The sequence below is a fragment of the Shewanella sp. SM55 genome (assembly GCF_025654025.1).
GTDB classification, from domain to species: domain Bacteria; phylum Pseudomonadota; class Gammaproteobacteria; order Enterobacterales; family Shewanellaceae; genus Shewanella; species Shewanella oncorhynchi.
The window spans coordinates 173,015-229,515 of record NZ_JAKKRS010000008.1; the positions used below are offsets into that span (position 1 = coordinate 173,015).

37 protein-coding genes and 1 riboswitch (1 of these 38 cut by a window edge) are annotated in these 56,501 nt (G+C 45.2%); of the genes, 23 read left to right on the forward strand and 14 right to left on the reverse strand.

The window, feature by feature from the left end:
• From rlmC to L5L91_RS12315, 3 genes are all read left to right on the forward strand, one after another.
• On the forward strand, positions 1–1,115 hold the 3' portion of the coding sequence (gene rlmC / locus L5L91_RS12305) for a 23S rRNA (uracil(747)-C(5))-methyltransferase RlmC (RefSeq protein WP_263163770.1). Its footprint begins 58 nt before the window's first position; only the last 1,115 of its 1,173 coding nucleotides appear in the window; its start codon lies beyond the left edge, outside the window; its stop codon occupies positions 1,113–1,115.
• Between the two features lie 200 nt (positions 1,116–1,315).
• On the forward strand, positions 1,316–2,464 hold the full coding sequence (gene chrA, locus L5L91_RS12310; protein ID WP_263236706.1) for a chromate efflux transporter: 1,149 nt from the start codon (positions 1,316–1,318) through the stop codon (positions 2,462–2,464).
• A gap of 127 nt (positions 2,465–2,591) precedes the next feature.
• Positions 2,592–4,256, forward strand: a complete 1,665-nt coding sequence (locus tag L5L91_RS12315; RefSeq protein WP_105250062.1) for a methyl-accepting chemotaxis protein — start codon at positions 2,592–2,594, stop codon at positions 4,254–4,256.
• A 138-nt stretch (positions 4,257–4,394) separates the two neighbouring features.
• On the opposite strand, the gene fdhF is transcribed toward L5L91_RS12315, so the two are convergent.
• Positions 4,395–8,660, reverse strand: coding sequence for a formate dehydrogenase subunit alpha (gene fdhF, locus L5L91_RS12320; protein WP_263236707.1), 4,266 nt, complete (start codon positions 8,658–8,660; stop codon positions 4,395–4,397).
• A 549-nt stretch (positions 8,661–9,209) separates the two neighbouring features.
• On the opposite strand from fdhF, the gene prfB reads away from it, so the two are divergent.
• The 6 genes from prfB to L5L91_RS12350 all read left to right on the forward strand — a co-directional run bounded on the left by prfB (position 9,210) and on the right by L5L91_RS12350 (position 19,145).
• Positions 9,210–10,308 (forward strand): peptide chain release factor 2 gene (prfB, locus tag L5L91_RS12325; RefSeq protein ID WP_168824900.1). Its coding sequence is split into 2 segments (ribosomal slippage): positions 9,210–9,284 and positions 9,286–10,308, totalling 1,098 coding nucleotides; the frame shifts between segments, so codons are not numbered across the junction.
• Positions 10,309–10,336: 28 nt separating this feature from the next.
• On the forward strand, positions 10,337–11,839 hold the full coding sequence (gene lysS / locus L5L91_RS12330) for a lysine--tRNA ligase (protein WP_263208173.1): 1,503 nt from the start codon (positions 10,337–10,339) through the stop codon (positions 11,837–11,839).
• A gap of 692 nt (positions 11,840–12,531) precedes the next feature.
• Positions 12,532–14,004: a carbon starvation protein A gene (locus tag L5L91_RS12335; RefSeq protein WP_105250058.1), complete on the forward strand. Its 1,473-nt coding sequence runs from the start codon at positions 12,532–12,534 to the stop codon at positions 14,002–14,004.
• Positions 14,005–14,315: 311 nt separating this feature from the next.
• Positions 14,316–16,481, forward strand: a complete 2,166-nt coding sequence (gene katG / locus L5L91_RS12340) for a catalase/peroxidase HPI (protein WP_263236709.1) — start codon at positions 14,316–14,318, stop codon at positions 16,479–16,481.
• 170 nt (positions 16,482–16,651) lie between these two features.
• Entirely contained in the window at positions 16,652–17,086 is a 435-nt protein-coding gene (locus tag L5L91_RS12345; RefSeq protein WP_263236711.1) for a PaaI family thioesterase, read from the forward strand.
• Positions 17,087–17,456: 370 nt separating this feature from the next.
• Positions 17,457–19,145 (forward strand): glucan biosynthesis protein, encoded by a 1,689-nt coding sequence (locus tag L5L91_RS12350; protein WP_131524680.1) that lies wholly within the window; start codon positions 17,457–17,459, stop codon positions 19,143–19,145.
• 84 nt (positions 19,146–19,229) lie between these two features.
• Here the strand turns inward: L5L91_RS12350 and L5L91_RS12355 are convergent, their stop codons facing one another.
• Positions 19,230–19,946, reverse strand: a complete 717-nt coding sequence (locus L5L91_RS12355) for a type 1 glutamine amidotransferase (RefSeq protein ID WP_263236712.1) — start codon at positions 19,944–19,946, stop codon at positions 19,230–19,232.
• A gap of 84 nt (positions 19,947–20,030) precedes the next feature.
• On the opposite strand from L5L91_RS12355, the gene L5L91_RS12360 reads away from it, so the two are divergent.
• The 3 genes from L5L91_RS12360 (at position 20,031) to L5L91_RS12370 (ending at position 23,547) form a co-directional block, all read left to right on the forward strand.
• The gene (locus L5L91_RS12360; RefSeq protein ID WP_317630176.1) at positions 20,031–20,846 is read left to right on the forward strand and encodes a helix-turn-helix transcriptional regulator; all 816 of its coding nucleotides are present in this window, start codon (positions 20,031–20,033) and stop codon (positions 20,844–20,846) included.
• A gap of 248 nt (positions 20,847–21,094) precedes the next feature.
• Positions 21,095–22,564: an inorganic phosphate transporter gene (locus tag L5L91_RS12365; protein ID WP_105252986.1), complete on the forward strand. Its 1,470-nt coding sequence runs from the start codon at positions 21,095–21,097 to the stop codon at positions 22,562–22,564.
• A 134-nt stretch (positions 22,565–22,698) separates the two neighbouring features.
• Entirely contained in the window at positions 22,699–23,547 is an 849-nt protein-coding gene (locus tag L5L91_RS12370; protein WP_263141766.1) for an isocitrate lyase/phosphoenolpyruvate mutase family protein, read from the forward strand.
• A 386-nt stretch (positions 23,548–23,933) separates the two neighbouring features.
• On the opposite strand, the gene L5L91_RS12375 is transcribed toward L5L91_RS12370, so the two are convergent.
• Positions 23,934–24,887, reverse strand: coding sequence for a DUF72 domain-containing protein (locus L5L91_RS12375; protein WP_263236715.1), 954 nt, complete (start codon positions 24,885–24,887; stop codon positions 23,934–23,936).
• A 291-nt stretch (positions 24,888–25,178) separates the two neighbouring features.
• Here L5L91_RS12375 and L5L91_RS12380 point away from each other — a divergent pair, with 291 nt between their 5' ends.
• Positions 25,179–26,606, forward strand: a complete 1,428-nt coding sequence (locus L5L91_RS12380) for a GGDEF domain-containing protein (protein WP_212601310.1) — start codon at positions 25,179–25,181, stop codon at positions 26,604–26,606.
• Between the two features lie 134 nt (positions 26,607–26,740).
• Here L5L91_RS12380 and L5L91_RS12385 read toward each other — a convergent pair whose 3' ends face one another.
• The 7 genes from L5L91_RS12385 to L5L91_RS12415 form a co-directional block, all read right to left on the reverse strand.
• Complete coding sequence (locus L5L91_RS12385; RefSeq protein WP_263236717.1) at positions 26,741–28,633, reverse strand: methyl-accepting chemotaxis protein; 1,893 nt, start codon at positions 28,631–28,633, stop codon at positions 26,741–26,743.
• A gap of 497 nt (positions 28,634–29,130) precedes the next feature.
• Positions 29,131–31,764: an aminopeptidase N gene (gene pepN, locus L5L91_RS12390; RefSeq protein WP_263236719.1), complete on the reverse strand. Its 2,634-nt coding sequence runs from the start codon at positions 31,762–31,764 to the stop codon at positions 29,131–29,133.
• A 256-nt stretch (positions 31,765–32,020) separates the two neighbouring features.
• Positions 32,021–32,614: a penicillin-binding protein activator LpoB gene (gene lpoB / locus L5L91_RS12395; RefSeq protein ID WP_173246506.1), complete on the reverse strand. Its 594-nt coding sequence runs from the start codon at positions 32,612–32,614 to the stop codon at positions 32,021–32,023.
• Positions 32,615–32,683: 69 nt separating this feature from the next.
• Complete coding sequence (locus L5L91_RS12400; protein ID WP_263163754.1) at positions 32,684–34,087, reverse strand: COG3014 family protein; 1,404 nt, start codon at positions 34,085–34,087, stop codon at positions 32,684–32,686.
• A complete protein-coding gene (def, locus tag L5L91_RS12405) occupies positions 34,087–34,644 on the reverse strand; it encodes a peptide deformylase (RefSeq protein WP_263163753.1) in 558 nt (185 codons plus the stop codon). The genes L5L91_RS12400 and def overlap by 1 nt, the downstream gene beginning before the upstream one ends.
• 65 nt (positions 34,645–34,709) lie before the next feature.
• A complete protein-coding gene (locus tag L5L91_RS12410) occupies positions 34,710–34,922 on the reverse strand; it encodes a SlyX family protein (protein WP_006080410.1) in 213 nt (70 codons plus the stop codon).
• Between the two features lie 9 nt (positions 34,923–34,931).
• Positions 34,932–35,882, reverse strand: a complete 951-nt coding sequence (locus L5L91_RS12415) for a WD40 repeat domain-containing protein (protein ID WP_173246498.1) — start codon at positions 35,880–35,882, stop codon at positions 34,932–34,934.
• Between the two features lie 154 nt (positions 35,883–36,036).
• Between L5L91_RS12415 and fkpA the strand changes: the two genes are divergently transcribed.
• The 6 genes from fkpA (at position 36,037) to katB (ending at position 43,272) form a co-directional block, all read left to right on the forward strand.
• A complete protein-coding gene (fkpA, locus tag L5L91_RS12420) occupies positions 36,037–36,804 on the forward strand; it encodes an FKBP-type peptidyl-prolyl cis-trans isomerase (protein ID WP_131524662.1) in 768 nt (255 codons plus the stop codon).
• Positions 36,805–37,422: 618 nt separating this feature from the next.
• Positions 37,423–40,035, forward strand: coding sequence for an extracellular exonuclease ExeM (gene exeM / locus L5L91_RS12425; RefSeq protein ID WP_263236721.1), 2,613 nt, complete (start codon positions 37,423–37,425; stop codon positions 40,033–40,035).
• 110 nt (positions 40,036–40,145) lie between these two features.
• On the forward strand, positions 40,146–40,601 hold the full coding sequence (locus L5L91_RS12430) for a hypothetical protein (protein WP_263163751.1): 456 nt from the start codon (positions 40,146–40,148) through the stop codon (positions 40,599–40,601).
• Between the two features lie 105 nt (positions 40,602–40,706).
• Entirely contained in the window at positions 40,707–41,144 is a 438-nt protein-coding gene (locus L5L91_RS12435; protein ID WP_028761594.1) for a PaaI family thioesterase, read from the forward strand.
• 82 nt (positions 41,145–41,226) lie between these two features.
• Positions 41,227–41,469, forward strand: coding sequence for a YgjV family protein (locus L5L91_RS12440; RefSeq protein ID WP_263236723.1), 243 nt, complete (start codon positions 41,227–41,229; stop codon positions 41,467–41,469).
• A 327-nt stretch (positions 41,470–41,796) separates the two neighbouring features.
• Positions 41,797–43,272 carry a catalase KatB gene (gene katB, locus L5L91_RS12445; RefSeq protein WP_263236726.1) on the forward strand — a complete coding sequence of 492 codons (1,476 nt, stop codon included), beginning with the start codon at positions 41,797–41,799 and terminating at the stop codon, positions 43,270–43,272.
• A 115-nt stretch (positions 43,273–43,387) separates the two neighbouring features.
• Here the strand turns inward: katB and norW are convergent, their stop codons facing one another.
• Positions 43,388–44,554 carry an NADH:flavorubredoxin reductase NorW gene (gene norW / locus L5L91_RS12450; protein ID WP_168824924.1) on the reverse strand — a complete coding sequence of 389 codons (1,167 nt, stop codon included), beginning with the start codon at positions 44,552–44,554 and terminating at the stop codon, positions 43,388–43,390.
• Entirely contained in the window at positions 44,547–46,076 is a 1,530-nt protein-coding gene (gene norV / locus L5L91_RS12455; RefSeq protein ID WP_263141745.1) for an anaerobic nitric oxide reductase flavorubredoxin, read from the reverse strand. The genes norW and norV overlap by 8 nt, the downstream gene beginning before the upstream one ends.
• 226 nt (positions 46,077–46,302) lie before the next feature.
• On the opposite strand from norV, the gene norR reads away from it, so the two are divergent.
• On the forward strand, positions 46,303–47,910 hold the full coding sequence (gene norR, locus L5L91_RS12460; protein ID WP_242068390.1) for a nitric oxide reductase transcriptional regulator NorR: 1,608 nt from the start codon (positions 46,303–46,305) through the stop codon (positions 47,908–47,910).
• A 50-nt stretch (positions 47,911–47,960) separates the two neighbouring features.
• Here the strand turns inward: norR and L5L91_RS12465 are convergent, their stop codons facing one another.
• Positions 47,961–48,515 carry a TMEM165/GDT1 family protein gene (locus L5L91_RS12465; protein WP_131524629.1) on the reverse strand — a complete coding sequence of 185 codons (555 nt, stop codon included), beginning with the start codon at positions 48,513–48,515 and terminating at the stop codon, positions 47,961–47,963.
• A 410-nt stretch (positions 48,516–48,925) separates the two neighbouring features.
• Positions 48,926–49,025: riboswitch (cyclic di-GMP riboswitch) on the forward strand.
• Positions 49,026–49,148: 123 nt separating this feature from the next.
• Here L5L91_RS12465 and gbpA point away from each other — a divergent pair.
• The 3 genes from gbpA to L5L91_RS12480 all read left to right on the forward strand — a co-directional run bounded on the left by gbpA (position 49,149) and on the right by L5L91_RS12480 (position 54,756).
• Entirely contained in the window at positions 49,149–50,594 is a 1,446-nt protein-coding gene (gene gbpA, locus L5L91_RS12470; RefSeq protein ID WP_168824930.1) for an N-acetylglucosamine-binding protein GbpA, read from the forward strand.
• Positions 50,595–51,155: 561 nt separating this feature from the next.
• Positions 51,156–52,331: an aromatic amino acid transport family protein gene (locus tag L5L91_RS12475; protein ID WP_173248682.1), complete on the forward strand. Its 1,176-nt coding sequence runs from the start codon at positions 51,156–51,158 to the stop codon at positions 52,329–52,331.
• A 268-nt stretch (positions 52,332–52,599) separates the two neighbouring features.
• Positions 52,600–54,756, forward strand: coding sequence for a S46 family peptidase (locus L5L91_RS12480; protein ID WP_263200407.1), 2,157 nt, complete (start codon positions 52,600–52,602; stop codon positions 54,754–54,756).
• Between the two features lie 652 nt (positions 54,757–55,408).
• Here L5L91_RS12480 and L5L91_RS12485 read toward each other — a convergent pair.
• Positions 55,409–56,422, reverse strand: a complete 1,014-nt coding sequence (locus L5L91_RS12485) for an IS110-like element ISShes7 family transposase (RefSeq protein WP_263236727.1) — start codon at positions 56,420–56,422, stop codon at positions 55,409–55,411.
• Positions 56,423–56,501 lie beyond the last annotated feature (79 nt).

Sequence of the window (56,501 nt, forward strand, 5' to 3'; positions counted from 1 at the left end):
GCCTTTCTTGCCGGCATATACAACAGCCTATGGTGCAGCAAGTGGCGGTTAAAACTCAAATTTTACAGCAACTACTCGCGCCTTTTATCCCAGCTAATTTACCCGATATTTTTCAGCCGCCGGTAATTGGCGAGGACAGCGGCTTTCGTAATAAAGCTAAAATGGTGGCCTTAGGCGCCGCCCATGCGCCTGTGTTGGGGATTGTGGGCCCAAGTGGCGAGGCGGTAGATCTTTGCGACTGCTTGTTATATCCATCTGATATGCAAGATTTATTACATCGCTTAACACGCTTTGTGCAGCAGGCTGGACTTCCTCCTTATCGGGTAGATAGATCCAAGGGTGAACTTAAATTTATTCTGCTGACCCGCAGCCAAGTGCGTGGTGAATATCTACTGCGGTTTGTACTGCGGTCCACCAATAGTATCGAACGTATCGAACGTGAATTACCTGCATTATTAGCTGAATATCCGCAAATAAAAGTGGTGTCGGTCAATATCCAACCTGTTCATATGGCAATACTTGAGGGTGATGAAGAGATTTTTTTAACTGAGAATACTAGGCTTGAAGAACGTTTTAATCATGTGCCTTTGTTCATTCGGCCTAAGAGCTTTTTCCAAACCAATCCACACGTTGCGGCGCAGTTATATCAAACTGCCCGTGAATGGGTTGCCGAGTTTTCACCTCATTCGTTATGGGATCTCTTCTGTGGTGTAGGCGGTTTCGGACTGCACTGTGCATCCAAAGACATTACCCTCACAGGGATTGAAATTGAAGCTGAAGCGATTGCCTGCGCGCAAATGTCAGCGCAAATGATGGGGCTCGAAAACGTGCAATTTATGGCGCTCGATTCCACCGACTTTGCTAAGGGTAAAAACGCTGCCGATAAGCCTGATTTGATCATAGTTAATCCGCCGAGGCGCGGTATTGGCGAGGCGCTATGCCAGTCATTAAGCGAGTTTGCCCCTAAGGCCATTCTCTATTCAAGCTGTAATCCGCAAACCTTAGCGAAAGATCTCGAACATATTCAAGGCTATCACTTAACCAAAGTGCAGCTATTTGATTTATTCCCCCACACGGATCATTTTGAAGTCTTAGCTATGTTGGTGAAGGATTAATCTTTTAGCTCCTCAATGTCCCACTAAGCATTTGTACTTATTCGTTTTACGATTCTTCAAATCCGCTCAAACAATCTTAAGGGCTCTGCTGTGTGGAGTCCTTTGATAAGCTTTATCTGCGCTGCTCGCGTGAAACTTCATCAAAGTGTCTTTTTAGTGGCATAATCTTCAGCACTTTATGCATTGATGGACGGCGATTTATGCTACAGATTTTCCTACGCTTTTTTACCTTGGGCTTGATGAGTTTTGGCGGACCTGCGGCGCACATTGGTTATTTTCGCCAGACCTTCGTAAATGAACTCGGTTGGCTCGATGATAAGCGTTACGCCAGTCTGGTTGCCTTAAGCCAATTTATGCCGGGGCCAGGGTCGAGCCAAGTGGGCTTCGCCATTGGTTATCAAAGAGGCGGGCTTGTTGGCGCGCTTGCTGCTTTTGCCGGTTTTACACTACCTTCCTTTATTTTGATGTACTTACTGGCGGTAACAACGTCGGCATGGCTCGCCAATCATTATGTTCAAGGGATGATTTATGGGCTTAAATTAATGGCCGTCGTTGTGGTTGCCGATGCCGTTTTCGCCATGTTTAAACAGTTCTGCCAACGCAAATCCGCACGCCTATTAATGTTAGTCAGTGCCGCGGCAATTTTGATTGCGCCATCTATGTGGATGCAAATCCTGCTGTTACTCGGCGCTGCGACTATCGGTATATATAAATTGAGTGCGACGCAAGATGACACTGCACCGCTTGCACCTATCAAATTGAATTATATATATTTACTGCTATTTTTTGTGTTACTCATCGGCAGTTTTTTTATCGTGGATTTAGGATCTGAAGCTTGGATCTTCGGTGAGTTTTATCGCGTAGGGAGCTTAGTATTTGGTGGTGGTCATGTTGTGCTACCTCTGCTAGAAACAGCGGTGGGTGATACCATAGGTGGCGATCGTTTTCTGACAGGTTATGCCTTTGCCCAAGCAGTGCCAGGACCTATGTTTACCTTTGCGACCTTTTTAGGCGCTGAAGTGATGTTAGATAAGCCCTTCATGGGGGCTTGCATCGCAACCGCAGCCATTTTTTTACCCGGTTTTTTACTCATGCTGGTGGGGTTGAAAAGCTGGCATGCGATTGCCGCAAGACCAAAAATTGCTGGTGCGATAGCGGGCGTCAATGCCTGTGTTGTTGGCTTACTTGCCGCAGCACTTTATCAACCCGTGTTTTCTCAGGCGGTATTCTCAGGTAAAGATATGGCCTTGGTATTGCTCGGTTTTGGTGCATTAAAGTTATTTAAACCACCCATGCTACAACTGGTATTAGGTTTTAGTGTATGTGGTGTGCTGCTTAATATGCTTTGAACTGAGTCGTTATTAATCGAATGTTTATTGAGCAAGATTAAGATTTTGTTACTTTAAGCGCATAGAAATACAACAATCTTAGCTATACTCCGAAGATACAAGTTGTAATCCTTTGGAGCATTCAAGTATGTCTAAGTTGAGTTTGCGCAATAAATTATTATTGCTATCGCTGTTTCCTTTGATCCTCGCATTATTGGTGTTGATGTCGGTTTCTTATTATGTTGAGCAAGATGCGCTTGCCGATGAGGTGGTTACCTTTAGATCTAAGCTCGTCGGTGAACGTAAACAACAAATTAAAGAAGCTACCGAAATTGCCGCTGGTATAGTGAATTACCAATTATCGTTAAAAGAACAAGGGAATGTGAATCAAGCGCTAAGAGACATACGTTTTGGCAGTGCGGGTTATTTCTTCATGTATGACTCTCAAGGGAAAAATATTTTTCATGCCCTCATACCGAGTTTAGAAGGGCAAAATAAAATGGATATGACAGATCCTCGCGGCACTAAAATTATCGTCGGTCTGCTCGATGCCGCTAAACGTGGCGATGGTAGTTTCTCCTATTACTATCAAAAACCTAATACTAATGAACAGATTGAAAAAATCAGTTACGCCATGATGATCCCTGGTACTGACTGGATGTTAGGTACTGGGGCATATATCGATGATATTGAAGCTGTTGTTGAAGATTATCGTGAGACAGTGACTGAGCAAATGGCAGAAAAATCCTTCGCGATTTTGCTGATAGCGCTTTTCCTTACGGGTATTACTGGCTTTATTATTATGATTGCCGCCCATCGTATGGTTGTGCCAATCAAGAATATGGCCGATAACTTAAATGATATTGCTAAGGGCGAAGGGGATTTAACCAAGCGACTTACCGTAAAAGGTGAAGACGAAATTGCCCAACTTGGGCGCTCCTTTAACCTCTTTGTCGATAAACTTCAGCATATTATCGGCGATGTCGCGACCGCGACGGCTAAAGTAAAAACGGCAGCCAATGCGATTCATGATCAAACTAAAGTCATGTCGAGCCAGTTGGTGAGTCATAACAATGAAACCGATCAGGTGGTGACTGCAATCACTGAGATGTCCTCCACTGCGAACGAAGTGGCTAAGAATACCACTCAAGTAGCCGAAGCGACTCACGCTGCTACTGGTGATGTGGCAAATGCTCAGCGTTGTGTTGATGCTTCGCTTGAGGAGATTGCGTCTTTAATGTCGCAAATCAACAATGCGGCAGGCAGTATAAAATCACTCAGCGAGCAATCACAGAAGATCAACAGCGTGCTTTCTGTCATTGGCGGTATTGCCGAGCAAACTAACCTATTGGCATTAAACGCCGCCATCGAAGCGGCCCGTGCTGGTGAACAGGGTCGTGGATTTGCTGTGGTCGCCGACGAGGTGCGTAACTTAGCCAGTCGAACTCAAGCCAGCACGTTAGAAATCAACGAGATGTTATCGGCACTGCATAAGCTAGTGACCCAAGCCGTGAAAGCCATGGAAGAGAGTCAGCAAAGCTGTGTACGTTCGGTGGATTCTTCTCGTACGATTTCCGATAGTTTAGGCTCAGTCACTTCAGCGGTAACGGCGATTAATGATATGAGTACCCAAATTGCGGCCGCGGCGACAGAGCAAAGCTCAGTAACCGAAGAAATTAACCGTAACGTGTATGCCATCCAAGAGATTGTAAACGAGTTACTTCATTCCAGCGAAGATGCCGCTAGGATCAGTATGACAGTCTCGGAAGAAGGCATTAACTTGGGCAAGTTAGTGGGCCAGTTTAAGATTTAGTGGGACAGTTTAAGATTTAATTGCAGCAATCTTGATTAAAACGGGAGACTTAAGGTCTCCCGTTTTATTTGGCTTATTTATCTTTTTGAAGAGCACTTAATCCATTTACTTTAGTCAATCCAGCCTAGTCAGTTCATTCTAATTAATTTTCTCGGCAACCCGCTCAACCCTTACCGAGCAGACCTTATATTCAGGGATAAAAGCGATAGGATCGAGCGCATTGATGGTAAGTTTATTCGCCGCAGCTTCCACAAAGTGGAAGGGCAGGAATAGCACGCCAGCTTGGGCTCTTTTCGTCACAAAAGCGTCGATTTCAATTTCACCGCGACGGGTAGTAAGTTTTATTTTATCGCCATTGCCTATGCCGAGTTGCTCGGCGTCATAGACTGAAATCATTACCTTAGGCGAGCCGAGTAAGTCGAGTCCGGCCGTTTTACGGGTTAAGGTGCCTGTGTGGAACTGTTCCAGTAAACGTCCGGTCGAGAGGGTGAGCGGGTACTCACTGCAGGGCATTTCTGCGGGTAAGCGATAACTCACTGGCGTGAACTTACCTAAACCGCGGGTGAATTGGCCTTGGTGCATAATGGGAGTACCTGGATGAGCTTCATCTGGGCAAGGCCATTGAATACCTTGGGGAATTTTACCGTCAACTCCAGTGCTTAATCGCTGCCAAGTAATGCCGCGATATTGTGGTGTCAGCTCATTGATTTCCTGCCAAATCGCTTCTTCATTAGGGTAATCCCAAGCGGCACCCATCGCATTGGCAATGGCTTGGACAATTTGCCAATCGGGCAGGGCTTCACCTGGCGGTAGCAGGGCCTGTTCGAGTCGCTGCACTCGTCGTTCAGTATTAGTGAAATGACCGCGTTTTTCGACAAAGGCTGCGGCGGGCAGAACCACGTTGGCAAGCTCGGCGGTTTCGGTGAGGAAGATGTCCTGCACCACTAAAAAGTCGATTGCATTAAGCGCCCTAAGCACATGGGCTTGATCTGGGTCGCTTAATACGGGGTTTTCGCCCATCACATACAACGCCTTGATTTTCCCTTTGGAAATATCATGCATCATATGGGTGGCGGTTACGCCAATTTCTCCCGATAACGGCGTTTGCCAATGTGCCTCGAAACGCATTCTGGCGTGAATGTCGGTGACTTTTTGATAACCACTGAAGAAGTTAGGCAGTGCGCCCATGTCACAGGCACCTTGCACATTACTTTGTCCCCGCAGTGGATTAATCCCCGCTCCTTCAACCCCAATATTGCCGCACAGAAGTTGTAGATTAGATATGGCGGTGACATTGTCGTGTCCCGTCGTGTGCTGGGTAATGCCCATAGCATAGTAGATTGCGGTTTTATCGGCCGTGCCTATGGTACGGGCGATGCGGGCGATATCTTCGGCTTTAACACCTGTTATCAAGGCTGCGTTTTCTAGGCTGTAATCTGTTTTTGCCAGTTCAGCATAGAGAGCATCCACGCCTTCGGTGCGCGCTGCAATATAGCTTTTATCCTGCCAGTCATTACGGATAATTTCCGCCATAATGGCATTGAGTAGCATGACGTCTGTGCCGGGTCTGTGGGCGACATAAAGCTGTGCACTGTCGGCAATGGCGACACGTTTAGGGTCGGCCACCATTAGTCTCGCGCCATGCAAAGCCACGGCTTGCTTAATTTTTGAGGCGATGATCGGGTGAGCACTGCTGGTGTCTGAGCCTATGATAAAAATCACATCCGATGCTTGAATGCTCGGAATGTCATTGGTCATGGCGCCACTGCCGATACTTTGCTGCAGGCCTGTGACTGTGGATGAATGACACAGACGGGCACAATGGTCGATGTTATTGGTGCCGAGTATGCTTCTGACAAATTTTTGCAGGAGGAAGTTTTCTTCATTGGTGGCTTTTGCCGAGGCCAAGCTTGCCAGTGCATTGCTGCCATGTTGCTGTTTTATTTGCAGTAAATGTTCGGCCACATAGGCGATGGCTTCAGGCCAACTACTTGGCGTGAGCTGGCCATTTTTACGAATGAGTGGCGTGGTGAGGCGTTTTTCACTGTGAATAAAATCGAAACCAAACCGGCCTTTCACACATAACATGCCTTGGTTTACCACAGACTCTTTATTGCCCTCGATATGACGGATCTGATTCGTGCTGGTATCGATTTTAAGGTCAAGCCGACACCCTACGCCGCAATAGGTACAAATCGTTGAGGCGGTTTTGAGTGGCGTTTCATCGCCTTGGCGTTTGTCCCGCGCATCGACGAGTGCGCCTGTTGGGCAAACCTGCACACAGTTGCCGCATTGCACACATTTGCTGTCGGCCATGCTAGCGCTAAAGCCGACTCTCGGTGCACGGCGCGTGGCGGTTTCGCTTATGTCTTGCGGCAGCGCTTGATAGGAATCATGGGCAAATTGAATCGCACAATGGCCACTCTGCAACTGGCACACATCGACGCACTTACCGCAGCTAATACAACGATTTGCATCAAATTGAATGAACGGACTCGATTTATCGACCGAAAACTTACGCGCGCTTTGAGTGCTGAGTGACTTAGGTTCGACATGGTAGTCGGTCGCATAGTCCCTTAATTTACAATCCGTATTGGCTTGGCAGGCGCATTCGAGGCAGCGAGCAGCTTCTTGCATGGCGGCATCGGGAGCAAAGCCTAGCTCGACTTCGCCGTAATTTAGCAAACGTTGCACCGCGTTCAATTCGGGCATGGTTAAACGGGCTTTACGTGCGACAGAGGGGTAGAGTTCGGTAGTTGGCAAGCCTTGTTTTATTGTGTTACCGACTGCTTTTGATGAATTAAATTCAGTGGCATGCAGCTCACAGCTTAGGCCTTGTTTGAGCAATTTATCTATGGCAATTGCGGCTTTATGGCCATCGCCTATCGCGGCGACTGCGGTAGCAGGGCCGCGGCGTGCATCCCCCACCACAAAGAGTTTTTCAACCCCGGACGACATAGTGTGCTCGCAGCCAATAAAGGTATTCCAGCGGCTGAGAGCGAGTTCACCATTGCTTAAGTGGCTCGCGGGATCTTGCATAAAACTCATGTCGGGAGTTTGTGATACTGCGGCTATCACAGTGTCGAAATCTTGAGTAAAGGTTTCACCAGTATCAACGGGAGCGCGTCTGCCAGAGGCATCGGCTTCGCCGAGTGCCATCTTAGCGAAGGTGACTGAATGGACTCTACCTTGCACATCGCTATGGTTTTCAAGCGGATTGGTTAAAAAATGAAACTTCACCCCTTCGACTTCGGCCTCATGTACCTCGTAAGCTTCGGCGGGCATTTCGGCGCGGGTGCGACGGTAAATTAGGGTGACATCGCAGCCTTCACGCACTGCTGTGCGGGCGCAATCAATAGCGGTATTGCCACCACCAATGACAGCGACTTTTTTGCCCAGTACGAGTGTCTTGTCGAGACAATGATCTTTTAAGTAATCGACACCTAAGTAGCAACCCGCGAGTGTGCTGCCGGGATAATCCATAGGCACAGCTTTTTGGGCGCCAATGGCGAGACAGACGGCATCAAAATCTTCAACTAATTGATTTAAATGTATCTCGTGACCGAGACGTGTTTCTGTGTGTATGGTTAAGCCATTGCGGCACAGGAGTGCGATCTCCTTGTCTAGTATCGCCTTAGGTAAACGATACTCAGGAATACCATAACGTAGCCAACCACCCGCCTGTGGCATAGATTCGAATACCTCTACGCTATGACCTTGGTTTGATAAGTAATATCCGGCACTTAACCCAGCTGGACCCGCACCGATAATGGCAACTTTTTTGCCCGTGTCGGTTTGGCGTGGCGGCACATAACTCATGCCCCCATTTTCGCCATCTGCTAAGTCGAGATCGGCGGCGTGGCGTTTTAATTGGCGTATGGCAATGGGCTCATCGACGAGTCCGCGGCGACATTGTGCTTCACAAAAAGCAGGGCAAACACGGCCAATGGAGAGTGGCAGCGGCAAAGTTTGTTTAATGACTTTAACGGCTTCAGTATGGTTGCCTTGGGCTATGTGATACAGGTAACTCTGCACATCGACGCCCGCTGGGCATGCTTGTTGGCAGGGGGCTTCGCAATCAGCAAAATGATCGCTCAAGATCTCAGTCAGCGCTTGTTTGCGTTTTTGACTTAAGAATTCAGACTGAGTTATGACTCGCATGCCGACTGTGGCGGACGTTTCACAGGCGCGTACGCAGCGCAAACTGGCGTCGGAATTCTCAATCTGGACGACACACAAATTGCAGGCTTGCTTGTCTGCATGCTCGTGAACGCCTAATTGCTGCGAGGCTACGCTGGGATCACATAAGCTGGGTATTGCTATGCCAGCAGCTTGCGCCACTTGCAGTAGGTTATCGGTCGGATTAACCGACAACACTTGGTCATCAATTCGAAGTTCTATCATCCCATGGCCTTTTTATATGTAGGGTGCTTAGCTGCTATAGCGCGGGGCTGCAGGCTTAGGTTGTTTCGAGTATACCTAGACAGCTTTAGAAGACGCTTATGGGCGAGTGAAGTTTGCTGCAAAATTGCAGCTTGAATCACAAACCCGCCCAGACTGTGCGCTGGTGAATGTTTGTTCTAATTTAGTCGTGATGGGGTTGGCGTTATCAGGCCTTTTTAGTTGTGTTTCCTTTGATATTATGGGGGTTTTTTAGGCAGGAGAGCGCTTGTGTGTCAGCCATTGGCCTCGCGCATAGCATCATCTTGGCTAAATTCTTGGCTAAATTTAAGTAAGATCACAGTCTTAACTCATTGCTTTTTGTTAGTCTCGGCGTTAGTGCTGTGGTCTTTTAGCTTGGAAAATAATCCTTGTTATCCCATTTAATGAACAGTGCACCCCTAGGTTTACCAGTCTGGTTAGGTTAAAATGCGCGGTTGCAAATACTGTTAATCACTGCCCCTTTTAGTGGAAGATCAATTAAAGCGGCCAAATAAAGAAAGTTGAAAACTCATGTTTGAAGTTAATCCAGTAAAATTCAAAATTAAGGAGCTTGCCGAGCGCACGGAGCTTCTTAGGGGGTATCTTTGACTACGATGCCAAAAATGAGCGTCTAGAAGAAGTTACCCGTGAGCTTGAAAGTTCAGAAGTGTGGAACGACCCAGAGCGCGCCCAAGCCTTAGGCAAAGAGCGCGCTAGCCTAGAAGCTGTGGTCAAAACCATAGACGATATGGACTCAGGTCTTGAAGATGTTGAAGGCTTACTCGAGCTGGCTATTGAAGAGGAAGACGAAGATACCTTCAATGAAACCAGTAAAGAGCTGGATTATCTCGAAAGCCGCCTTGCCGATCTTGAATTCCGTCGTATGTTCTCCGGCCCGCAAGATGCGTCAAACTGTTATTTAGACATTCAGTCTGGTAGTGGTGGTACCGAAGCCCAAGATTGGGCCAACATGGTGCTGCGTATGTACCTACGTTGGGGCGAAGCCCATGGCTTTAGCCCTGAGTTGATGGAAGTGACCGATGGTGACGTGGCCGGTATTAAAGGCGCGACCATTAAGTTTACTGGCGAATATGCGTTCGGTTGGTTACGCACTGAGACTGGCGTGCACCGTTTAGTACGTAAGTCGCCATTCGATTCATCGGGTCGTCGTCATACGTCATTCTGCTCTGTGTTCGTTTATCCAGAAATCGATGACGATATCACGATTGATATCAACCCATCGGATCTGCGTATTGACACTTATCGCGCATCGGGCGCGGGTGGTCAGCACGTTAACAAAACGGAATCGGCGATTCGTATTACCCACTTACCGACGAATACCGTCGTGCAGTGCCAGAACGACCGTTCACAGCATAAAAATAAAGATGCTGCGATGAAGCAGCTGAAAGCAAAACTGTTTGAGTTAGAAATGCTCAAGCAAAATGCCGACAAACAGGCCGCAGAAGACGCTAAGTCTGATATCGGCTGGGGCAGTCAAATTCGCTCTTATGTATTAGACGATGCCCGCATTAAAGACTTACGCACAGGCGTTGAAACCCGCAATACTCAAGCGGTACTCGATGGCGATCTGGATAAGTTTATCGAAGCCAGTTTGAAATCTGGGCTGTAATTAATTCAAGGTATAGACGAGAAATAAGATGACTGAACAAGTAATTGATGAGAACAAACTGATCGCCGAGCGCCGTGCCAAGCTAGAAAGCATCCGCCCAAACTGTAGTGCTAATGCGCATCCAAATACCTTCCGTCGCACCCATAAAGCGGCTGAACTGCAAGCACTGTATGGTCAAAACACTAAAGAAGAACTCGAAGCCTTAGGTTTTAAGACCAGCATTGCTGGCCGCATCATGGCAAAACGTGGTCCTTTCTTAGTGATCCAAGACGTGTCTGGCCGTATTCAAGCTTACGCTGAAAAAAGCGTACAAGCTGATTTGAAAGAGCGTTTTCAAGGTCTGGATATCGGTGACATCATAGGTGTAACTGGTCAGCTGCATTTGTCTGGTAAAGGCGACTTATACGTCAACATGGAACAGTACGAGTTACTGACCAAGGCGCTGCGTCCATTGCCTGCGGACTATTATGGTCTAGCCGATCAAGAAATGCGCTACCGTCAACGTTACGTGGATCTCATCGTTAACGAAGATTCGCGCAATGCCTTTATCATGCGTTCTAAAGTAGTTTCTGCAATCCGTAACTTCATGATCAAAAAAGAGTTCATGGAAGTTGAAACCCCTATGATGCATGTGATCCCAGGTGGTGCTTCGGCCCGTCCTTTTATCACTCATCACAACGCCTTAGACATGCCAATGTACCTGCGTATCGCACCAGAACTATATCTGAAGCGTTTAGTGGTCGGCGGTTTTGAGCGTGTGTTCGAAATCAACCGTAACTTCCGTAACGAAGGTCTGTCACCACGTCATAACCCAGAATTCACTATGATGGAATTCTATATGGCTTATGCAGACTACAAAGATCTGATGGACCTCACCGAAGAAATGCTCAGCTCGATTGCTATCGAACTGCTTGGCAGTGCGCAAATGCCCTACGGCGAGCACACAGTTGATTTCGGCGGCCCATACGCACGTTTAAGCATGTTAGAAGCGATTCAGAAGTACAATCCTGATAACGCGACTATCCAAGCTATGACCTATGAGCAAGTGAAAGATGTTGAATTCATGCGCGATTTGGCGAAAAGCTTAGGCATGAAGATTGAGAAGTTCTGGACTTGTGGTCAGCTACTTGAAGAAATCTTCGGTGAAACAGCTGAGTGGCAATTGATGCAACCAACGTTCATCACTGGCTACCCAGCGGACATTTCACCATTGGCACGTCGTAATGATGACAACCATTTCATCACTGACCGTTTCGAATTCTTCATCGGTGGCCGAGAAGTGGCTAACGGCTTTAGCGAGCTGAACGATGCTGAAGATCAAGACAACCGCTTTAAAGCACAGGTTGACGCCAAAGATGCAGGTGACGATGAAGCTATGTTCTACGATGCAGACTATATCACTGCACTGGAACACGGTTTGCCACCCACGGCAGGTCAAGGTATTGGTATCGACCGTTTAGTGATGTTGTTCACTAACACTCATACTATCCGTGACGTGATCCTGTTCCCTGCCATGCGCCCACAGGCGTAATGCAGTCGAACAAGGTATTTCGTTGTACATTTTGTTGTATTAGTTTAGCCACTCGACTTTTAGTAAGTCTCAATAGGTTAAGTTTACAGTGATTGATTTAGGTATGACCTGAGCATCGCTACGATGAAATACCCCCTAAAAAACCAGCCATTTGGCTGGTTTTTTGTTTTCTAAAATAGCTAAAAATAATGAGTGTTAAAGTCGAACCATTAGTAACCTAAAAATGGGCTAGATGAGCATCATCAAGTGGCACGTTAGCTTTAGGTTGTGGCTATCGATCGTAGTGTAGATTGCGGGTTTAGCCTGTGAGTGTAGATAGTGTCTTTAACTTGGGGTTGTATATTGGGATGTCACGAAACACTCGTCTATGCTGCTAGCATCTCGCCGCCAGTCACATGCGATATTGTCTGTGTTCATTTCATTTTCGATAGCGATGGTTTGCAGGAATACCTAGGGCAAAGAGTTCAAGAAGAGGCAATTGGGATACATCAAAATAGTTGGTTGTATTACTGAGTGCATAAATACTTCATAGGGATTATTTTTAAACGCGTTTGTTCATCTATACCCACTCGTACGGCTGTTTCAGATAATCAACCCGACATTAGTCTAATAGTGTGTTGCTTGACCTCAGTCGCTAACTCAATGAAACTCTCCATTAAATCACCTCCTACTAAAGTATGGATAATTAAATAATGTTAATTTTCTTTATTTGTATCGCACTCTTAGTGCTTGCATACAAGTTCTATAGTCCCTTTGTTGAGCGGCAAGCGGGTATAGATCCTAAAGCGATAACACCACAGGCGAGATTCGAAGATGGCGTCGATTACGTTCCGGTTCATCCGGCTAAAGCGTTTCTGATCCAGTTCCTCAATGTCGCGGGTGTGGGGCCGATATTTGGCCCGATCCTCGGTGCACTTTACGGCCCAATAGCCTTAGTGTGGATTGTACTGGGGAATATTATTGGCGGCGCAGTACATGATTATTTTTCTGGCGTGCTCAGCATAAAAGAAGACGGTAAGAGTCTGCCAGAGATTGCGGGCCACTACTTTAATATTTACTTTAAAGGCGTGATGTTGCTGTTTACCGCTATGCTGCTGTTTTTTGTGGGTGTGGTCTTCATCATGAGCCCCGCAGGTTTGCTGAGTAATCTCGATTATTTTAAAGACACCATCTTTGGCAATAATACCTTCTGGGTGTTAGTGATTTTAGTCTATTACTTTTTAGCGACTATGCTGCCGATTGATAAAATCATCACTAAATTATATCCCGCATTTGGTTTGTTGATGATAGTCATGACAGTTTCTATCGCTGTTGCTCTAATGATCAATGCGCCGCAGTTACCTGAAATGGGGGATGTGTTTGCCTATTTCGACCACAGTCATTACAACAACGAGTTACTTGAGCCAAATCCAGACGGCTTACCAGTATGGCCACTGTTATTTGTGACTATTACCTGTGGTGCGATTAGCGGTTTCCATTCAACTCAAGCGCCCATCATGGCCCGTTGCTTGACGAATGAGAAGTATGTTCGCCCTGTGTATTATGGCGCTATGGTTGCTGAAGGTATCGTTGCTTGTGTATGGGCAACGGCGGGTATTGCAGCTTTCCCCGGCGGTTATGTAGAGCTTAAGAGTTTGCTCGACCAAGGTGGCCCAGGTTTAGTAGTTAATCAAGTGGCAACTACGTATTTAGGTGTTGCGGGCGGTATTATGGCGATTGTGGCCGTGGCTATCTTCCCTATCACCTCTGGCGATACCGCATTTCGTTCGCTGCGTTTGACGATTATCGATGCCTTCCATATTCCGCAAAGTATGCGTAATCGTTTATTGGTTGCTGTGCCTATTCTGACCATTGCGTACTTTATGACGAAGATCGATTTCTCTTTGATTTGGCGTTACTTTGCTTTCTCAAATATGCTGCTATCAACCAGTGTATTGTGGTTAGCGACTAAGTATTTGTTCGATCGTGGGACCTTCCATTGGATTGTTAGCTTACCAGCAATTGGCGGCACCAGCGTTACTGTGTCTTATATTATGACTGCGGGTATTGGCCTAGGTTTACCGCAACCTTTGAGCCAGCCAGTGGGTATCGCTGTCGGGGTTATCTGTTTAGTTGCCCTGATCATTGCGCACAATAGACGCAAACCTGTGGCAGAAGTTAAATAGTCAGTTATCCCATAGTTTTACCTAATAAAAAACAAGGGCTGCATTTTGCAGCCCTTGTTTTTTATGATTAGTATCATTCTACTATCCTTTAATGGCTTATTTTAGAAAGGGTAATTTTTGCTGAATATTTTTTAATGAGCGGATTCATCGCGTTTCATCTAGAGGTAAGGTAAGGTCGTTAGACTGGTTTTTATTTCTCTATTGAAACGATTAGTCTGTGGTAGAGAGCGTTAAGCAGTACAAACTTGCGGCAAAAGTCATTTAGATTTTATTTACTTGAATATTTTTTGCGAACAGAAGGAGAGCACGTTATGTCTGAGAACAAATGTCCTATGCACCATTCTGCTGGTGGCACCTCGAATCGAGATTGGTGGCCTAAACAGCTCCGGCTCGATATTCTGCACCAACACTCTTCCTTATCTAATCCTTTGGGTGATGACTTCAATTATGCTGAAGCCTTTAAATCCCTCAATTTAGCTGCTGTAAAGCAAGATCTCCTCGCATTAATGACGGATTCACAGGACTGGTGGCCTGCAGATTTTGGCCACTATGGGCCGCTATTTATTCGTATGGCATGGCACAGTGCCGGCACCTATCGTACCGGTGATGGACGTGGCGGAGCGGGGAGCGGTAATCAACGTTTTGCACCGTTAAACAGCTGGCCAGATAACGTAAACCTCGATAAAGCACGCCGGCTCCTTTGGCCGATTAAACAAAAATATGGCAATAAAATCTCTTGGGCCGATTTGATGATCCTCACGGGTAATGTCGCGCTGGAATCTATGGGATTCAAAACCTTAGGTTTCGCTGGTGGGCGAGTCGATATTTGGGAACCCGAAGCTGATATTTACTGGGGTGCGGAAAATAAATGGTTAGACGATAAGCGTTACTCGGGAGAGCGAGATCTTGAAGATCCCCTCGCCGCAGTCCAAATGGGGTTGATTTATGTTAATCCTGAGGGACCCAATGGCGACCCAGATCCTTTCGCTGCCGCTGTAGATATCCGCGAAACCTTTGCCCGCATGGCGATGAATGATGAAGAAACCGTAGCTTTGATTGCCGGTGGTCATACTTTTGGTAAAACCCATGGTGCAGGTGACGCAGCATTAGTCGGACCTGAGCCAGAAGCCGCAGGTATTGAACAGCAAGGGCTAGGTTGGCAGAGTCGCTATAAAAGCGGTAAAGGTGGCGATACTATTTCCAGTGGCCTCGAAGTGACTTGGACTTCAACACCAACCCAATGGAGTAACAATTTTTTTGAAAATCTATTCGGATATGAATGGGAACTGACTAAGAGCCCTGCGGGTGCCCATCAGTGGATACCTAAAAATGGCGCGGGTAAAGGGGTGATCCCCGATGCGCATGATGCCTCAAAACGTCATGTGCCAACCATGTTGACTACCGACCTTGCACTGATCTTCGATCCTGATTACGAGAAAATATCACGTCGATTCTTTGAAAATCCCGATGAGTTTGCCGATGTATTTGCAAAAGCTTGGTACAAGCTGACACACAGAGATATGGGGCCATGCACACGCTATTTGGGTCCTGAAGTGCCTGCAGAAACGTTTCTTTGGCAAGACCCCATTCCTGCGGTTGATCATCCCCTGGTTAATGAGCAGGATGTTACTGATCTCAAACTGAAGATTATTGGTTCTGGATTAACGATTTCAGAAGTCGTTGCCACTGCTTGGGCCTCGGCGTCTACCTATCGCGGTTCTGATATGCGCGGTGGTGCGAACGGTGCTCGAATTCGACTCGCACCGCAAAAAGATTGGCCAGTGAATCAGCCTGAGCAGCTCGCTAAGGTGCTCAAAGTGCTTGAGAGTATTCAGTCTGAGTTCAATCAAGGAGGTAAGAAAATCTCCCTTGCTGACTTGATTGTGCTAGCAGGTTGTGTCGGTATTGATCAAGCGGCTAGAAATGCGGGGGTTGAAGTGACGATTCCATTTACGCCGGGTCGTATGGATGCCACGCAAGCACAAACTGATGTGGAATCTTTTGCGGTACTTGAACCTGTCGCAGATGGCTTTAGAAATTATCATCCCACTCCGTTTTCTATTTCGGCGGAGGAGTTATTGGTCGATAGGGCGCAATTACTGACTTTAACTGCACCGGAAATGACAGTGCTTATTGGCGGTCTGCGGGTGCTAGATACGAACTCTGATCAGTCAAAAACGGGTGTCTTGACTGCGCGTCCTGAGTTTTTGACCAATGACTTTTTTGTTAACTTGCTCGATATGGGGACGACGTGGAAACCCACTTCCAAAGCGGAGGATATGTTTGTGGGTGTTGATCGCGTCAGTGGCCAGCAAAAGTGGACTGCAAGTCGTGTTGATTTGATCTTTGGCTCTAATTCGCAGCTGCGTGCACTCGCAGAAGTGTACGCGAGCAGTGATGCACAGCTACGATTTGTCGATGATTTTATCGGCGCTTGGACTAAGGTGATGAACTTAGATAGATTCGATCTTCGCTGAGCTTATATTTATTAGTCTTTTTAGTAGTAGATTGGCCCAATTTAGGCGCAGCTGGGGTTAATGCAGACTGAGCGTTTAAGTGGATTTTCAGTTAAATGATCGCCTAATCCAAAGTGGTTAAGCGGTCATTTTTATTCATGTGCTTTGACGCTCATCAATTTAGGTGGAATATGAATATTCAGCAAATGTCGGGTTTAGCTATTTTACAGGCAATGGCAAGGGGGGAATTACCCGCACCTTCTATCTCTCTCACTATGCCAATGTCGCTGGTTCAAGCCGACGAAGGAACGGTGACATTCCATGCGACTGCCGATGATAAGCACCTCAACCCATTGGGCGGTGTTCATGGTGGTTTTGCCGCGACTGTATTGGATTCGGCTACAGGTTGCGCCGTGCATACATTGCTTGAAGCGGGTGTCGGTTACGGCACTATCGATTTGAATATTAAAATGATTCGACCTGTGCCTAAACATCAAGTGTTAGTGGCTGAGGGCAAGGTGATCAATTTATCTAAGTCTTTAGGTATTTCGGAAGGTACGCTAAAAACGCAGGATGGAAAACTGCTCGCCACTGCTACGGCGACTTGTATGATTTTAAGGCCATAAACCGATGTTGCGGGCTGGCGATATTATCTCTTCGAGTTAACATGCTGAGCAGATAATTAACCTATGCCGAAGGTGCACTTTATCTTCAGATATTAAGTCGACGGCTTTCTTGCTGGCAGTGAAGTTTTTATGGGCGTGAATTCAGTAAATAACGGAATTTTTTAATCATATTTTCATAAATAGGCCTCAAGATTGAAAATAGCTAGCATGCCATATTCCATTCGACAGAAAGTATGCTAGATTCTGGCGAATTGTTGCTGATCGCTGTATTGTTACCTCTGTCATCAACAGTTCTCCACAGGGCCATCGCTGCAATTGAGTCAGATTTGCAGGGAAGTGTCAGGAAGTTACACCAATTCAGAGTCTGCTTATGCAACCCAATTTATTTCCCGAACAAAGAAACGTTTATCAAGAATCGAGGGTGACACTACCCTCGATTGAAGCCCAATCTTCCTCTCGTCGCGGCCGTTTGCAGCGTATGGTTGGCGGCGTATTGTTAACCTGTAGCGTATTGTTGAGTCTTTCAGCATGTGCGGCAGGTAAGCAGGCGTCACCACAAGAAGGTGAAGAGTTTAGTTACGCTTGGCTAAAGGGTTATGCCCGTACTATGGCGGCACAACCCTATGAGAGTCATAAAGGCGAATTACCTAAAAGCCTTCAGGGCATGAGTTGGGATGATTACCAACAATTCCACTTCAAGAAGAAAGCCGCACTATGGCGTGATCAAGATTCGGAGTTTCGTGCCGAACTGTTCCATCTTGGGCTGTTTTTCGATACCCCTATTCATATTTATGAGCTAAATGAGGGTAAGGCTAAGTTAATCGAGTATTCACCTTCAATGTTCGATTACGGCAAGTCAAAGGTCAAAGGTAGTCAGTTGCCTAAGGATCTTGGTTTTGCGGGTTTCCGTATGCAATTTAATACCGATTGGCAGCGTGACATTGTTGCCTTCCTTGGCGCTAGTTATTTCCGCGCAGTGGGTCAAGAAATGCAGTACGGTTTGTCGGCTCGCGGCTTAGCGGTTGATACTGCACTGCCAAAACCCGAAGAGTTTCCAATGTTCACCAATTTCTGGTTAGAAAAACCTAAACCAGGATCGAATATCACCACTGTGTATGCCTTGCTAGACTCTCCGAGTGTCACAGGGGCTTATCGTTTTGATATCGAACCGGGTGAACGTTTAAAAATGAAGGTGGATGTGGCAGTTTATCCACGTAAAGCGATTGAACGTTTAGGCGTTGCGCCACTGACCAGTATGTTTATGGTGGGTGAGAACGATCGCCGTACCGGTTATGACTGGCGTCCAGAAATCCATGATACCGATGGTTTAGCCATGCACACGGGGAATGGTGAATGGATTTGGCGTCCGCTAGGTAACCCTGAAAACCTGCGATTCAACGCCTATAGCGATGAAAATCCAAAAGGTTTTGGCTTACTGCAACGTGATCGTAACTTTGATCATTATCAGGACGACGGCGTGTTTTATGATAAACGCCCAAGCCTATGGATTGAGCCAACCAGCAGTTGGGGCAAAGGTTCAGTGCAGTTGGTTGAAATTCCAACACTGGATGAAACCTTTGATAACATAGTTGCTTTCTGGAATCCTGCTGAGCCGATTGTACCTGGTCAAGAGCTGCTGTACAGCTACAACATGTACTGGGGTGGCATTCCACCGGTTCAATCACCCCGTGCTCGGGTTGTCGATACCTTCACCGGGATTGGCGGCGTAGTTGGCCAGAAACGCAAATACTACAGTAAGCGTTTTGTGGTGGATTTCGCGGGCGGAACTTTACCTATGATAGGTAAAGACACCCAAGTTAAAGCCGTGATCACAGCATCTGAAGGCAAAGTGGAAATTGAATCAGCCCGTCCTCTAGCCTCGATTAATGGTTACCGCGCTATGTTTGACGTAGTGCCACCGGGAGACGGGACTGAGCCGATTAACCTGAGAGTCTATTTGGAGGTCGATGGTCAGCCATTGTCTGAGACTTGGATGTATCAGTGGAATCCGCCTGCTAAGGATGATCGTGAATTGCACAATGCAGGTCATCTGCAATAAGCGATTCGTGATTCGTGATTCATTAATCTAAAACGCCAGCTAACTTAGCTGGCGTTTTTGTTTTGGCTTGAGCCACTTTTTACTTTATACGGCTTGATAGGTTAGGACTAGATTATCTAAAAAATGCCCCAGCAACTGATTCATCCTAGCCGTTGATTGCCCCAGTATGAACTCAGGGCTTTGAATATATGGCATTTTCTGTGTGCTAGAAAAAGCATTTTCTTGATCAATTAATGGCGCTAATTGGCTACTGATAAATTCAAGATGGCATTGAAATCCAAAAACTAAATTTGTGTAACGTACAATTTGCCGCGGGCAGGCTGCACTTGTGGCGAGCACTTCGCAATCGGGAGTGAGGCCTGGCATGTCGTTATGCCAGTGGCCGACCACTTCAGTGGTCGAAAATGTCTTAAGGTTAACATCACTTTTTCCTGCCGCAGTCAGTTCAATAGGAAAGTAACCAATCTCGGCATGTGGACTCTTTTGATAACGGGCACCTAATGCCTCTCCGATTAACTGTGCCCCAAGACAAACCCCCACAACGGCTTTATTTTTTTGGATAGCTTGTCTGATAAACCTTTGTTCTGCTTGGCTATCAAAATATGGACAATCGTTTTGGCATGTCGCGGGAGACTGAGGGCCACCGAGGATAATTAATAGATCAAAACCATCACTATTGTCGGGTAAAGCTTCATCTAGATAGATTCTGCTAAAGCTCATACTGTAGTTTTTGCTTGCAGCCCAATCGCTAAAATAGCCTGGACCTTCATAGCTTTCATGGATAATGCAATGAATGCGCATCGAGTTTTCCTGTGTCTTTTATGGGATAGCGCTATGCTACAATCCTTTTTATTTGGCTGAATAACGTTATATGGACAAGTAATGATGCTAAGTCGCCAACTCGATTCGATTAACGCCATTATTGAGCAAGCGCCGAATATGCCTTCTTTTGTCAAAACGATTGAGATGCAGAAGGGTTATGTGGATGTTTTACACCAGCACTGTTGGCATCAGCTTATTTTTCCGCTTCAAGGCCTGTTACAGACAGAGGCAAATGAGGTACTTTTTTTGGTCCCCCATACCACAGCGCTTTTTGTGCCTGCAGGTGTCATGCATGAGTCTGTTGCGATTACAGATACCTGCTTTATTGGTGTCTATTTGAATCCTATGTATGGTCGAGATTATGGTGCCATGGTTAAGCCCGTCGCCATGAGTGCTTTTATAAGGGAGTTAGTGCTAACGCTGAGAAAACAATGTGCTTTTAATACCCCAACGAATGTTGATCCAATGGTTCAGGCGCCAATACTGCGTTTGCTTGAGGTGTTATATGATCAAATTAATAGTGCGGAAGGACAGACTTTCAAGTTACTGATACCGCAAGATAGGCGCCTAAAATTGATTTTTGAGCATTTAACCCAAACGCCAGCTTTAGATTTCTCTTTAGTGAAATGGGGTGAGATGGTTGGGGCATCGGAACGAACATTGTTGAGGCTATTTGTGAGGGAGTTTGGTTCTTCATTCGTATTATGGCGTCAACATTTGCGGCTGATCTATTCGCTGTCGTTATTGGCCACTGACCTATCAATACAGAATGTGGCCCACCAAATTGGTTATCAAAATGATTCATCCTATATCAAAGCCTTCAAGGAGCGTTTTGGGATGACACCACAGCGATTTCGGTTAGGTGATCATGGGATATAACCCTGTTACGACGTATGGTTATGAACACTATTTCTAGTTGGCTTATTTAATATTAAATCAATATATTGCACCTTTTTGCGGCACAAATATTCATTTGGCCGAATAAAATCAAGCCAGTTGTAATTGCAAGCATGCTACTGAGTTATTGGGGGCTAATTCACTTTTTGACAATCTAAACAATTTTTCACTGTAAAAGACCCCAAACTTGGGCGTAACCTGTGGGCGTTCTCGCCATGGGTAAATATTTTATGTTTGAAATGTTCACAACGTTAGGCTTTGCGTGGTCGGTGGGTTTAGTCCTTGCCGTACTTTTTGTACTGGCATACGAATTTATTAATGGCTTCCACGACACAGCAAATGCGGTAGCGACGGTGATCTATACCAAGGCAATGCCGGCAAATCTGGCGGTCGTTACCTCCGCACTATTTAATTTTGCGGGTGTGCTGTTAGGGGGGTTAGGGGTGGCCTATGCGATAGTGCATTTATTACCCGTAGACTCCTTGCTAGGTATGGACTCAATCCAAGGCTTGTTGATGGTGTTTTCCCTGCTATTTTCGGCAATTATCTGGAACTTAGGCACTTGGTATTTTGGTATTCCGGCATCGAGTTCCCATACCTTGATTGGTTCGATAATGGGCGTGGGTGGCGCGTTCGCTTGGATAAATCATCAGCCTATCTTGCAGGGCATTAATGTCTCTAAAGCAACGCAGATCATGCTGTCCTTGATTATTTCGCCGACCTTAGGGTTTGTGATGGCAGGGATTTTTTTGCTCATCATGAAATACGTTTGGCAGAAACATAAAATTCACCGTACCCCAGATGAGCAGATGCAGATTAATGGTAAAAAACACCCTCCATTTTGGGCAAGGGCGAGTTTAATTATCTCTGCTATGGGGGTGAGTTTCGCCCATGGTTCTAACGATGGACAGAAGGGGATAGGTTTAGTGATGCTAGTGCTGATTTGTATGGCACCGGCTTATTTTGCCTTGGACATGGGCAGTCAACCCTATGATTTAGAAAGAACTCAAGATGCTAATCGTCGCATTATGGCGATTTATGACCGTAACCAAGCCGTTATCGCGGATGTTATCGACTTTAAAGCCTTAGTCAACGTTCCCGAATATATGCTGGCCCATTGCTCATCTGCCAATGTATTACCGGCGATGTCGTTGCTTGACCGTCGCTTAGCAAAAGTCTCGACTTACAAAGATATGGATGTAGAAGAGCGACGCGAGGTGCGACGTTTATTGTTGTGCATCGATGATACTGCTCGCCAAGTGGCTAAATTGGATCTTCCTGCTAAGGATTTGAGTTCATTGGCTAAATGGCGAAAAGATCTCACTAGAACTACTGAGTATGCGCCCATTTGGGTGATTATTGCCATTGCTACTGCGCTGGGGTGCGGCACGTTGGTGGGTTGGCGGCGGATTGTATATACCGTGGGGGAAAAAATTGGTTCATCGAGTATGACTTACAGCCAAGGCATTGCCGCGCAGGTCACCGCTGCCGTCTCTATTGGGATTGCCAGTATGACGGGGATGCCGGTATCGACGACTCATATTTTGTCTTCCGCTGTAGCGGGCACTATGGTGGCTAATCGTTCAGGGCTTCAGATCCAAACCATTAAGCAGATCATGCTTGCTTGGCTGCTGACACTACCTATTACTATGTTGCTCTCCGCGAGTGTGTTTATCCTTGCCAATGCACTTTGGGGTTAGCCAAGAATACTCAAGTTGAATGCTCACATAGCCAAGCCTTGAGGGCTTGGTTTTTCGGTTCAGTGCCGTTTCCCGCGATAATTACCTAAGCCATCTTGTTAGAGTTGAGCCTTCAACACCAACAAGGACATAAGATGGCTGAGCTATCTAGAATACTTTTCAAAGCATTACATCAACAATCAGAGCCGCTGATATTAACTAACGCTTGGGATGCCGCCAGTGCGGCCATCATCCAAGCATCGGGCGCCCGTGCGATTGCGACCAGTAGCGCGGCATTGGCTTGGTCGCTCGGTTATCCCGATGGCCAAGCGCTACCTAAAGCGGCTTTATTGGACGCAGTGAACCATATCCTACGGTTGAGCCGAGTGCCTGTGACGATAGATATTGAATCTGGTTATAGCCAAGATCCCGATGAGGTTGCTGCTTTTGTTGCGCAGCTCGCTGAGCTTGGCGTAGCAGGGATTAATATTGAGGATGGCAGTGCAGGTGTTGCTGAGATGGTGGCAAAAATTCAGGCTATTCGCACACATCCTCGTTGCCAAGGATTATTTATTAATGCGCGAACCGATGTGTATTTACTGGGCTTAGCCAGTGGTGATGCCGCGGTCGCTATGACAATCGATAGGTTAACTCAATATCAGGCTGCGGGCGCTGATGGCGGCTTTATCCCTGGCGCTAATCAGGTCGAGACCGCTAAGCGCTTGTCTGCCGCTGTGGATATGCCACTGAATTTTATGCTATTGAATGAGCAGATGGATATCGGCGAGTTATTTGCCGCAGGTGTGCAGCGTTTTTCCACCGGTCCGGCTTCATTTTTACAAGCCTATGACACTTTGTTTAATCCAATTTTGTTAAATTCAATTAAGGCAAAGCCGTTTCAGCTGCAGCCAAAAGATGCGGTTATTGCCGTTGATAACGGTTCAATACCTAAAGCCATTGCCCTTGATTTTGAGCAAATGAATAACTTATTTATCCCGAGTTAAAGCTGTTTTTAATCTATACCCAAGCTACCTGAAGATACGAGTTTCAGAGCGCCCAGGGTGCTTCAATTCAAGGTGCATTAATGACAGAATGTCGGCCACCTTTTGAATTGATGCAACACGGAAGTGGAGTGCCCTGGGCGCTCCGTCCCGGCGGGTTTTAACGCACGTTATGCTGCGTTGGTTATTTTTAACTTAGCCCGCTAGGCCTGCAAATAACCGCAATCGCCATGGATGGCGTGAATGCCATTTATGCAGGAGCAATAAATGGCCTTGCCTAAAGTGCGTTAAATTCCCGCTGAATCCTGCATCTTCAGGTTGTTTGGGTATATACCCACGGCGAGTTTGCCGTGGGTTTCTTCTTACGTCCATTTTACTTAGCGCCCGTTTTACCAAGAAAGTCCCATCTGCGTGCTTGTCTCCTCAGGTTTCTTATCAAGTAGTCTTAGCTCGGTGAGGTGAATTTGCGCTGCAATTTGGCTGCGCAATTTTTGATAGAGACGGATGGCTAGTTCAGGCGCGGCTTCATTGTCGGGAGTATGGATAAACAGATAGGGTTCTCGACCTTCTGCGAGCCACTGCGGGAGTTGGGTCAGCCAATTATCAAAAAAGGCATCGTTATCCTTAGGTAAAGCAGTAACGCCTTGCTGTGCGAGTTGTGTTACGGCATCGTCTGGTTGGCCGATAAAGCGCACCACTGGATTATTGGCGGTGGCAATCGCATGCACTGGCACTCGAGGTTTTTTCTTGTGAGCGTCGATAATCGCGACATTGCAGGGCGGCAGTGCAAACAAGGGCCTGCTGTCCATGATGATGCGATTCACTTTTTTATCGATGAGTAATCGATTAAGCGCACGCTCGGCATCTCCCTTAGCAAAAAACGCAGCATGCCTGACTTCGACGCCATAGGTTAACCCTTGGGGGATTTGATCTAGAAATTGCGCTAACGCAAGCAAGTTTTCTGGGCCGAAATGGGCGGGCAGTTGAATTTTCCAGATCCCTGTTTTATCGATTAATGGTGTCATTATCTGGAAAAAATCTTTCAATTCTTGGCCGCAGTGTTGCAATAATCTTTGGTGAGTGATGGTTTGCGGTAGTTTGAAGGTAAAACGAAAGCTCTCTGGCGTGGCACTGTGCCAATTCATTACCGTTTGCTGTGCAGGCGTTGCGTAGAAGCTGGTGTTCCCTTCGACAGTATTGAATATTGTCGCGTAACGGGCGAGTCGCTCCGCTTGTTTAGTTCCGTGACCATACACACTTTCTTGCCAATTCGAGTGCGACCACATGGCAAGCCCAAGGCGAAAATGGTTGGGTTGATGTAACGGAGAGCACAATCGGTCCAAAAATAAATTCCTTTAATGCGATTTGCGCGTACCAAAGCAGCGCCCTGATGTTGACCAACATTTTAGGGCATTGTGCCGATATCTGTCGTCCATAGTCAAATAGTGCCACCGATGGCCTTAAGTATTGTGTTTGATTTTGTTTGAATTTAACTCTGTAAAAGTCGGACTTAACTGAGCCAACTCTGGAATGACATTGAAAATTAACCTACTCTAATAGTGCGTTATTATTATTTTTATGCTTATGATCAAACTTAGGACTTAGCCAAAGACGGACGTTTATTGGAGAATTACGTGAATAATGATGGCTACACTTCCTTAAGCAATTTTATCGACCTTCTCTTGGATGCTATTTGTGTCGTCGATAAAACGGGGAGGTTTGAATTTGTGAGTGCTGGGGCAGAACGTATTTTTGGCTATACCCCAGAAGAAATGATGGGTATGCAGATGCTAGATCTTGTCATTCCAGAGGATAGGGAACGCACTCTCGCAACGGCCAATGAAATTATGGCTGGTCGCTTTAAAGTCGATTTTGAAAACCGTTATGTGCGTAAAGATGGTGTTATCGTCGATATTCTTTGGTCTGCACGTTGGTCCGATGCTTATCAACAACGTGTCGCAGTCGCTAGAGATATTTCTAAGAGCAAAAATGCCGAACGTAGACAAGCAGCCTTATATGAGATTTCAGAGGCTGTGCATGTCGCTGAGGACTTGCTAGCCCTATATCGTAGAATTCATGAAATTATTGCTAAATTATTGCCTGCAGCAAACTTTGCTATTGCATTGTACGATCAAGATTTAAATGAATTAAGTTTTCCTTATAAAGCCGCTACTGGCGAGGATTCGCTTATTGATATTGCAAGTTTCAGTGTGTTCACTGACCAAGTGATCCGCAGTGCTGAGTCTTTACTCCTGTGTCCCGTGACCTTAACTGATTATCCCCAAGCGATTCGTGAAGATTTGGGTAATGGCTGTTTAAGTTGGCTGGGTGTGCCGCTAAAGCTACAGAAAGGCGTTATCGGCGCTTTGATTATGCATAGCTTGCCCACTTCGGCTTCATATACACATCAAGACCGTGAGTTATTGGAGTTTGTTTCTACGCAAATAGCCTTTGCGATTGAGCGTCGACAAATGCTCGCGCGATTAGAGCATATTGCACTTTATGATCAGTTAACCTTGTTACCCAATCGTGAGCTTTTTTACGATAGATTTCAAAAGGCGCTATCTCGAGCCCATAGGGAATCAAGTTATTTCTCTTTGCTTTATTTAGACTTAGATAAATTTAAGTGGGTTAACGATACTTTTGGTCATAGCGTGGGCGATTTATTACTGCAAGTGACAGCGCAGCGAATAGTCAGTTGTGTGAGGGGCTCAGATACCGTTGCGCGTTTTGGGGGGGATGAGTTTGTCATCTTACTTGAGCGAGTTGATTCAGCACATAATACCCTGCTGGCCGCGCAAAAAATATTGCAAGTATTCGAGCACCCCTTCGAGCTTGCCGAACAGCAGATCCATATTCTGCCGAGTATCGGTATTGCTCTGTATCCAGAGCACGGTGAAAATGAGAAACAGCTTATTTCCTGTGCCGATGCCGCTATGTATAAAGCTAAAAAGAATGGCGGAAATCGAATTGAAATGGGTTATCAAGGATTAAGAAACGTACATGCTGAGCTTCGACCTGAGGCCAATATTCCTGAAAATAAAGCGATGAAGATCATTTAAGCTTGCTTTAGGTAAGCCATTGTAAGTCTATAAAGAAATAATATGTAAAGAAATGCCCGCAAATGTCACTGACACTTGCGGGCATTATTGTATGGAACTGTTGATGTAATCTTTATATAAAATAAGGCTTTTGATTACAGTTTGAAGCGATTAACTTCCTGCTGCAATGATGCGGCTAAATGGGCGAGCTCTTGAGCTTGGACCATAGACGTTTGTGCCTCAATCGAGAGATTCTCTGACACTTCACGAATCGACTCTGTATTACGGTTGATTTCGCTGGTGACTGAGGTTTGCTCCTCGGCTGCAGTGGCAATTTGGCTCGCCATATCTGAAATATCATTAATGGCTTTGCTGATTTGCAACAGACTTTCACTGGCTGAATTAGCATCGGCCACACTGGTTTCTGCCATTTCATGACTTTGAGTCATAGACTTAACGGCTTTGCCTGCGGTTTGTTGTAGGGTTTCGATCATCGCTTGAATTTCTTGTGTCGATGAATGCGTACGTTGTGACAGTACACGCACCTCATCAGCAACTACAGCGAAGCCACGACCTTGTTCTCCTGCACGTGCCGCCTCAATGGCTGCATTGAGTGCAAGTAAGTTGGTTTGCTCTGCGATGCCACTAATGGTCAACAAAATGCTGTTGATCTTTTGTGAGTGCTCGTTCAGTTCACCGATAATTCGCCCTGCAGTTTCGACTTCACTGGCTAAATTACGGATAGATTGCTGGCTTTGCATTACCTGTTTATGGCCATGGTTTGAAAGTCCGACCGCATTTTGAGCGGTCTGCGCTGTATGCTCAGCATTACTGGCAATTTCCTCGGTGGCGCTGGCCATTTCGGTCACCGCAGTGGCAACCATAGTCACTTCATCTTGCTGTACTTCAATGCGCTGACTGTTATCCGTTGCCGACGCACTACTTCCTTTGGCTTGATATTCCAATTGACCGGCAATCTTGTGCATGCGGGAAATCATACCGTGTAGACGTTCTACAAAGCGGTTAAAACCCGAAGCTAACATACCAATTTCATCGTGACTGTTGGCAGTATGAATGCGCACAGTGAGATCGCCATCGCCTTCGGCGATATCATTGAGTGCTTGGGCAACGCGTTCGAGATCTTTGAATTGGATTTTAAAGATGGCGATTAAAATCAAACCAAACAGCACCAATAGTGCAACACCTACGGCTGACATCCACCAAGCAAGATCGGTTGCCTGTGACATGATTTCTTGCTTATCCATTACGAAAATCAGCGCCCAGTCTGTTGAGGGTATTGCCGCAACATAGACTAACTTAGTGGCACCATCGAGGTTTCGCTCTTCCATCGTATTGGCATTAGTGCGCTGTGATAACCAGTTATTACTAAAATTACTATCGATTTTAGTGAGTTGTTGAGTATTTAGCTGGCTATTGGGATGACTAATAATGAGCCCTGCATTATCGACCATCAGAGTGTAACCTTTACCTGGTACTTGGAGGCGCTGCACTGCATCTGTTAACTGATCTATGGTTAAGTTTGCAGCCGCTACGCCTATGAGCTGGCCTGAGCTCATCACAGGTTCAGCTATAGTTACGACTTGTTTTTTCAATGTGGCGCTGACGTAGGGCGCCGTCATGATCATTTTACCCGCCGTTTTAGCATCCATATACCAAGGGCGAACGCGTGGATCATAATTTGCGGTATTCAGCGACGGATCTTGGCGATACATGTTGCCTTGCTCGTCACCATAGTAGGTGAGGGCAAAGTCAACCGCAGTATGCGCTTGCAACAAATGAGGGGTAACGTTGGCACTCGGATCGGCTTCAACGACTTGTTTTAGGCTGGTAATGGCCATTTTTCTGTCTTGCATCCACTGACCTATGCCGGATGAAAAGGTAATCGCTAGTTGGTCAATTTCATGTTGAGTGTTTTCTAACGCATTATTTCTAATGAAATAACTAGAGATACTTACGAGTACAGCAATAGTGATCAGTACAGCGGAAAGACTGCTAAACAGCAGCCGTGTTTTGAGTGTCGATCGCATAATCTATATCCTTTATATTTCGTTAGCTCTCTAACGTTGTTTTAGTATAGCGGCAGTACGGGGCAAAACATTAAATCATTGAAGAATTATAGTAATAAATTTAGAAGTGACGCCCATAATTTATGAATTTAATAATTACATGATTTTTATATCAATAACGATTGCGTCAGCGGTTGTTTATTTGATGAGCTGATGGAACTTAGTAGACTAAACTGAAGAGATGAATAATATTTTACAGGTGATAAATAACATTGGTTATCGTCAGTAAGCCGTTAAAACACATAAGCTCAAGCTAACAATTTAATTAAATATGTCACTGGTTGTGAGTGTGATTAATTCATTATTCAGAATGCTGGCTTGTTTATATCAAAGGTTAGTGAGCATAATTTCGCGCGGGTAGCATCTTGTGTGCTGGTTCAAGTTTAAGACTCATCTGTAACAGAACATAAAAAAGGGACTCCTAGGAGCCCCTTGTTAATTTTAAAATGACCTTAATATTAGTGAGTCATCTTATTTTTGATCAGCACACAACGCTGCTCTATTTGACGGGTTTCCAGTAGATTACGGCGGGTAAGGTTAGATAGCCCAGTTTGGCGATCAAGTACTTTGTCCAATGCCGCTATGCTAGTGTAATTACAATCGGTTGGGATGAGGAAATGGCTATAATTACGCATAAATACTGGCCCTTTTTTGTCCATATCCATTAAGCTCGTCAGACGCTCTTCCGCTGTAGCTGCGCTTAATAGTTTTTGCTCAGCAGGATAAAGATTTTGCATAATAATCCGCTGTTTGGAGAAAGGCAGGCTGTCTAGATGGACTTTACTTAACCAACGACGTTTTGCGGCCGCTTCAGGGCGGATCACTTGTGCCGCAAGTGCCGCTTTTTCACCAGAGTCTGAATTATCCTTGGCAGCTTCTTTGGTTAAGCGCTGCAGCGCGTTAGGAAAATCATAGCGATTAAGCTGGGTGATGATTGCCCATCGTAAATCTTGATCTAAGGTTAATCCCTTGATTTTTGTTTCACCGTCAATGAGTTGCGCTAAATGACGCAGTGAATCTCTGTCGCTTGCTAAACTGACATAGGCATTGAACCAGATCCGTTGGAAGTCATTATCGCCTTTATTTTCCATTGCTTTTCTCAGACTCATTTGGCTTAAGCCTTTAATTGCATTTTCAGCGTAGTTTTGCTGAATAGGGGCGATCTGCGCGAGATATTCCTTCGAGCGCAACATGCTATCGATGATCTGACCAACAATTGTGTAGTCCGTCTCAGCGGGCGCGTTAACAAACACTGTGCTTAGGTATTGATCTAAGCTCAATTTACCTTCGCGGACGCTGTCCCACAGACTTTGCCATAGCATAGATCTCAGTAGTGGATCGGAAATATTACTCAGTTGTTGTTTTGCGGTATTAAATGACTTGTCATCAAGCTCGACTTTCACAAAGCCCCAATCATCAAAGTTTGGATAGACTAGGTCTGGGCAGCGCTCACCAATCAGTTGTTTAACTTCAGTACGCTCGCCTTTGTAAGTCACTGGCACTGTAATGTCATTTCGCAGATCAAAGCGACCTTGGGTAAATAAAGCCACTTGGACTTTTTGTTCACGTAATGTGGGTAGCTCTGCGCTTGCAGGGAGCTGTCGTAGGCTAAATTCGCTGATTCGGTTGCCCTCACAACGATATTCCGCCTTGATGGTGTTAACGCCCGCGCTGTAGAGCCATTCTTGAGTCCATGCACTTAAATCGCGGCCAGCGGCTTTCCCTAGGCTATTGATAAAATCGTCTAACTCAGCGTTTTGATAACTGTATTGTTTTAAATAGTTACTGACGCCACGACGAAACACCATGTCGCCGAGTAAATGGCGTAATTGTTTTAGCGTTGATGCGCCTTTTTGGTAAGTGATAGCATCGATATTGTCGAAGGCGTTCTGAGTCGTTGCTACGGGTACTTCAATGGGGTGCGTGGTGACTAAGCTGTCCTGCTCATAGGCTTTTTGCTTGCCTTTAGCGTAGAAGGTACGCCAAGCATTAGTGAACTCTGTGGCTTCTTGAGTCGCAAGTGTGCCCATAAATGAAGCAAAACTTTCATTTAACCACAAGCCGTTCCACCATTTCATGGTGACGAGATCGCCAAACCACTGGTGCGCCATTTCGTGCATGATCACGCCCGCAAGATTTTGCTTCTGATCAGCTGTCATCGCCGCTTTATGAAGGAAGATATCTTCGGAAAAGGTCACTGCACCCGCGTTTTCCATCGCGCCATAAAGGAAGTCTGGCACTAGAATTTGATCGTATTTCTTAAAGGGATAAGGAATACCAAAGTAATTATCGAAAAAAGTTAATCCTTGTTTTGTATAGGTAAACCAATCTTGCTCCGTGACTTGGTTAGCAACGGATTGACGGGCGAACAGGCGCATAGGATAGCGGCCTGAGTTGTCTTGCCACATGTGATAAGGGCCCGCGTGCATCGAAAAGTTATATGGGCTTAGCTTAGGTGTTTGTGGGAAAGTCCAACGATTGTAAGCACCTGCTGGGGTGATTTGGCTTTCACGCATCGAGCTAATGACTTGCCAGTCTTTGGGCGCTGTTACCGTAATTTGATAGTTAGCCTTGAGATCCGGTTGGTCGAACACTGCGAACATCTGCTGAGCTGCAGCGGGTTCAAAATGAGAGTAGAGGTAGACCTTGCCATCGATTGGATCTTTAAAACGGTGTAAACCTTCACCATTGGTGCTGTGGGCACGGCTAAATTGCACTTCAATGGTATTTTCACCTGAGGTGAGCAAACGCGTATTTAAGCTGATGTAAGCGCCATTGTAATTGGGGTATACGGCGGTACCGTTGATGATAAAGCGTTTTATCTGCGCCTTGTTTAAATCTAAGCTCAGTTGTTTTGGCACTTCACTTAATTGAAATGTCACTTTGGAGGTGGCGGAAAACTCGGCGTCCCCTGTGAGCTGAAAATCCAGGTCATAGTGAATATCGGAGATGACCTGCGAGCGAAGCGTAGCCTGATATTGGCTAATATAAGCGCTAGCATCACGTGGACCCGTATTGAGTGTACTTTGGGTTGCACACGACATTAATGTGCCGCAGGTAAGGGCAACGAGACTGGCTTTAAACAAGTTCACAACTTAAATCCTTCAGCGATTTGTTTTGTTTTCTGCTTGGATGTTTGCATTCAATATCGTGTGTGTAGGTTTGCCTTTGTGGCAAATTATCCCTCGCGCCAGCGCCAATTTTGAGCATCATCATCGCAGTGTATTTTGGCCGAGTACACTACCTTATTTACCTTGGATTACCAATGTTAAAAATGTAAAAAAAAGCCAGCGTTAACGCTGGCTTCTTGATATTACGGTTTGGCAGAATTAAGTGCCAATAGGACAATTACATGCCTAAGAAAGACTTAGACTTCATCTTACGGATTTCTTTTTCATCAGACCATTCGATAAGGCCTGTTTCTAAATCCATTAAACGCATTGTCATCTTATAGTAGACGTCTTTAGTGCTACCGTCTTGCTTCACTATGCTAGATAAATTGCCATATAACATGTATTGAGCGCCAATTTGACGACCAAACTTGATGGCGGTTGATGGGTCAACCATGCCAGTGTTGTTTTGGTAATCCAGTTGTTTACGGACTGAATCTACTTTAGTCATGTCGATAAAACGGAACTTGCCTGAGCGCAATAATTTGTTACTGATAGAGTCAGTGACAGACTCAGTGTCGATATGTTCTGAGGTTTTGTTTTTGATGCTGTCAACAAATAAAATCGGGCGGTCATTGGCAGTTATTGCCACAATAGGAGGGAAAGTCATCATGCTATCCACCATCTTGGCGGCAATAGCTTGTAGATCCGTCGAGCCAAAGTTCTCATTGACGGTTTCAACTTCTGTGGCATCGCCATATTCGACTTTAGATTGACATGCAGCTAGACCCATAACGGCAGCCAGTACAAAAATCAGTTTAAATTGTTTCATAGTCAGTTCCATTTTGTGATTGTATAAACTTAATGACACACGCCTTATTCAAATACCACAACCGCTAGGCTAAATGATTATTGAATAAATTCGGGTGTAATTACCAGTATCAATTGCCCAGACTAAGGTGGTTTTGCCTGCTGCAACATCAATTTTAGCCGGTGGCGCTTTGTCTAACTGCAAAGTGTATTCACCTGCACTCAAATAACGCCGCCCGATCTGTGCTTGTTTAGGGAGCGTCAGCCAACTGCGACGATCCGCTTGTTCTGTTACTACGTTAAAAATCTGCATCGCTATACTGCCAATATCGGCCGCATTGTTCCCTGGTTTGCCACTCTTCTCAATCTGATAGGCCATCTCAGATTTAGCATAGACCCTAGCGACTTGACGAACTAGCGTCGCGGGCAGATCTTCCTTGAGTGCTGTGATGGCTAAGGCATCGATATTGGCAATAGGTTCAGTTTTCAGCACTGTACCTAAACCTTGCACTTGCGTCTCTGGCACAAAAGTATTGTTTGGCATGTAGGTAGCGAGTGACACTGTCTGCCAGTTACCATGGATAGTAAAAGGTACAGTGAGAGCTTGTTTTGCTGGCACAAAGCCGCGCTCGACCATCAAAATCACTTGACCATCTTTGGGATTGGGCAATTTAGCATCGCCCCAACGGCGCTTAAACTCATCATACTGTGGCATGCCGAGTTGCTTGGCGAGGCGGACCAGATCTTGCTGTAAATAGGTGTTATCTGGAGTGATTTGTGCTGCTTTACGATAATCGATATAGGCATCGTTCGGCTCACCCAGCACTTCGTGCAGTACGCCAGTGGTGTAATAACTGTAAGCGTTTAAGAAAGAACTGGTGACTGTGCCCGCGGCTTGTCCTAGTTTGTTAACCTCGGCATCTATGGTGCCGTTTGCCATGGCTTGAACTGACTTTTGTGATTTTTGATAGCGTTCTTGCTCGCTGCTCTGTAGTTCGTTACTGCGACGAACTTCGACTAGAGCCCCCTGATAGTCGCCACTAAACAAATAGTTAAGAGCTTGGTATTGGTGCAGCATAATGCGTTCATACCCAGGGCCTCGGTACGGAATCGCATTGTCGTTTAACACTAAGCTGCTGGCTGTTGCGCCAATGTCACTAACGCTGACTTTGGCTTTATCATCAAAGGCGGTATAAGCATCTACTGCTTGCTGATAATATTTTTTACTGGCAGCAAAATCGCCGGCGACTTGAGCAATACGTCCCGCTTCTTGGGCATAGAGTAAGCCGTCATTGCCATTGATATTACTGGCAAGTTTGTCGATATCGGCCATGGGTGTCGCACTATTAAGCTCTTGTTTGAGTGGTTCAATCTGCGCAGGATAATTAATGAAAATACTGTTATAAGCGCAGCCCGATAAGTTTAAAACCAATCCCATTGCCAAGGTTGACGTAATAAATGCGCGAGAAAAAGGTGTAACGAAGGACAGTTTCATTATTGCGCTTCACCTTTTTTGATGGATTGGGCTGAAATCGCCTGAGTCTGTTCTGGCATAAGTGAACGCTCGAGTAATGTGATCCCTTGAAGGTGATCAAATTCATGTTGAAAAATCCGTGCAATAAAGCCCGTTAATTCGGTTTGTTGCCACTCGCCTTGTAAATTTTGATAGCGTACTTCAATGGCTTGATGTCTTTGTATCGTAAATCTTTGCCCCGGTACAGATAAGCAGCCTTCTTCTCCGCTGACCAACTCGCTTGATGCATTAATGATTTGCGGATTAACCACGACCACAGGCGCCATATTAGGCGCGTCGGGATAACGCTCATTAGGGCGAGAAGCCATAATAAATAAGGCTAAAGGGCTGTGAACTTGGGGGGCTGCGATACCAACGCCATTGGCAGCGTCCATGCTGGCAGACATTTGCTCGGCAAGATGCGCGAGCTCAGCATCGAAATGGTGCACTGTGATTGCAGTCTGCCTTAGAATGGGTTCACCCACTAACGCTATGGGTAATAGAGTTGGGGTTTCTTTTGGCATTAAATGTTTAAACATCGCATTCCCTGGATATTTTGCAGTAACTGTTTTTTTAATCAAAGTTAACATCTAAAGCGTCAGTGTTAATAATGTGGTGGTGGCGTTTCTTCAGCCTGGGTCGCCATATTACTCGGTTCCATGTCCTGCAACTTACCAATTAACATGTGAATTTGGTGTTGCTGGTGAGCCACCAGTCGATTCAATTTGATGACCTCTTGGTTTAATTCTTCGACTGTGAGCTCTTGAAAAGCCAATTTGGTTTCTAGATCTTCAATCTGTGCTTGTACGCCTTGCATGGCTAACCTCTATTTCTGCCAAGTTTCAACTAAGCCTTGGCTACTGATACTAACGACTTTATTGGTATCTCGAATTGCCACAGAGTATACAACGGCTCCTCGATTTTGGCTGTTTTTAGTGAGTGCAACCTGCCATTTTTCAATTTGTTTACCCGAGTCACGTTGCCAGAGTATAACTTCCCGTGCTGGCGTACCTGTTAATAGCTGGCTGTCTTGTTTGATAAACCTCACCGCTGAAAAGTTCATTTGGCGGCGGGTAATATCCAGCTTATTTAACAGCTTACCGCTTGTGTTATCCCAGATTTTTGCTTCATCTGTGCTGCCATTGGTAAAACTTAAACTACCACTGTCGTTGAGTGCCACTTTAGTTATACGGCTGCCGAGTGTCCACGTATGAAGCGGTTGGCCAGTTTGTGCCTGCCAGAGAATCGCCTGCATATCATTTGACCCCGTTAATGCTAATCGGCCATCAGCAGAGAGGGCAACACTATTGACGCGCTCTTTATGTCCAAGAAACTTGATTAAGGCAGATTTTTCGGCATTAAGCGACATGACTGAACCATCATTTAAACCAATAAGTAGTGCGCCATTATCTGCTACCGCGACACTTTCACCGGATGAAGGTAAGGACCACCAGCCCAAAGGCTTACCGTCGGCTATTTTCCACATAGCAACTGAATCTCGGCTTAACGATGCTGCAAATATCCCGTTGGGAGAAATCGCTGTACCTGTGACGCCAGTATTAATATCGCCATGTATCCATTGGTATTTGAGGGTGTGGGTACTAAGATCCCAGCATTGAACTCCACTACTTTGAGTGGCAACTAAGGCGAATTGCCCATTACTTGATAGGCTCGCGCTATAGCTGGGTTCTGTCGTGAGAACACTGATATCTTCTGCTTTGGGGTGGCAAGCGATTAGAAAAACTGTGCAAATTACCAGCAGTAGATTTTTCTTCATGAACTTGCTCCCTAAGTTGTTGTCTTTAGACTTGATCAAGTGACATTAATCACTGTTAACCCATAAAGAATCTAGTTGGTATAACCGAGATAACTAGTATAAAGTTGTCACGCTTAGGTTATTGTAACCGCTTGAGGATGCTGAGGAAGCTTTAATGAAATCGATTTATAAATTATCGTTAGTTGCATTGGCTATTATTGGCCTATCTGCTTGTAATCAAGAAGAAAAAGCAGCTACGAGTACAAATGTTGAATTAACGACTGAGGCTCAAAAAGAAGCTTACAGTGTAGGCGCTTCAATCGGTCGTTATATGTCTGGCCATATTAAAGAGCAAGAAGAATTAGGCCTGCCAGTTGATCGCACTCTGATCGTCACTGGTTTCACTAATGGTCTGAATGACCAATTAAGTTTAACCGAAGAAGAAATGCAAACCATTCTTCAAGGTCTAGATAAAAAGTTAAACGATAAACGTCAGGAACAAGCCACAGCGATTTCTGCGAAAAATATCGAAGATGGTAAAAAATTCCTTGAAGAAAACAAGGTTAAGCCTGGTGTAGTGACAACTGAGTCTGGCTTACAATATGAAGTATTAACTCCTGGCACGGGTGAAAAACCTGCCGCAGAAGACACTGTAGAAGTGGATTATGTTGGTACATTACTTGACGGTACTGAGTTTGATAGTTCTTATAAACGCGGCGAAGCGGCTAAGTTCCCTTTGAATCGCGTTATTCCAGGTTGGACTGAAGGCGTGCAATTAATGCCTGTTGGCGCTAAGTTCAAGTTTGTGATCCCATCGGAATTAGCCTATGGCGTACGTGATACTGGTACTATTCCACCAAACTCTACGTTGATTTTCGAAGTTGAGTTGAAATCAATCGAGAAAGCTTCTGCGGCGCCAGTAGCTGAACCTGCTAAAAAGTAATTGATTAGCTGCGACGTGTAATACGCCGCAATTGAAAATACCGCTCCTAAATGAGCGGTATTTTTTTGTCTGTAAAATTCGCATTATTGTTTTAATATTTAGCTCACTATCTTACAGCCGTTGGTTCTCAGACTGGCTCTGTGTTTCATTTTTATACCCATCATCAACATTAATCTGCTGCAATAACCAAGGGTATAAATCATCCACTTTAGCAGTTTGACTGTTATGTTTATTTCAAAATAATGAATGCTAAATTAAGTTTTAATTATATCCATTACCTTTTAAGGACCCGTGTTCCTTATATTTTATTGGGTATTGCATACTGAATAATATCATCAAAATATCACATTAAAATATTGATTGTTATTTAAGCAGGATGCCAAATGCTTTGAGCTTATGTGTATTGCTCTTACTGTTTGTTTTTACATGGCTAATACTTTTGATTTACCATCCTGTTCTGTTAGGTGAACAGTGAGATGTCTATAATTAGTTACTCATCAATGTGTTACATTGGCAATGTGCGATCTTGCCCTCTTTTTTTACGCATTCAACTCTGAAATAATCCGCTCGCACGTTAATAGAAGTTAGCGGCAATATTATAATAATGGGGTTGATGATATGGATAATGTTAATAAATTAACGGCTATTTCTTTAGCTGTTGCAGCGGCTTTGCCTATGATGGCAAGCGCAGATGTGATGATCACCGAATATGTTGAAGGTAGCTCAAATAATAAAGCGATTGAACTGTATAACAGCGGCGATACGGCAATTGATCTCGCGGGTTATAAACTGGTTCGTTATAAAGATGGTGCTACTGTTGCGTCGGATATGGTGGCTTTAGGTGGTCAAACTATTGCGGCAAAATCGACAAAAGTTATTTTAAATACTAGCGGTACTATTACTGTTGCTCAAGGGGTTGATAGTTACTCTGGTAGTTTAAGTTTTAATGGCGGTGATGCGGTTGCCTTAATGAAAGATGATGCCGTCATCGATATTATTGGTGATGTGCCGACGCCAACGGGTTGGGGATTAGACGTTACCTTAAAACGTAAATTAGATGCGTTAGTGGCGAATACAGTATTTAATGCCGCCCAGTGGGAACAATTACCTAAAGATACCTTCTCTGGTTTAGGTTCACTAGAAACGCCTGCTGAGCCAGAAGTGCCGCTCTTTAGCTGTACTGGCGCTAAAATTGTGCCTATTTATCAAGTACAAGGTGCGGGCGAGTCGAGCCCATTTGTACCAGCAGGGGCATTCGAATCTGAAGCCGAAGTGACTGTGCGTGGCGTCGTGACTGCCCGTGGTGAAAGCTTGTTTAAAGGTTTTTACTTACAAGAAGTTAAGGGTGATAACTCACCGTATACCTCTGATGGTGTATTTGTATTCTTAGGTGAAGCTGCACCTGAAGCGATTCAACCTGGGGTTGAAGTGTGTGTGCAGGGTAAAGTGAAAGAATACTTTGGCTTAACTCAAATCGATATTAAAGCCGATAAGAAATTTGATGTTGGCGCTAAGGGTGAAGTCCCTGTTGCCGCACCTTTCTATGTGGCCGATGGCGAAACCTTAGCGCAAGCATTAGAGCGCTATGAAGGCATGAATGTGGCCTTAGATGCGGGCAGCGATCTTAAAATCAGCCGCACCTTCAGCTTCGACTATGCGGGTAGTCGCAATAACATGCTAGTGTCATATCAAGCACCTTTGATGAAGCCGACACAGCTGTATCCAGCGCTTTCTGCTGAAGCAACGGCATTAGTTAAATCTAACCGCGAAAACCAACTCTTTATCGAATCCGATTACAAGCCTGCCAATGGTGTTATTCCATACTTCCCTGATTTCAATGTGGAAACGGGTTACATCCGTGTTGGCGATCAACTGACTAACCTGCAAGGTGTGATTGGTTACAGCTACGGCGCTTATCGTTTAGTGGCGACTAATACTATTACAGCGGGTGATTTTATCCGTGGTGACGATAGAACCGAAGCCCCAAGTGTTGCAACTAAGGGAGATCTGCGCGTGGCTAGCTTTAACGTGCTGAACTTCTTTAACGATGTTGATGGTGGCGATACCAATCCATCAGGCAGTAACCGTGGCGCCCTAACGCTGGAAGAAATGGTGCTACAACGTACTAAAATCGTTAGCGCTATTACCGCCATGAACGCCGATATCGTCGGTTTGATGGAAATTGCTAACAACGGTTTTGGTGAGAAGAGTGCGATTAAGGATTTAGTCGATGCACTAAATGACAAGCAGACGCCTGAAAACGCCTATAGCTTTGTTGAAATCACCGATGCTGATAAGTATGACGGCAAGTACTTTGGCACAGATGCGATCACTGTCGGCATGTTATACCGTGGTGGTAAAGTGACTTTAGCGGGGGCCGCACAAGTTATCGGTACTCCAGAACAGCACGCCAGTGCTGGCAGCGTGACTCGTACTAAAGATGGCAAAACTGAGACTAACCCTGGTAATGATGCTTATCAACGTCACAGCTTAGCGCAAACCTTTAAAATCCATGATGAGTCTCTGACCGTAGTCGTTAACCATTTGAAATCTAAAGGCTCAGGCTGTTTAGAAGATTGGGCTAACTTCGAAGAGTCAGTTGATCCTGCGGATCAACAGGGCAAGTGTAATGCTTTCCGCGTATCTGCAGCGAAAGTCTTGGGTGAAACGCTAAAAGACGTGAAAGGCGACTTACTGATCATCGGTGATATGAATGCCTATGGTATGGAGGATCCTATCCGTGTACTAACCGACTTCGATGCGAGCAAGTCAGAGCGTGACATCCTAACCGCTTCGTGGACGACGCTCGATGGTAAAGTATTTGAGCGCCAAGGCAGCAAGATTGAAAAAGGTTATGGCTTTATCAACTTGAACACGAAAGCCCACGGTGTAAGCACTTTCTCTTATAGCTATAACGGCGAGTTAGGTAACTTAGATCATGCTTTAGCCAATGCTAGCTTAGCTAAACGTTTAGTGGATATTGAAGATTGGCACATCAACTCAGTGGAATCTAACCTGTTTGAATACGGTAAGAAATTCTCTGGTGATCTGGCTAAATCTGAAAATGCTTTTTCTGCATCGGATCATGATCCTGTGATTGTTGCTTTAAGTTATCCTGCGCCAGTAGTGCCGCCAAAACCTGAGCCAAAGCCTAAAGATGATGGCGGTGCTTTAGGTTATTTAGGTTTAGCACTGATGTCCTTGTTTGGTTTGCAGCGTCGTCGCCGTTAACCTGTATATGGGGTTAACTCACAAGTGCAATTTGTGAGCTAGACTGAAACAAAGGGATGGTTAACCATCCCTTTTTTATCTCTTTTTTTCAGTTTTTATTAGGAGTGAGTATGGATACCACCTCAAATCCGCTGAAAACCATGAATATCAAGGCGCCACTGTGGTTTTACTTTGTCGCAACGCTCAGTTTGTTGTGGAATATCATGGGGCTGATGGCTTTTGTGATGCAAATGACTATGACGCCAGATGCACTCGCACAGATGAGCCCAGATCAAATTAAACTCTATGAAACGACGCCAATTTGGGTTGATGCTGTGTTTGGCTTTGCCGTGGTTTCAGGGGTTCTAGGATGCCTATTATTGTTATTCAGAAAATTAATTGCTTATAAAGTGTTGGTCGCCTCGCTTATCGCTATTTTGTTGCAAATGACCTATGTATTTTGCATTCAGCAAGCGGCTGTGGTGCTAGGAGCTGACGCGTTAATTATGCCAAGTGTAGTCGTGGTGTGGGGATTATTTCTTGTCTGGTTTAGTCAGCTAAGTACCGTTAAATCTTGGTTAGTTTGAGCCTTATTTTTGCTGATATTGATGTGACCAGCTGAGAGTAAACTAGTTGAACTTCATCCACTTCACAGTAAACTGCTGATTGGTTTTATTGACTAGGAAGTTGCAATGAGTATTTGGTTTAGAGCTGTAACGTTAGAGGATTGCGCGCGTTTAGACGCCGGTATGGGTGGCAAAGGCACCTTGATGCAGACTTTAGGAATTGAGATCAGTGAGATTGGCGACGATTACATGAAGGCCACTATGCCAGCCAGTCCGGCGGTGCATAACCCTTTGGGCATAGTGCATGGTGGCGCGAATGTCGCGCTTGCTGAAACCGTTGCCAGCTATGCGGCAAATTTCGCGGTGGATTTTGAGCAGTACTATTGTGTCGGTCAAGAAATTAACGCTAACCACTTACGGGCTTCCCGTAATGGGGTATTAACCGCTACGGCTAAGCCTATCCACTTAGGGAAGCGCAGCTCTGTATGGGAGATTTTAATCCACAACAGCGCGGGTGAACTGACTTGTATTTCACGGATGACGGCGGCTGTCGTTAAACGCTAAATGCAATGAGCCAGCTTATTGCCTGTGGTGTGAATGGCGTATCAATCGTTTGATTTAAATAATATATAGATAAGGATTGGATATGGATAACACTACAATTTGGGAATGGGTTGGTTATTTAGCTTCAGTGGTCGTTGCAATATCACTGATGATGTCAAACATTAAGAAACTGCGTTGGTGGAATCTCATTGGTGCGGCTTTATTTGTGGCCTACGGTGTGGCAATTGGGGCTTATCCTGTTGCCTTAGTTAACTTTTTTATCGTGCTGATTGACACTTATTATTTGGTTAAGCTTTATCGTGAAGCCGACTTATCCAGCAGTTAATGGCAGTGTATCAGCTTAACTCCGCTTTCTCGCACCGCACTTCGCTCCATTGTCCTGAGCAGCTATTTGGTTTTTCAACAGCATCCTAAGTGATGTGAGTGGACCATTGGCTGTGAGTCCGTGTAATTCATTAATTGTCTTGCCAAACTCATTATTAATCTTTTTTTTAGATTATATAAATCTATTTTAATCGTTTTATTCTCAAGTGGTAATTCTCTATTCTTGCTCTATCGACAACACGTCGCCAGCCAAGGAGATAAACCATGGCCACCATTTACGATTTAATTGAAACCTGGTTAACCAGCAATCAAGACTAAGGAGCAGGGCATGAGTCAACAACATCAAACAAGTCAGTACTTAACGAGCCAAAACGGCGCCCCAGTGGCCGACGATCAAAACTCACTGTCGGCGGGTGAACGTGGTCCTCTGCTATTACAAGATTGGCATTTAATTGAAAAGTTAGCCCATTTCAACCGTGAGCGTATTCCTGAACGTATCGTGCATGCTAAAGGTACTGGGGTTTATGGCACATTTACGCTGACTAAAGATTTAAGCGATTACACCATTGCTGACCATTTCAATGGTGTTGGTAAGCAAACCGAAACCTTTATTCGTTTCTCAACCGTAGGTGGAGAAATGGGTTCTGCCGACGCAGAGCGCGATCCACGAGGCTTTGGTTTACGTTTTTATACTGCCCGTGGTAATCACGATATCGTGGGTAACAATACGCCGACCTTTTTCTTGCGAGATGGGATTAAGTTTCCAGACTTTATTCATACGCAAAAGCGTAATCCTAAGACAAACTTAAAAGATCCGCAGGCCATGTGGGACTTTTGGTCATTGAATCCTGAAGCTATGCATCAAGTAACCATTTTGATGTCGGATCGTGGTATTCCGGCGAACTACCGTCAAATGCACGGTTATGGTTCACACACTTTCTCGCTGTGGAATGCCAAGGGCGAGCGTTTCTGGGTAAAGTTCCACTTTAAATCGCAGCAAGGCGTGGTCAACTTAACCAATGAACAGGCTGATAAATTAAAAGGGATTGATCCCGATTCATCACAGCGCGATATGGTGGTTGCTATTACTGATGGTAACTTCCCGCGTTGGACGGTTAATGTGCAGATTATGCCTGAGGCAGATGCCAATACTTACCATATCAATCCATTTGATTTAACTAAGGTTTGGCCGCATAGCGACTATCCATTACTTGAGATTGGTGTATTAGAACTGAATCGTCTGCCACAAAACTACTTTGCTGAAGTTGAGCAAGTGGCATTAGCACCTAGTAATTTGGTCCCAGGTGTCGGGGCTTCACCAGACAAGATGTTACAAGCGCGTTTATTTGCCTACGCCGATGCGCAGCGTTACCGCATTGGTGCTAACTACAACCAATTGCCAGTGAACTGCCCGCATGCCGCTAAGGCAAATCACCATCAACGTGCAGGTGCGATGGCGGGTACACAATGTCCTTATCATGGCAGTCAAACTGGTGGCGACGCTTCGGCAAACTATGGCCCGAACAGCACTGCTGATGCCTTGGTTGAGCCAGTAAACTTTAGCGAACCACCATTGCGTTTAGAAGGTGAAGCGGCGCGTTACAGTCGTTATAACCAAGACGATTATACCCAAGCGGGTAATTTGTATCGCATCTTCTCTGAAGCTGAGAAAGCGCGCCTAGTGGCAACAATTTCGGGTTCATTAAGTCAAGCGAGTTTAGATGTGCAGCAACGTATGGTGGCGCATTTTACTCAAGCCGATGCGGATTACGGACAACGTATTAAAGCGGCATTAGGTCTTTAAACTGTTGTTGTTGCGAATGTTTGAATAATAGTGGAAACGATAAAACTGAGTAGAAAGCCTCTACTCAGTTTTTATTATCAGCGACAACAATATTAACATTCTCGTTAATGTGCTCTTAGGCCGCGATGAGCGCTGCATTAGGGCTATTTAGCTGCTTTAACAATCCAAATGCTTGCTGCATTTTATCCTCGGTTACGATAAATCCTATAAATGTTTCATCCACGTCGAATGCTTTAATACAGCTTCCTTGAGCATCAATATCGACTTGCCAGCGATAGACGCCATTCACTGTTATACCGCTGAGCTGCATAGGTAACAGTGGCGTTTTCACTTTAATGAGCATGGCGGGAAAATTCACTGCTGTCGGTTGGTTCAGTAATGTGTTCGCCAGCGCATTGGCGCTCAGTAACGCAGGTTGCAAATAGGCCCTATTTTGGCCGTTGATTTGGGCGCAATCACCTAGCGCATAAATATGGGCATCGTTGGTTTGTAAGCATTCGTTAACGACGATACCTTTATTGACCTCTAGCCCCGCATGCTGGGCAAGTTGACTGTTAGGGATCAGTCCGGCTGCACAGATAACCGCATCACAAATAAACCGTTGGTCATTATCTAGGCACACAGAGATACTGCCATCTTGGTGTTGCAGTTGGCTGACTCGGGTTTGCAATTGCACTGTGACGTTATGCTGCTTTAGTACAGCGGTCAGTTTGTGGTTTAACATTTCGGGTAGCATATTCGGCATTAAGCTCGCTTGTGGATCGACCAAAAACACTTGCTTACCTGCAGTTGCTAAGTCCATTGCCAGTTCAACTCCGACCAAACCAGCACCGATAACCAGTACTCTCCTCGCGCCATGGATGTCTGCTTCGCAGGCCTGATATTCTATTAAGCTGTTAACTGTGTGGATGATATCGACGCCATCTCCCTCTATAGGTGGAATAAAGGGCCGTGCACCCGTGGCAAGCACTAATTTTTTGTACGCAATTTCGCGTCCTTGATGGCAACAGACTACCTGACGAACTTTATCTATTTTTATGACTTCACAGTGATTTATTACATCAATTTGTTGCTCATGTGCAAATTCAGTCGCGGTCAATTTTATGAGGTCTGACGCCATTTTTTTAAGGCTAAACACATGGCTTAAATCTGGTTTATGGTATTCGTCACCAGAGTCGGCTGTGATAACTGTAATCGGTTGTTCGCGGTTTAAACGTCGCAGTGTTTTGACTAGCTGATATGCCGCGAATCCACTGCCGATAATGACGATTGGCTTAGGCATTAGTCACCTCATTTTTTATGACAGCGAAAACGCTTTTACCTAGGCCACATTCGGGACAGAGGAAGTCTTCGGCCACTTGAGTCCAAGGTGTGCCAGCAATGACATCTTGATTAGGTTCTCCTTTTTCAGGGTCGTAAACCCATTGGCAAACGGTGCAAATCATTGATTGTGTATCATTTAATTCGCACGCGTTTGTTGCAATCGGTGCCGTCACAGGGACGTTATTAGTAGCAGTGTTTTCAGCTGTTTGACTGGCCGTGGTGGCTTGGCTAGGTTTTGACATGACTTGATTAATGATAGAGCGACTATTCGCGCTATCAAGGGGCCGCAATGCCCATTCTCGCGCGATTCGCTGGCCGTGCTGACGGCATTCTTGCATCGCATCTCGATCGGGACGCCATTTGACTTTTAATCCCACCGAGGTTTCAAAACCAGCATCCATCAAACGAGTGTGAATTCTATCGACTGCGCCGCCATTCCAGCCATAACTACCAAAAGCTGCCGCCTTTTTATTGCGAAAACGCAGGCCCGTGATTTCTTCAAGCATGGCGGCAATTTTAGGCATCATCACATTATTCATGGTGGATGAGCCGACTAAAATACCTTTTGACCTAAATGCCTGTGCAAGGATTTCGTTTTTATCATGACGTGCGACGTTATACACTTTTACTGCTACATTGGGGTCAACATCATGAATACCTTGAGCAATACCGTCGGCCATCATGCGAGTATTATTGGACATAGAGTCGTAGAAAATCGTGATGCGGTCTTCTTGATAAGCGTCGGCCCAAGCTAAATATTGGTGAATAATTTGGGCAGGATTATCACGCCACACAATGCCGTGTGAAGTTGCGATCATATCTACAGGTAAATTAAAGCTTAATACTTCGTGAATTTTAGCCGTCACTAGGCTGCTAAAGGGCGTTAAAATGTTTGAGTAGTACCGTAGGCATTGTTCCATTAATTCATTTTGATCAACCTCATCATTGAATAAATGTTCGTCGCAATAGTGTTGGCCAAAGGCATCGTTACTGAATAAAACCGCATCTTCGGTGAGGTATGTCATCATGCTATCTGGCCAATGCAACATAGGTGCTTCGATAAATATCAGTTGCTTACCATTGCCTATCGCTAAACTATCCCCTGTCTTTACGGTAATGAAATTCCATTCTGGGTGGTGGTGATGTCCTACAATGGAGTCGACCGCATTTTCACTGCAGTAAATTGGAGTGTTAGGAATTTTGGCCATTAATGCAGTCAGGGCGCCTGAGTGGTCTTCCTCTGCATGGTTCATCACAATATAGTCTATGTCGGTTAAATTAATTTCAGCTTCAAGATTTTGTAAGAATTGCTGGCTAAAACGATGATCAACTGTATCAATTAACACGGTTTTTTCTTCACGGATAAGGTAGCTATTGTAGCTTGTGCCTTTAGTTATTTTGTACTCAGTACCATGAAAATCTTGCACTTCCCAATCGCGTTGACCCACCCAGTGGATATTGTTTTTTACATGAATAGTCATAAATACACCTGTGATAATTAATAATGAATGCGCTACGTAAATCTTGCTTATTTAGTTAAATCTCTTATTGCACTCACTATGCCAACATTGTAAGGCGTTGATTTTTATTGGTATTAACGTATTTCAACATTTGAAATCACTTGTTGGTGTCATAATGACAATTTGATATTGGTCAAATTGACATTACACTGTTGTCAATATGACTTTATTTGACTGTGGATGTGCTATGAGTGCCCATGCTGATTTAACTCAGTTAGCCTTAGATTTAACTGTCGGCGTGTCGACGCAAGACAGATTTGAGCGTTTGTTGGCAGTGGTCAGGCGGCGTGTCAATTGTGATGCTGCGGCATTATTGGCATTTCGGGAGCAGCAATTTGTCCCCTTGGCGATAGATGGGCTCTTTGCCGAAGTGTTAGGGCGGCGCTTTCAAATTAGTGAGCATCCGAGATTAGAGGCTATCGCCCGTGCTGGCGATGTGGTTCGTTTCCCTGCCGACAGTGAACTTCCCGATCCGTATGATGGTTTAATTCCACATCATAGTGCGAACTTACATGTACATGCTTGCATTGGTTTACCACTAATCGCGAACGATCGCTTAATTGGGGCGCTCACCATTGATGGTTTCAACCCTCATCAGTTTGATGGTTTTAGTGATAGCGAGTTGCGTGTGATCAGCGCACTGGCCGCAGCCAGTCTTAATACTGCGTTATTGATGCAACAGCTAGAATCCCAAGTTGTTGAAGTTTCCAATGGCACTGAGGTGCTCAATCGTCCTGCTAGTCAGCAGGAGATCATAGGGCAATCCACACAGATCCAATCGCTAAAGCAGCAGATAAGTGCCGTGGCAGGCACTGACTTATCGGTATTAATTACCGGCGAAACCGGTGTGGGTAAGGAGTTAGTGGCCGCGGCGATACATAATCAATCGACCAGAGCCGATAAATCACTTATCTATTTGAACTGCGCTGCATTGCCGGAGTCCGTCGCCGAAAGCGAGTTATTTGGGCATGTAAAAGGGGCATTTACGGGGGCAATCAGTCATAGGCAAGGCAAGTTTGAACTCGCTGACAAGGGGACCTTGTTTTTAGATGAAATCGGGGAGCTTCCCTTGGGGCTGCAAGCTAAGTTATTGAGGGTTTTACAATACGGTGAATTACAGCGAGTGGGCAGTGATAAGAGCCTAAAAGTTAATACTCGGATTATTGCTGCCACTAATCGAATTCTGCACCAAGAGGCAACGGAAGGGCGCTTTCGTTTCGATCTTTACCATAGGTTGAGCGTATTTCCTATCCACGTAGCACCATTAAGAGAGCGTGGGCAAGATATTGTTATGCTGACAGGTTTTTTTCTTGAACGTTGTAAAGCGAAGTTAGGACTCACCCATATCAATATCACACCCGCAGCGCAGCAGTTATTAGAGCAATACACATGGCCGGGTAATGTGCGTGAGCTAGAGCATGCGATACACAGGGCTGCGGTGTTGGCGAAAGCCGAGCTAAAAACGGCTTACATCAGCTTAAGTGATAAACATTTTCAGCTCGATTCTTTGATGAATCAAGCACACAGAACAGTCGACGAAGATAGGCCATCAGATGCCGCAACGCCAGCCAGTGAATTAGCATTTAGGTCTGAGTCGGCCTGTCGTGAGCGACAATCGCAAGATAATTCCAGTGTTATACTGGGGCTTAAGGCGGCGACTGAGAGATATCAGCGTCAACTTATTCGTCAAGTTTTAGCCGCGAATCAACAAAATTGGGCTGCGTGTGCAAGAATATTGCAAATCGATACAGGTAATTTGCACCGACTTGCAAAACGGTTAGGTTTAAAAGAATAAAATATTGCGTGAAGAAATTTTATTCTGCAGCAAAACCACAGCCTCGATTCTTAGAAGAACAGTGTTGCTACGCCTAAGAGTGCGAACAATACCGCGCAGCCACGGTGTATCCACAACATAGGTAATTTTTCGGCGCTGAAGTGGCCTGCGATCACTACGGGTACGTTAGCAAGCAGCATGCCTAAGGTTGTGCCTGCAACCACCATAGTTAATGAATCGTATTTTGCGGCTAATACCACAGTTGCGATTTGCGTTTTATCCCCCATTTCGGCGATAAAAAACAGGATAAAGGTAGCGAGAAAGGGGCCCATTTTATAGAAACGGCTCTCTTCTGCATCGACTTTATCTGGGATTAACACCCAAAGAGCGATCGCGAAGAAGGACGCAGCCACTAAATAACGTGCAAGATCTGGGCTTACCCAGTTAATGGCCCATTGACCAATCCAAGCGGCGGCAAAATGGTTAAATAATGTCGACAGCAAAATACCTAAAATAATGGCGGTTTTATTTTTAAATCTTGCGGCGAGGATTAGTGCAAGTAATTGAGTTTTATCACCAATTTCGGCGATAGCAACCGTAAAGGTTGAGGCAAGTAGGGCTTCCAAGTGTGATCCTTTAGGGGTGGTTATGACATAAGCACAATAAACCGTCCACCCCTAGGTGCGGTAATTGTGCTCAGGTCTTGCTGGGCAAATCTATGATTTGCTGTGAACACCATGGCATGTTGCCAAGTATGTTGATGTTCACCCTAGATGACGATGGTTCGAAATCCAGTTAGCTACTCCCCCGAAGCGAGGTGGGCATTATACCTAGGTAAGATTTAGTTTCAAGCACGAGTTTATAACAGTAGGTGCTGATAAATGTTTGACGGGTGTCAGAAAAATACCGATTCACATTCTGTAACTTAATGAATATAAATGAATTATTTTTTGACAACGTTGTCTTTTGTTGCTAATTTAGCCAAGTCATTTCTACTTAGTTACATACTGTTAACTCGTAGTGACTCAATGATAACGACTGTATTTGGCAAACTAATTGAAAAGTTAGGACGCAAAGCTTCCGGTCTAAGGTTGTAAATGGATTTTTTAGTGAACTAAGATAGCGGAGTTGCCGCAGAATTCGATTTCTGTGAAAGATAAACGACTGCTGTTTAATACTGTTGTTTGCCCAAATACCACTTTTATATCTAAGCCTATCATTATGTTTAGGATGATAGGCAATCAATGGAGTGCATTAAAGTGGCAAATCCTACTGTTTTTTCCCCTATTTCTAAATTGAGTTTATTGGCCGCGGCAGTAATGGCGACGAATGCGTTTGTGAGTATCTCTGCGCAGGCGCACGGTTATGTTGTGGCACCTGAATCGCGTTCATATGCCTGTAAAACAGGTAAAAATGCCAATTGTGGTGCGGTGCAATGGGAGCCGCAAAGTGTTGAGGGGCCATCGGGTTTTCCTGAATCAGGTCCTGCTGATGGCAAATTGGCGAGTGCTGGCAATGGTGCTTTTTCACCTTTGGATGAACAAAGTCCGAGCCGTTGGGCAAAGACGGATATTAAAGCGGGCTGGAATAAGTTCAGTTGGCAGTTCACAGCAAACCATGTCACCCGTAATTGGCGTTACTATTTAACTCGCCAAGATTGGAACCCAAACCAAGCTTTGAGTCGAGCGAGCTTTGACTTAGCACCCTTTTGCGTAGTTGATGGTGGTATGGAACAGCCGCCTAAGTTAGTGACCCATGACTGCTACGTGCCAGAAGGTCGCAGTGGTTATCAAGTGATCTTGGCCGTGTGGGAAGTGGGAGATACGACGAATAGTTTCTACAATGCTATCGATGTGAACTTGGGCTCGGGTCCTGTTGTGCCGAGTGAATGGCAAGATGTGGGGGATATCAATCCGTCACTCGATCTAAAAGCAGGCGATAAAGTGATGACCCGGGTGTTTGACGCCAATGGTGAGCAAGCGGCTAAGCAAACAGTCATTACCATTAGTGATGCGACTCAAGGTGATAAACAAAATTGGCCTTTCCTATTAGCGAGCGCGATTAATGCCCAGCAGTCCCAGTTAAAAGCGGGACAAAAAAATGCATCGGGTGTGATTGAGCCTGTGTATGGCAAGAACGACATTTTTACAGCGAAAAACTCAGGTATTGAGCGTGTCGAAGTGGGATTTGATTTAGCTCCTGCTCCGGGCAACAGCTTAGAAGTCACTTCACTTGCCGATGATTATCAAATTATCGATGGTGCGGCGAAGGTCAGCTTTGATGTGACCAGTAACGCCGAGATGCTAGTGTCAGCGTATTTGTTTAGCCATGATGGCACAGCGGCAGGTTTTGTGAGCCAAACTGTTAACAATACCAGTGCTAGCTTAGTGTTAGACGTCGTTGAGCCTAAAGCTGGACATTATCATTTGCAGGTAAAAGCTGAGCCTAAACAAGGTGATGTTATTCAGCAGAACTTTGATCTCTTCTTAAAGGATCAAGCTCCTGCACCAGAAGCTGATTTTGTATTCCCAGCAGGCGTGAAAGGTTACGTTGCAGGTACTACAGTGTTACAGCCTAAAAATGGCAAAGTGTATCAATGTAAGCCATTCCCTTATAGCGGCTATTGCGTGCAGTGGTCGGCTTCTGCCACTGGATTTGAACCAGGTGTTGGCGCTTCTTGGGCTATGGCGTGGACTGAGCTGTAAATTAACTTTTTGAGTTAATCAATTCTCAACATGATGTGATTGGGCTTAAACATATCCGTGTGTTTAAGCCCTTTTTGTCTGCATCGGATGGAAAAAGACCGGCTTTATTTTGATTCGAGCCTAATACAAGATTACAGGTATTCTCAACAAAGGTAGCGATTTTGTTGGCTTGTATATTTTCGTTTATCACAGCGCTATTAAGTTGTTACCGTACCGTTTGCTACCCTTCTTTGTTCACAACTGGCTTGCCCACTGGGTTTGGCTCTGTTAATGTCCCAAACTATCTATTTAATCGATGCTTATATCGGTACATTAATTTGGGCTATCACAATTGAAAGTCATGCCATTTTTCAATAATCGATTTAGTTAGCCTCAATGGCTACTGGGTTGAAACATTCAAAAGCTATTGGGGCCAATTGATCTGCTAGGTCGAGATCTGATTGGATGCTTTAAGTGATGTGTCGCTTATTTCGATTTAAGACGCAAGGCTTTATCGGTTCAAATCTTACTCAAATAAAATAATAATTAATTATTGAACAGGACTATTGTGTGAATTCAAAAATGTTAGGCTCGATCGCCATCGTTGCCGGGACGGCCATTGGCGCAGGTATGTTAGCGTTACCTTTAGCCACAGCGGCTTTAGGTATTATCCCTGCTTTAGTGTTACTCGTCGTTATTTGGGGCGTGTCCGCCTATACCTCATTACTTATGCTCGAAATTAACTTACGCACTGGCGTGGGGGATAACGTGCATGCTATTACGGGTAAGTTACTGGGTAAAAAAGGTCAAATAATTCAAGGTGCTTCTTTCCTGAGTTTATTATTTGCCTTGACCGCGGCTTATCTCACCGGCGGTTCTTCGTTATTAGTGCTTAAAGCGAAGAACATGTTCGATATCGTGCTCGATAATCAAGTCGCAGTGTTGTTATTTACACTCGTGCTCGGTGGCTTTGCGGCGCTAGGTGTTGCTTGGGTCGATAAAGTTTCACGTTTCCTATTTTCGTTAATGATTCTATTGCTCGTGGTGGTGGTATTATTTTTATTGCCCGAAGTCAGTATTGCTAGCATGGCAACTGGCGCGATTGCCGAGTCTATGACCAGCAATTGGATGGCGGCAATTCCCGTAGTGTTTACTTCGTTTGGTTTCCACGTCTGTATCGCCACTTTAGTGCGTTATCTCGATGGCGATGCGGTATCACTGCGTAAAGTGTTGTTAATCGGCTCGACGATCCCACTTGCTTGTTATGTTCTGTGGTTATTGGTGACTTTAGGCACTGTCGGCGGATATGAGGTGAATAGTTTTGAAGGTTCACTACCTTCACTCGTCACGGCATTGCAGGATATTGCTCATACGCCTTGGATCAGCAAATGTATTTCATTATTCGCTGACTTAGCTTTAGTGACCTCATTCCTCGGTGTGACCTTAAGTTTATATGACTTTATCGCCGAATTAACTCGTGCCAAAGAAACGTTTGCCGGTCGTATTCAAACTTGGTTACTCACCTTTATTCCGCCTGTCTTGTGTGCCTTGTATTTGCCTGAAGGCTTTGTGGCGGTACTGGGATTTGCTGCCGTACCATTGGTCGTGATGATCATCTTCTTGCCAATTGTTATGGCACTGCGTCAACGTCAGTCGCAGCTCGGTGGTTATCAAGTGTCTGGCGGATCTGTTGCATTAGTCATTGCTGGCTTGTTAGGTGCCGTGATTGTGGGTGCCCAACTATTTGTTGGGATCTAATTCATTGCAATAGGCGTGGCTTTTTAGCGAACGCTGCTGGGTAACTTTGATTAAATGTATTTGCTTTGTAAGCGAGTTTTTCAGAGTCTGTTATAGAGAGTGTTGCATGTGATAAAGTCAGGCCCCGGCCTGACTTTTTGCTTTTTAGGTTTTAAAGCGAGTGATGCTGGTTTTTAGCACAGTTATTTAAAATTAAAACAACGCTATTAAAACGAGAAAATAGCCCAGCTTGCGCGTGGCTTCATTCACATCAAACGGACTTAACACAATGAAAAAATGGTTACTCACAGTTGCCGTGGCCGCTAGTTTTGGCGCACAGGCTGACGAAGGTATGTGGCAGCCCCATCAACTGCCTGCTATGGCTGATGAGCTGAAAGCAAAAGGCCTTGAAATTGATGCAAAATCGATTTCTAAACTTACCGAATTCCCTATGAATGCCGTGATAAGCCTTGGCGGTTGCACTGCATCATTTGTATCGCCAAAGGGCCTAGTCGTGACTAACCATCACTGTGCCTATGGAGCGATTCAATACAACTCCACTCCTGAGAAAAATCTGCTGCAGGATGGTTTTTTAGCTAAGACCTTCGCCGATGAATTACCTGCGACCCCTGGCTCACGTGTCTATGTGACTGAAGATGTCACTAATGTCACTCAGCGAGTTAAAAACGGGCTTGAAGGTAAAGTGGGCAGCGCCTTCTATCAAGGTGTTGAAAGCCAAGAAAAAGCCTTAGTTGCTGAATGTGAAAAAGAAGATGGTTACCGTTGCCAAGTGTATAGCTTTCACGGTGGTCTCGAATATTATCTGGTTAAACAACTGGAAATCCGTGATGTGCGTTTAGTCTATAACCCAGCCGCGAGCGTGGGTAAATACGGCGGCGACGTAGACAACTGGATGTGGCCACGTCACACAGGCGATTTTTCTTTCTACCGTGCTTATGTATCTAAAGCAGGTAAACCAGCAGAATTTAGTGCTGACAACGTGCCTTATGAGCCAAAAAGTTTCTTAAAAGTATCGGCTAAAGGCGTGAGTGAGGGGGATTTTGTGATGGTGGCAGGCTACCCAGGTCGCACCAACAGATATCGCACAGCCACTGAAGTTCAAAATGAGTTTGAGTGGGCTTATCCCGAAGGCAAAATGCTGCGTGAACGCTTTATAGAGATCATTAAAGAAACCGCGCCAGAGGGCAGCGACGAGCGTATTAAGTACGAGAGTCAAATTGCTGGCCTTGCAAATTACGCGAAAAACTTCACTTCTATGATCGAGTTTTACGGTAAATCGACCATGTTAGCTGACCGTAAAGCCCTCGAAGCTAAGCTTGCGGCGTGGATTGCCAAAGACAGCAGTCGTGAAGCGAAATACGGTAAAACCTTAGCGGAATTAGATGCCTTGATTGCCAAAGGTAAAACGCATCAAGAGCGTGACATGATCTTAAGCTACATAGGCAGTACGACTATGTTGCCGACGGCGCGCAGCTTATATCGCCTCGCGAACGAGAAACAACTGCCAGATATGCAGCGTGAACCGGGCTTCCAAGATCGTGATATGACACGTCTAAAAGCCAGCATGGAGCGTATTGACCGTCGTTATGCGCCAAGCGTTGATAAAGCGGTATTGCTCGACATGCTAAAACGCTACGCCGCACTGCCAGAAGATCAGCGCCTACCCGCATTGGATAAAGCCTTTGGTATCGATAAAAAGTTTAGTGAAGCTAAGCTTTCGAAAACCTTAGATAAAATGTACGCCAAAACTGAGTTAGGTAAAAAAGACGTTCGTCTGGCGTGGATGGATAAATCCGTTGCCGATTTTAAAGCCTCTAAAGATCCTTTCATTCAATTCGCTGTCGCTATGTATGACACAGATATGGCCGAAGAAAAGAAAGAAAAAGAATTAGCGGGTGAACTAATGAAGGTGCGTCCGCAATATATGGATGCCATTATTGCTTACAACCTAGAGCAAGGAAAGCCAGTGTATGCCGATGCTAACTCAAGCTTACGTGTCACGGTTGGTCATGTGAAAGGCTATTCGCCAAAAGACGGTTTAGTGGCCGTGCCATTCACTCGCCTTGAAGGCATAGTGCAAAAGGACACGGGTGTTGACCCATTCGATGCACCGAAGAAAGAGTTAGAGCTGATTAAGCAGAAGCAATATGGTGATTTCTATATGAAATCAATAGATTCTGTACCAGTAAACTTTTTATCAACTTTAGATACTACTGGCGGAAATTCTGGCTCACCGACCTTAAACGGCCGTGCTGAATTAGTGGGCCTGTTATTCGACGGTGTGTATGAAAGCATTATCGGCGGTTGGGCATTTGATAACGAGATTAACCGTTCTATTCATGTCGACAGCCGTTATATGCTGTGGGTAATGAAGTATTTAGATCATGCCGACAATTTATTAGCCGAGATGGAAATCGTTAAGTAATCCATTGCCGCATCAGCAATGGTGCGGCCTATAATGGCATAGTGAATTTGGATTATCAGCATTCAAGTGCGATTTAGTGCTTTAAGAAGACTGAAATAACAAGACAACAAAATAGCGATAAACTCACTGGGTTTATCGCTATTTTTGTAGCTGTAATGGCCTGCTGACGGCTGTTAAGATAGCTTTCGTGATAGGCGCGCCAGGGCATTAGCTCACCTTTTTAGCATTAGCGTAACCAGTGGATTGAAAATATATACGCAACATATTTTTTAGACTGAAATGTGTTGGAAAGTAGTGCCGGAGGACCTGCATCTTTAGTTAGATTTTTTAGTGGGTTAGCGTTGGCAGGTATCCACGCATATAGGCTYGCCATGGCATTSRCTCGTCGACWCGCAGCAAGTCCTATATGGACACCTCGAATAGATCAACCACTTTTTGAGTAACAGAAAGTAATACTGCGTACGTATATCCGACCTGTTTRTGAGAATCTTTGYTCTCTGGCCTTAATGAGAACCGCGCCTTTGCTGCTTATCGTCCTTTCGGAGTCATATGCTYCTTGTACTCTCTCAGCATCTGCAAAGGCCGGTATTACCTGTTACTTCATTATCTGTAGTCGTGTTTTGAGGTGAGTTTAATACTCGATTTTTACATATTAACAAGGCCGATATTCGCTGCGATGAAACAGCATAGCCCAGATGATCCGYGCCAATTTGTTTGCAATTGCTACTGCCGCTTTCTGTTTACCTCGCCGCTCAATYACCTTTAAGGCCCATACGGAGATCCTGTCATTACTCTTACTTGCATAACGAATAATCGACCAAGCTCCCTGGATCAGTTGCCGCCGCAGATAGCTGTTACCTCGTTTGGTTATGCCGCCCAATTTTTGTTTTCCCCCACTGGAAAACTCTTTAGGAACCAGTCCTAAATTTGCAGAAAAATGCCGAGCACCATGATAACCTGAGCCATCTCCGGCAAATGACACCGCGGCAGTGGCAATGATTTCTGCAACGCCTCTTATACCCATCAGTCGCTTGGCATCTGGGTGTGTTCTTGCCTGCAGTTTGATGTCTTTTTCCAGCGAACCTATTGCAACGTTGATCGCACGCAACTCTTCCATCAGCTCACGCATGTATTGGCGTGCAATCGTAGTGAGTTGATTACTGGCATYCTCAAGTAATTCCGGCAGCAAAAGATTCAATGGATTACGTCCTTTAGGGAGGGCTATTCCATATTCACTTAGTAAGCCTCTGATTTGATTGGTTAGTGCAGTGCGTATTCTGATCCGRCGCTCGCGAATTCTGTGGGTAATGATGATATCAACCTGCGCTAAGGTTCTCGGCTGGACGAAAATCAGGTTCGGTCTCTGCGCTGCCTCACAGATAGCGAAGGCATCATTGCGATCGTTCTTATTGCCTTTGACAAATGGCTTAACATGCTGAGGCGGGATCAGTTTGACGTCATGCCCGAGAGAAAGTAACTCTCTGCCCCAATAGTTAGAGCCACYGCAGGCTTCCATCGCAATAGTGGCATCAGGGTAAGTACGCAGAAAAGTCAGGAGCTGAGCACGTTTAATCGAACGGTTAAAAACACTCTTGCCTGCTTGATTAACTCCACATACTTGGAAGATATTTTTTGCGAGATCAATTCCTATTAGTGTAACTTTCATTTTGGACACCTTTTGTTGTTATTGAACGTGCAAATTCAATATGGCGTAAATGACGCCTACTTCACAAGAGGTGTCCATC

Excerpts from the sequence above, each read along its gene's own strand:
- chrA (WP_263236706.1), top strand. The coding sequence starts at position 1,316 with ATGCTACAGATTTTCCTACGCTTTTTTACCTTGGGCTTGATGAGTTTT.
- L5L91_RS12315 (WP_105250062.1), top strand. The coding sequence starts at position 2,592 with ATGTCTAAGTTGAGTTTGCGCAATAAATTATTATTGCTATCGCTGTTT.
- fdhF (WP_263236707.1), bottom strand. The coding sequence starts at position 8,660 with ATGATAGAACTTCGAATTGATGACCAAGTGTTGTCGGTTAATCCGACC.
- lysS (WP_263208173.1), top strand. The coding sequence starts at position 10,337 with ATGACTGAACAAGTAATTGATGAGAACAAACTGATCGCCGAGCGCCGT.
- L5L91_RS12335 (WP_105250058.1), top strand. The coding sequence starts at position 12,532 with ATGTTAATTTTCTTTATTTGTATCGCACTCTTAGTGCTTGCATACAAG.
- katG (WP_263236709.1), top strand. The coding sequence starts at position 14,316 with ATGTCTGAGAACAAATGTCCTATGCACCATTCTGCTGGTGGCACCTCG.
- L5L91_RS12345 (WP_263236711.1), top strand. The coding sequence starts at position 16,652 with ATGAATATTCAGCAAATGTCGGGTTTAGCTATTTTACAGGCAATGGCA.
- L5L91_RS12350 (WP_131524680.1), top strand. The coding sequence starts at position 17,457 with ATGCAACCCAATTTATTTCCCGAACAAAGAAACGTTTATCAAGAATCG.
- L5L91_RS12355 (WP_263236712.1), bottom strand. The coding sequence starts at position 19,946 with ATGCGCATTCATTGCATTATCCATGAAAGCTATGAAGGTCCAGGCTAT.
- L5L91_RS12360 (WP_317630176.1), top strand. The coding sequence starts at position 20,031 with ATGCTAAGTCGCCAACTCGATTCGATTAACGCCATTATTGAGCAAGCG.
- L5L91_RS12365 (WP_105252986.1), top strand. The coding sequence starts at position 21,095 with ATGTTTGAAATGTTCACAACGTTAGGCTTTGCGTGGTCGGTGGGTTTA.
- L5L91_RS12370 (WP_263141766.1), top strand. The coding sequence starts at position 22,699 with ATGGCTGAGCTATCTAGAATACTTTTCAAAGCATTACATCAACAATCA.
- L5L91_RS12385 (WP_263236717.1), bottom strand. The coding sequence starts at position 28,633 with ATGCGATCGACACTCAAAACACGGCTGCTGTTTAGCAGTCTTTCCGCT.
- lpoB (WP_173246506.1), bottom strand. The coding sequence starts at position 32,614 with ATGAAACAATTTAAACTGATTTTTGTACTGGCTGCCGTTATGGGTCTA.
- L5L91_RS12400 (WP_263163754.1), bottom strand. The coding sequence starts at position 34,087 with ATGAAACTGTCCTTCGTTACACCTTTTTCTCGCGCATTTATTACGTCA.
- def (WP_263163753.1), bottom strand. The coding sequence starts at position 34,644 with ATGTTTAAACATTTAATGCCAAAAGAAACCCCAACTCTATTACCCATA.
- L5L91_RS12410 (WP_006080410.1), bottom strand. The coding sequence starts at position 34,922 with ATGCAAGGCGTACAAGCACAGATTGAAGATCTAGAAACCAAATTGGCT.
- L5L91_RS12415 (WP_173246498.1), bottom strand. The coding sequence starts at position 35,882 with ATGAAGAAAAATCTACTGCTGGTAATTTGCACAGTTTTTCTAATCGCT.
- fkpA (WP_131524662.1), top strand. The coding sequence starts at position 36,037 with ATGAAATCGATTTATAAATTATCGTTAGTTGCATTGGCTATTATTGGC.
- exeM (WP_263236721.1), top strand. The coding sequence starts at position 37,423 with ATGGATAATGTTAATAAATTAACGGCTATTTCTTTAGCTGTTGCAGCG.
- L5L91_RS12430 (WP_263163751.1), top strand. The coding sequence starts at position 40,146 with ATGGATACCACCTCAAATCCGCTGAAAACCATGAATATCAAGGCGCCA.
- L5L91_RS12435 (WP_028761594.1), top strand. The coding sequence starts at position 40,707 with ATGAGTATTTGGTTTAGAGCTGTAACGTTAGAGGATTGCGCGCGTTTA.
- L5L91_RS12440 (WP_263236723.1), top strand. The coding sequence starts at position 41,227 with ATGGATAACACTACAATTTGGGAATGGGTTGGTTATTTAGCTTCAGTG.
- katB (WP_263236726.1), top strand. The coding sequence starts at position 41,797 with ATGAGTCAACAACATCAAACAAGTCAGTACTTAACGAGCCAAAACGGC.
- norW (WP_168824924.1), bottom strand. The coding sequence starts at position 44,554 with ATGCCTAAGCCAATCGTCATTATCGGCAGTGGATTCGCGGCATATCAG.
- norV (WP_263141745.1), bottom strand. The coding sequence starts at position 46,076 with ATGACTATTCATGTAAAAAACAATATCCACTGGGTGGGTCAACGCGAT.
- norR (WP_242068390.1), top strand. The coding sequence starts at position 46,303 with ATGAGTGCCCATGCTGATTTAACTCAGTTAGCCTTAGATTTAACTGTC.
- L5L91_RS12475 (WP_173248682.1), top strand. The coding sequence starts at position 51,156 with ATGTTAGGCTCGATCGCCATCGTTGCCGGGACGGCCATTGGCGCAGGT.
- L5L91_RS12480 (WP_263200407.1), top strand. The coding sequence starts at position 52,600 with ATGAAAAAATGGTTACTCACAGTTGCCGTGGCCGCTAGTTTTGGCGCA.